57 protein-coding genes (2 of these 57 running past the window's edge) are annotated in these 56,201 nt (G+C 72.3%); 23 read left to right on the top strand and 34 right to left on the bottom strand.

From position 1 onward, the window contains the following. The 5 genes from OIE67_RS08475 to bar all read right to left on the bottom strand — a co-directional run. A protein-coding gene (locus OIE67_RS08475; RefSeq protein ID WP_106234353.1) for a shikimate kinase crosses the window boundary here: on the bottom strand, positions 1-372 show its 5' portion. 129 nt of this gene lie to the left of the window's left edge; only the first 372 of its 501 coding nucleotides appear in the window; its start codon is at positions 370-372; the stop codon falls past the left edge of the window. Between the two features lie 31 nt (positions 373-403). Then, positions 404-1,585 (bottom strand): chorismate synthase, encoded by a 1,182-nt coding sequence (gene aroC, locus OIE67_RS08470; protein ID WP_326638303.1) that lies wholly within the window; start codon positions 1,583-1,585, stop codon positions 404-406. 44 nt (positions 1,586-1,629) lie between these two features. Further along, complete coding sequence (locus tag OIE67_RS08465) at positions 1,630-2,235, bottom strand: prepilin peptidase (protein WP_326638301.1); 606 nt, start codon at positions 2,233-2,235, stop codon at positions 1,630-1,632. 142 nt (positions 2,236-2,377) lie between these two features. Further along, positions 2,378-2,917, bottom strand: a complete 540-nt coding sequence (locus tag OIE67_RS08460; protein WP_326638299.1) for an SseB family protein — start codon at positions 2,915-2,917, stop codon at positions 2,378-2,380. Between the two features lie 11 nt (positions 2,918-2,928). Further along, on the bottom strand, positions 2,929-4,026 hold the full coding sequence (gene bar / locus OIE67_RS08455) for a barbiturase (protein WP_106234346.1): 1,098 nt from the start codon (positions 4,024-4,026) through the stop codon (positions 2,929-2,931). A 176-nt stretch (positions 4,027-4,202) separates the two neighbouring features. Between bar and OIE67_RS08450 the strand changes: the two genes are divergently transcribed. After that, entirely contained in the window at positions 4,203-4,865 is a 663-nt protein-coding gene (locus OIE67_RS08450) for an alpha/beta fold hydrolase (RefSeq protein ID WP_326638295.1), read from the top strand. Between the two features lie 81 nt (positions 4,866-4,946). Further along, the gene (locus OIE67_RS08445) at positions 4,947-6,086 is read left to right on the top strand and encodes an FUSC family protein (protein ID WP_326638293.1); all 1,140 of its coding nucleotides are present in this window, start codon (positions 4,947-4,949) and stop codon (positions 6,084-6,086) included. Positions 6,087-6,157: 71 nt separating this feature from the next. Here the strand turns inward: OIE67_RS08445 and OIE67_RS08440 are convergent, their stop codons facing one another. From OIE67_RS08440 to OIE67_RS08430, 3 genes are all read right to left on the bottom strand, one after another. Continuing rightward, a complete protein-coding gene (locus tag OIE67_RS08440; RefSeq protein ID WP_326638290.1) occupies positions 6,158-6,529 on the bottom strand; it encodes a type II toxin-antitoxin system death-on-curing family toxin in 372 nt (123 codons plus the stop codon). Then, entirely contained in the window at positions 6,526-6,711 is a 186-nt protein-coding gene (locus tag OIE67_RS08435; RefSeq protein ID WP_245955477.1) for an Arc family DNA-binding protein, read from the bottom strand. The genes OIE67_RS08440 and OIE67_RS08435 overlap by 4 nt, the downstream gene beginning before the upstream one ends. A gap of 105 nt (positions 6,712-6,816) precedes the next feature. Continuing rightward, positions 6,817-7,983, bottom strand: coding sequence for a pyridoxal phosphate-dependent aminotransferase (locus OIE67_RS08430; RefSeq protein ID WP_326638288.1), 1,167 nt, complete (start codon positions 7,981-7,983; stop codon positions 6,817-6,819). 25 nt (positions 7,984-8,008) lie between these two features. Between OIE67_RS08430 and OIE67_RS08425 the strand changes: the two genes are divergently transcribed. Genes OIE67_RS08425 through OIE67_RS08400 form a run of 6 tightly spaced genes read left to right on the top strand, consistent with a single transcriptional unit; the run spans position 8,009 to position 13,107 of the window. Then, positions 8,009-9,715, top strand: a complete 1,707-nt coding sequence (locus tag OIE67_RS08425; protein ID WP_326638285.1) for an alpha/beta fold hydrolase — start codon at positions 8,009-8,011, stop codon at positions 9,713-9,715. Further along, positions 9,691-10,638 carry a DUF418 domain-containing protein gene (locus tag OIE67_RS08420; protein ID WP_326638283.1) on the top strand — a complete coding sequence of 316 codons (948 nt, stop codon included), beginning with the start codon at positions 9,691-9,693 and terminating at the stop codon, positions 10,636-10,638. The genes OIE67_RS08425 and OIE67_RS08420 overlap by 25 nt, the downstream gene beginning before the upstream one ends. Beyond that, a complete protein-coding gene (locus tag OIE67_RS08415) occupies positions 10,598-11,374 on the top strand; it encodes a carbon-nitrogen hydrolase family protein (RefSeq protein WP_326638281.1) in 777 nt (258 codons plus the stop codon). The genes OIE67_RS08420 and OIE67_RS08415 overlap by 41 nt, the downstream gene beginning before the upstream one ends. A 45-nt stretch (positions 11,375-11,419) precedes the next feature. Further along, positions 11,420-11,866 (top strand): hypothetical protein, encoded by a 447-nt coding sequence (locus tag OIE67_RS08410; protein ID WP_326638279.1) that lies wholly within the window; start codon positions 11,420-11,422, stop codon positions 11,864-11,866. Next, on the top strand, positions 11,863-12,255 hold the full coding sequence (locus OIE67_RS08405; RefSeq protein WP_106234333.1) for a hypothetical protein: 393 nt from the start codon (positions 11,863-11,865) through the stop codon (positions 12,253-12,255). Before OIE67_RS08410 ends, OIE67_RS08405 begins: the two co-directional genes overlap by 4 nt. 51 nt (positions 12,256-12,306) lie before the next feature. Further along, positions 12,307-13,107: a SigE family RNA polymerase sigma factor gene (locus OIE67_RS08400; protein WP_326638276.1), complete on the top strand. Its 801-nt coding sequence runs from the start codon at positions 12,307-12,309 to the stop codon at positions 13,105-13,107. A gap of 71 nt (positions 13,108-13,178) precedes the next feature. Here OIE67_RS08400 and OIE67_RS08395 read toward each other — a convergent pair whose 3' ends face one another. Then, positions 13,179-14,663 (bottom strand): carboxyl transferase domain-containing protein, encoded by a 1,485-nt coding sequence (locus OIE67_RS08395; RefSeq protein ID WP_397018253.1) that lies wholly within the window; start codon positions 14,661-14,663, stop codon positions 13,179-13,181. A gap of 74 nt (positions 14,664-14,737) precedes the next feature. Then, positions 14,738-15,895, bottom strand: a complete 1,158-nt coding sequence (locus OIE67_RS08390; RefSeq protein WP_326638274.1) for a CaiB/BaiF CoA transferase family protein — start codon at positions 15,893-15,895, stop codon at positions 14,738-14,740. A 77-nt stretch (positions 15,896-15,972) separates the two neighbouring features. Here OIE67_RS08390 and OIE67_RS08385 point away from each other — a divergent pair, with 77 nt between their 5' ends. After that, a complete protein-coding gene (locus OIE67_RS08385) occupies positions 15,973-16,503 on the top strand; it encodes a uridine kinase family protein (protein ID WP_326638272.1) in 531 nt (176 codons plus the stop codon). 96 nt (positions 16,504-16,599) lie between these two features. Here OIE67_RS08385 and OIE67_RS08380 read toward each other — a convergent pair whose 3' ends face one another. Further along, entirely contained in the window at positions 16,600-17,277 is a 678-nt protein-coding gene (locus tag OIE67_RS08380; protein ID WP_326638270.1) for a histidine phosphatase family protein, read from the bottom strand. 68 nt (positions 17,278-17,345) lie between these two features. Between OIE67_RS08380 and OIE67_RS08375 the strand changes: the two genes are divergently transcribed. After that, entirely contained in the window at positions 17,346-18,239 is an 894-nt protein-coding gene (locus OIE67_RS08375) for an NAD(P)-dependent oxidoreductase (protein WP_326638268.1), read from the top strand. A gap of 75 nt (positions 18,240-18,314) precedes the next feature. Here the strand turns inward: OIE67_RS08375 and OIE67_RS08370 are convergent, their stop codons facing one another. From OIE67_RS08370 to OIE67_RS08360, 3 genes are read right to left on the bottom strand one after another with little or no spacing between them, the layout of a single operon-like run. Continuing rightward, complete coding sequence (locus tag OIE67_RS08370) at positions 18,315-20,123, bottom strand: hydantoinase B/oxoprolinase family protein (protein WP_106234325.1); 1,809 nt, start codon at positions 20,121-20,123, stop codon at positions 18,315-18,317. After that, complete coding sequence (locus OIE67_RS08365) at positions 20,116-22,116, bottom strand: hydantoinase/oxoprolinase family protein (RefSeq protein WP_326638265.1); 2,001 nt, start codon at positions 22,114-22,116, stop codon at positions 20,116-20,118. Before OIE67_RS08365 ends, OIE67_RS08370 begins: the two co-directional genes overlap by 8 nt. Positions 22,117-22,122: 6 nt before the next feature. Next, entirely contained in the window at positions 22,123-22,551 is a 429-nt protein-coding gene (locus OIE67_RS08360; protein ID WP_245955473.1) for a hypothetical protein, read from the bottom strand. Positions 22,552-22,582: 31 nt separating this feature from the next. Here OIE67_RS08360 and OIE67_RS08355 point away from each other — a divergent pair, with 31 nt between their 5' ends. Further along, positions 22,583-23,257 (top strand): thymidine kinase, encoded by a 675-nt coding sequence (locus OIE67_RS08355; protein ID WP_326638263.1) that lies wholly within the window; start codon positions 22,583-22,585, stop codon positions 23,255-23,257. On the opposite strand, the gene OIE67_RS08350 is transcribed toward OIE67_RS08355, so the two are convergent. From OIE67_RS08350 to OIE67_RS08335, 4 genes are read right to left on the bottom strand one after another with little or no spacing between them, the layout of a single operon-like run. Next, complete coding sequence (locus OIE67_RS08350) at positions 23,214-23,633, bottom strand: MarR family winged helix-turn-helix transcriptional regulator (protein WP_326638261.1); 420 nt, start codon at positions 23,631-23,633, stop codon at positions 23,214-23,216. The genes OIE67_RS08355 and OIE67_RS08350 overlap by 44 nt on opposite strands. A 38-nt stretch (positions 23,634-23,671) precedes the next feature. Then, on the bottom strand, positions 23,672-24,343 hold the full coding sequence (locus OIE67_RS08345) for a DsbA family oxidoreductase (RefSeq protein ID WP_326638259.1): 672 nt from the start codon (positions 24,341-24,343) through the stop codon (positions 23,672-23,674). A 34-nt stretch (positions 24,344-24,377) separates the two neighbouring features. Next, on the bottom strand, positions 24,378-25,274 hold the full coding sequence (locus OIE67_RS08340; protein ID WP_106234318.1) for a hypothetical protein: 897 nt from the start codon (positions 25,272-25,274) through the stop codon (positions 24,378-24,380). Positions 25,275-25,329: 55 nt separating this feature from the next. Beyond that, entirely contained in the window at positions 25,330-26,094 is a 765-nt protein-coding gene (locus tag OIE67_RS08335) for an SRPBCC family protein (protein WP_326638256.1), read from the bottom strand. A gap of 95 nt (positions 26,095-26,189) precedes the next feature. Here OIE67_RS08335 and OIE67_RS08330 point away from each other — a divergent pair, with 95 nt between their 5' ends. From OIE67_RS08330 to cydB, 3 genes are all read left to right on the top strand, one after another. Then, positions 26,190-27,113: a polysaccharide deacetylase family protein gene (locus OIE67_RS08330; RefSeq protein ID WP_326638254.1), complete on the top strand. Its 924-nt coding sequence runs from the start codon at positions 26,190-26,192 to the stop codon at positions 27,111-27,113. Between the two features lie 196 nt (positions 27,114-27,309). Next, positions 27,310-28,665, top strand: coding sequence for a cytochrome ubiquinol oxidase subunit I (locus OIE67_RS08325; protein WP_326638252.1), 1,356 nt, complete (start codon positions 27,310-27,312; stop codon positions 28,663-28,665). A gap of 11 nt (positions 28,666-28,676) precedes the next feature. Next, positions 28,677-29,555, top strand: a complete 879-nt coding sequence (gene cydB, locus OIE67_RS08320; protein WP_326638251.1) for a cytochrome d ubiquinol oxidase subunit II — start codon at positions 28,677-28,679, stop codon at positions 29,553-29,555. Positions 29,556-29,585: 30 nt separating this feature from the next. Here the strand turns inward: cydB and OIE67_RS08315 are convergent, their stop codons facing one another. The 5 genes from OIE67_RS08315 to OIE67_RS08295 are packed head-to-tail and all read right to left on the bottom strand — an operon-like array spanning position 29,586 to position 34,115. Next, the gene (locus OIE67_RS08315) at positions 29,586-30,317 is read right to left on the bottom strand and encodes an ABC transporter ATP-binding protein (protein WP_326638248.1); all 732 of its coding nucleotides are present in this window, start codon (positions 30,315-30,317) and stop codon (positions 29,586-29,588) included. Continuing rightward, entirely contained in the window at positions 30,310-31,041 is a 732-nt protein-coding gene (locus OIE67_RS08310; protein WP_326638246.1) for an ABC transporter ATP-binding protein, read from the bottom strand. Before OIE67_RS08310 ends, OIE67_RS08315 begins: the two co-directional genes overlap by 8 nt. Continuing rightward, on the bottom strand, positions 31,038-32,027 hold the full coding sequence (locus OIE67_RS08305; RefSeq protein ID WP_326638245.1) for a branched-chain amino acid ABC transporter permease: 990 nt from the start codon (positions 32,025-32,027) through the stop codon (positions 31,038-31,040). Before OIE67_RS08305 ends, OIE67_RS08310 begins: the two co-directional genes overlap by 4 nt. Further along, positions 32,011-32,889 (bottom strand): branched-chain amino acid ABC transporter permease, encoded by an 879-nt coding sequence (locus OIE67_RS08300; RefSeq protein ID WP_219911592.1) that lies wholly within the window; start codon positions 32,887-32,889, stop codon positions 32,011-32,013. The genes OIE67_RS08305 and OIE67_RS08300 overlap by 17 nt, the downstream gene beginning before the upstream one ends. Beyond that, complete coding sequence (locus OIE67_RS08295) at positions 32,886-34,115, bottom strand: amino acid ABC transporter substrate-binding protein (RefSeq protein WP_326638244.1); 1,230 nt, start codon at positions 34,113-34,115, stop codon at positions 32,886-32,888. The genes OIE67_RS08300 and OIE67_RS08295 overlap by 4 nt, the downstream gene beginning before the upstream one ends. 101 nt (positions 34,116-34,216) lie before the next feature. Between OIE67_RS08295 and OIE67_RS08290 the strand changes: the two genes are divergently transcribed. Then, entirely contained in the window at positions 34,217-35,365 is a 1,149-nt protein-coding gene (locus OIE67_RS08290; protein WP_326638243.1) for a LacI family DNA-binding transcriptional regulator, read from the top strand. A 68-nt stretch (positions 35,366-35,433) separates the two neighbouring features. On the opposite strand, the gene OIE67_RS08285 is transcribed toward OIE67_RS08290, so the two are convergent. The 11 genes from OIE67_RS08285 to OIE67_RS08235 all read right to left on the bottom strand — a co-directional run bounded on the left by OIE67_RS08285 (position 35,434) and on the right by OIE67_RS08235 (position 46,735). Then, positions 35,434-35,853: a hypothetical protein gene (locus tag OIE67_RS08285; protein WP_106234304.1), complete on the bottom strand. Its 420-nt coding sequence runs from the start codon at positions 35,851-35,853 to the stop codon at positions 35,434-35,436. 51 nt (positions 35,854-35,904) lie between these two features. Then, the gene (locus OIE67_RS08280) at positions 35,905-36,330 is read right to left on the bottom strand and encodes a hypothetical protein (RefSeq protein WP_326638240.1); all 426 of its coding nucleotides are present in this window, start codon (positions 36,328-36,330) and stop codon (positions 35,905-35,907) included. A gap of 75 nt (positions 36,331-36,405) precedes the next feature. Beyond that, entirely contained in the window at positions 36,406-37,407 is a 1,002-nt protein-coding gene (locus OIE67_RS08275) for a leucine-rich repeat domain-containing protein (RefSeq protein ID WP_326638238.1), read from the bottom strand. A 22-nt stretch (positions 37,408-37,429) separates the two neighbouring features. Beyond that, a complete protein-coding gene (cutA, locus tag OIE67_RS08270) occupies positions 37,430-39,790 on the bottom strand; it encodes an aerobic carbon-monoxide dehydrogenase large subunit (RefSeq protein ID WP_326638236.1) in 2,361 nt (786 codons plus the stop codon). Then, positions 39,787-40,266 carry a (2Fe-2S)-binding protein gene (locus OIE67_RS08265; RefSeq protein WP_326638234.1) on the bottom strand — a complete coding sequence of 160 codons (480 nt, stop codon included), beginning with the start codon at positions 40,264-40,266 and terminating at the stop codon, positions 39,787-39,789. The genes cutA and OIE67_RS08265 overlap by 4 nt, the downstream gene beginning before the upstream one ends. Next, positions 40,256-41,122, bottom strand: coding sequence for an FAD binding domain-containing protein (locus OIE67_RS08260; protein WP_326638232.1), 867 nt, complete (start codon positions 41,120-41,122; stop codon positions 40,256-40,258). The genes OIE67_RS08265 and OIE67_RS08260 overlap by 11 nt, the downstream gene beginning before the upstream one ends. Then, the gene (locus OIE67_RS08255; protein WP_326638230.1) at positions 41,119-42,531 is read right to left on the bottom strand and encodes a uracil-xanthine permease family protein; all 1,413 of its coding nucleotides are present in this window, start codon (positions 42,529-42,531) and stop codon (positions 41,119-41,121) included. The genes OIE67_RS08260 and OIE67_RS08255 overlap by 4 nt, the downstream gene beginning before the upstream one ends. A gap of 194 nt (positions 42,532-42,725) precedes the next feature. Next, the gene (locus OIE67_RS08250; RefSeq protein WP_326638228.1) at positions 42,726-44,033 is read right to left on the bottom strand and encodes a uracil-xanthine permease family protein; all 1,308 of its coding nucleotides are present in this window, start codon (positions 44,031-44,033) and stop codon (positions 42,726-42,728) included. A gap of 78 nt (positions 44,034-44,111) precedes the next feature. Next, positions 44,112-44,762: an NYN domain-containing protein gene (locus tag OIE67_RS08245; RefSeq protein WP_326638226.1), complete on the bottom strand. Its 651-nt coding sequence runs from the start codon at positions 44,760-44,762 to the stop codon at positions 44,112-44,114. A gap of 145 nt (positions 44,763-44,907) precedes the next feature. Then, positions 44,908-45,111 carry an RNA-binding S4 domain-containing protein gene (locus OIE67_RS08240; RefSeq protein ID WP_245955547.1) on the bottom strand — a complete coding sequence of 68 codons (204 nt, stop codon included), beginning with the start codon at positions 45,109-45,111 and terminating at the stop codon, positions 44,908-44,910. Positions 45,112-45,133: 22 nt separating this feature from the next. Further along, complete coding sequence (locus tag OIE67_RS08235) at positions 45,134-46,735, bottom strand: PucR family transcriptional regulator ligand-binding domain-containing protein (protein ID WP_326638224.1); 1,602 nt, start codon at positions 46,733-46,735, stop codon at positions 45,134-45,136. A gap of 130 nt (positions 46,736-46,865) precedes the next feature. Between OIE67_RS08235 and OIE67_RS08230 the strand changes: the two genes are divergently transcribed. The 8 genes from OIE67_RS08230 to OIE67_RS08195 all read left to right on the top strand — a co-directional run. Continuing rightward, positions 46,866-47,720: a DUF2877 domain-containing protein gene (locus OIE67_RS08230; RefSeq protein ID WP_245955468.1), complete on the top strand. Its 855-nt coding sequence runs from the start codon at positions 46,866-46,868 to the stop codon at positions 47,718-47,720. Then, positions 47,717-49,066 (top strand): FdrA family protein, encoded by a 1,350-nt coding sequence (locus tag OIE67_RS08225; RefSeq protein ID WP_326638222.1) that lies wholly within the window; start codon positions 47,717-47,719, stop codon positions 49,064-49,066. Before OIE67_RS08230 ends, OIE67_RS08225 begins: the two co-directional genes overlap by 4 nt. After that, the gene (locus OIE67_RS08220; protein ID WP_326638219.1) at positions 49,063-50,442 is read left to right on the top strand and encodes a YlbE family protein; all 1,380 of its coding nucleotides are present in this window, start codon (positions 49,063-49,065) and stop codon (positions 50,440-50,442) included. The genes OIE67_RS08225 and OIE67_RS08220 overlap by 4 nt, the downstream gene beginning before the upstream one ends. Before the next feature lie 255 nt (positions 50,443-50,697). Beyond that, on the top strand, positions 50,698-52,938 hold the full coding sequence (locus OIE67_RS08215) for a serine/threonine-protein kinase (RefSeq protein ID WP_326638218.1): 2,241 nt from the start codon (positions 50,698-50,700) through the stop codon (positions 52,936-52,938). A gap of 41 nt (positions 52,939-52,979) precedes the next feature. Then, entirely contained in the window at positions 52,980-53,552 is a 573-nt protein-coding gene (locus OIE67_RS08210) for a TetR/AcrR family transcriptional regulator (RefSeq protein ID WP_326638216.1), read from the top strand. A 52-nt stretch (positions 53,553-53,604) separates the two neighbouring features. Beyond that, positions 53,605-54,900 (top strand): MFS transporter, encoded by a 1,296-nt coding sequence (locus OIE67_RS08205; protein WP_326638214.1) that lies wholly within the window; start codon positions 53,605-53,607, stop codon positions 54,898-54,900. Beyond that, a complete protein-coding gene (locus OIE67_RS08200) occupies positions 54,897-55,712 on the top strand; it encodes an MOSC domain-containing protein (protein WP_326638212.1) in 816 nt (271 codons plus the stop codon). The genes OIE67_RS08205 and OIE67_RS08200 overlap by 4 nt, the downstream gene beginning before the upstream one ends. A gap of 80 nt (positions 55,713-55,792) precedes the next feature. Further along, positions 55,793-56,201, top strand: the start of a protein-coding gene (locus OIE67_RS08195; RefSeq protein ID WP_326638210.1) for an MFS transporter. The gene runs 869 nt beyond the window's last position; the window shows 409 of its 1,278 coding nt (coding positions 1-409); it begins with the start codon at positions 55,793-55,795; its stop codon lies beyond the right edge, outside the window.

Below are 56,201 nucleotides of genomic sequence, written 5' to 3'. Positions count from 1 at the left end.
GCGCGGGTTGAGCACCAGCAGCGGCCTGGCGGAGCCGAGCCCCACCCGCTGGATCGCGTCGGACAGCCCGACCTGGAGGTAGACCACGTGCTGGCCCTGCAGCAGGGTCTGCGTCTCGGCGTGCAGCACGGCGCCGCCGCCGAGCGACAGGACGCCGTCGTGCTCGGCCAGCGCCCGGCGCACGGCCTCGTGCTCCAGCTCGCGGAAGCGCTCCTCGCCGTCCTCGACGAAGATGTCGGAGACGGGCTTGCCCGCCACGGCCTCGATGTCGGCGTCGGTGTCGCGGAACCCGACGCCGAGGCGCTCGGCCAGCAGCCGCCCGAGCGTGGTCTTGCCGGATCCGGGCGGCCCGATCAGCACAACCCTGCTCATATGTCGCTCACCATTCTCATCCGCACCATGCTCACTTGATCACCATGGAGGAGAGGTAGCCGGACAGGTTGCGGGCGACCTCCTCCACGGAGTCGCCGCCGAACTTCTCGATCGCCGCGTCGGCCAGCACCAGCGCCACCATCGCCTCGGCCACGATGCCGGCGGCGGGGACGGCGCACACGTCGGAGCGCTCGTGGTGGGCCTTGGCCGCCTCGCCGGTCTTGACGTCGATCGTGGCCAGCGCCCTCGGCACCGTCGAGATGGGCTTCATGGCGGCGCTCACCCGCAGGATCTCGCCGTTGCTCATGCCGCCCTCGACGCCGCCCGCGCGGTTGGTGATGCGGCGGACCCCGTCGTCGGTGGTGTATTCGATCTCGTCGTGCGCCTGGGAACCCGGACGGCGCGCCGTCTCGAAGCCGTCGCCGACCGCCACGCCCTTGATCGCCTGGATGCTCATGAGCGCGCCGGCCAGCCGGGAGTCGAGCCTGCGGTCCCAGTGGGTGTAGCTGCCCAGGCCCGGCGGCAGGCCGTAGGCGAGGACCTCGACGACACCGCCGAGCGTGTCGCCGTCCTTGTGCGCCTTGTCGATCACGGCGACCATCGCGGCGCTGCCCTCGGCGTCGGAGCAGCGCACCGGGTCGGCGTCGATCCTGGCCAGGTCGCCCGGGCCGGGCAGCACCGGGGACGGGGTGCGCGCGCCGCCGATCTCGGTCACGTGGCTGACGATGTCGACGCCGAGCGCCTGCTTGAGGAAGCGCCTGGCGACCTCGCCGAGCGCCACCCTGGCGGCGGTCTCGCGGGCGCTGGCCCGGTCGAGCACGTTGCGGGCGTCGTCGAAGCCGTATTTCTGCATGCCCGCCAGGTCGGCGTGGCCGGGGCGGGGACGCGACCTGGGCGCGTTGCGGGCCAGGCCCTCCAGCTCGGCCGAGTCGACCGGGTCGGCCGCCATGACCTTCTCCCACTTCGGCCACTCGGTGTTGCCGACACGGACGGCGACCGGGCTGCCCATGGTGCGGCCGTGGCGGACGCCTCCGGCGACCGTCACCTGGTCCTGCTCGAACTTCATCCGCGCCCCGCGGCCATAGCCGAGCCTGCGGCGGCGCAGGGCCTCGTCGATGGCGGACGTGCTCACCTCGACCCCGGCCGGCAGGCCTTCGAGGATGGCGACGAGTTCGGGGCCGTGGGACTCTCCGGCGGTCAACCAGCGCAACATGCGTACAAGTCTTCCACGTACCGCCTAGTGAGATGTCCCTCCGGTCACCATGCGAGACAGAGTGTCGTGAGCGCCCCCAGCAGCATGAAGGGGCCGAAGGGGAACTGCGTGTGCCGCGTGCCGCGGCCGCTCACCAGCAGGGTCAGCCCGTAGAGCGCGCCGAGCAGCTGCCCGCAGAAGGCGGCCGCCACCACGGCCTGCCAGCCGAGCGCGCCGGCGGCCAGGCCGATGAGCCCGGCCAGCTTGACGTCGCCGAACCCCATGGCCTGCGGCCGGACGAACCAGAGCAGCCCGTACGCGGCGGCCAGAGCCGCCCCGCCGGCCAGCGCCCTGGGCAGCTCGCCGGTCGGCAGCAGCGCGAGCGCGGTGATCGGGTACGCCGGCAGCGTGATCGCGTCGGGCAGCGTGCTGGTACGCCAGTCGATCACGGCCAGGGCGACGCCGATCACGGCGAAGCACACGTAAGGAAGACCCGCCCGCCACGCGACCAGCGCGGCCACCCCGGCGCACACCGGCTCCAGGGCCGGCCAGGAGGGGGCCCAGGAGAGGGCGGGGGCGGGGGCGGGGGCGGGCAGGTCGTCGTAGGAGCGGGCCAGCGCCCTGATGCGGTCTCCGCAGAACAGGCCGATCAGCGCCATGAGTGCGACCACGCCGCCGACCTTAACCCGCGCGTCCCCTTACCCGCGGGTCACCGCACAGACTGGGCATGACGCCGTCCCGTTCCACCGGCGCATCCCCGACGTCCGCGTCCCGGCGCCGGTCCGTCACCGCACGCGGAGGGCGCCGACCGTCTCAGCCGTGCTTTCTGGAGAACCAGCGGCGCCGGCGCGGGGTGGCCGGCTGCACCTTGGCCACCGTCACGCCGCCGAGCTCACCCACGGTGCCGGACTCGACCGCGGCCAGCGCCGCCAGCACCTCGCCCTCGATCACGAACTGCACGGGCCCGGCCACGTCGACCACGACCGCCGCCGCCCGCTCCTGCACGGCGGCCTGGCAGACCTGCAGCGCGCTGGCCTGGATCGGCCGGGCGTCGGACCGCCACCTGGTCAGCGCGTCCGTGCCGGTGAACGCGAGCACCGCCTGCCTGCCGTCCTGCCCGACGAGCTTGGGCAGCGCCATCTCGCTCTCCTTCTCCTGCGCGAGGCCGTGCGCGCCGACCTCGGCCTCGGTCAGGAGCGCGACCACGGGCACGAGCAGCCGCGCGCCGGCCAGCGCGTTGAGCACCTCGGCGGCACCGGCCGTGCCCGATTCGTAAGCGGACAGGGCGGCGGCCACGGCGGGCGCGGCGGCGCCGTCGTCGTGGGGATCGAGGGGCTGCGGGATGCTCGGCACAACCTCCGAGACTACCGCTCCCCCAGGTCGGCGATGGCAGCCACCGGCCCGCCGCCGGAAGGCCCCTGGTGCACGGCGGCCACCGAGACGAACACCGCCGGGTCGCCCGTGACCGAGGCCGCCACGCCGCCCACCGCCGCCTTGATCTGCCGGTGCCAGTGCACGTCGGAGTCGTCCAGCATGATGTTGCGCCGTCCGCGCACCTGCCCCGACGGGTCGGCCTCGCACTTCATGAACACGTTGACCAGCCGCCCGCCGAGGTCCGACGGGTGCGGGCGGTCGGGCAGCGCGAGCCCCGCGTCTTTGATGGCCTCCCAGATGCCGTCGGCGTCGAGGGCGTCCTTCATCACGCTGTGCCCGATGCGGTAGCGTCCGCCGATCCCGCGCACGTTCCCCACCAGCACGATCTGCGCCCGGTCCAGCTCCACGCCCGACGAGCACGAGGCGACGGAGGAGTAGAGCGACAGATCCTTGTGGATCTGGTCGGCGCCCGGCATCTCGATCTCGCCGAGCGCGACGGCGATGCCGAGCGCGGTGGTGGAGTTGGACAGGTCCATGGAGGGGCCGGTCTCCTCGATGGCGGTGTCCTGGCCGCGGTTCTTGGCGTCGGTGATGGTGGCGAGGGTGAGCAGGGGCGTCTTGGTCTGTACGTAGTGCACGTCGCGCGGGTCGTCGATGCCGGCGATCTTCATGGCCTCCCTGACCCCCGCGGCGACCTTCTCCACCATGGCGGGCCGGCCGATGTCCTCGGGCAGGATGACCTCGCTCATCGCCACCCCGACCGACAGCCGCGGCTCGTCGGTGGCGGGGGCGTCGGCGGTGGTGGCGAAGATGGTGGCGTGCGGGCTCAGGATGCCGTCGGTGCCGCCCGACCACACCAGCGGCACGCTCTCCGGCGCCGGATGCCCGTGCTCGGCCAGCACCTCGCGGAACGCGCGGTCGGCCAGGATGCGGGTGTAGTCGTTGACGCCGCCGTTGCCCTCGGTCTTGCCGACCACGGCCAGTACCCGGTCCGCCTCGATCACCCCGTCGGCGATGAGCCGCGACAGCCCAGAGGCGTCGGTGACGCTCTCGATCGGCACTTTGCGCACTTCGATGGGGTCCGGCATGCGTAGCCCTTTCTCCTGGCGGCGGTCACCCACGCTACCGAGGCCGGTCGGCGGGGTTCATGGTCAATGTGTGCCCACGTACCCCGCCGGTGATGTCAACGTGCGCTCAGTGCCCGGCCGGCTGCGGGGAGCCGGGCGGCGACGCCCGCCCGAGGTCCGGGGGTAGGGTCGCGGACGTGATTCGCGACGCGCACGTCAACGGGATCAAGCTCGTCTACCGGGAGGAAGGCGACCCCGCCGCTCCCCCGCTCCTGCTGCTCCACGGCCGGACCGCCGACCACAACGACTGGAACGGCATCACGCAGCGGTTCGCGGCCCGGCGTCATGTGTTCGTGCCCGACCTGAGGGGTCACGGGGCCAGCGACAGGCCGGGCGCGTACCCGCTGCCCGAGATGGCCGAGGACGTCGCCGCGCTGCTCGACCACGTGGGCGCCGCGCGGGCGGCGGTGGTGGGGCACTCGCTCGGCGGCGTGATCGCCTGCCACCTCGCCATGCGGCATCCGGACCGGGTCGCGCGGCTCGTGCTGGAGGACCCGCCGCCCGCGCACCCGCTCACCGGCCGGCCGCCGCTCGTGGAGGACGAATCCACCGGGTTCGACTGGCGGATGATGCACGACACGGAGCGGCAGCTGCTCAACCCCGATCCGGCGTGGGCCGAGGGTCTCACCCGGATCACCGTGCCGACGCTGGCGCTGTCGGGGACGCAGAGCCCGTTCGAGCCCGACGTGGCGGCCCGCATCCCGGGCGCGCGGCTGGTCCGGATCGAGGCCGGCCACCTGATCCACATGGACGCCCGCAAGGAGTTCCTGCAGGTGGTGGAGGAGTTCCTCGACGAGTGAGGGAGCGTACGCCCGGCCGGACGAAAAGGACTTAAAGGGCGCTAATGTGACCTTACTGTCATAATGATCAGGCATCGTGGAATGGTGCGAACCCGGCTCAGCGACCTCGTCAAGGAACGGCTGGGCACGTTCGGCCTGGTGGCTCCCTCCATCGCGCAGTGCGCGGTCGGCTCCGCCCTGGCCTGGATCATCGCCATCCAGCTGCTCGGCCACCCCCGCCCGTTCTTCGCCCCCATCTCCGTGCTCATCTGCGTGGGCGTCGGCCTCGGCCGGCGGCTGCGGCGGCTCGTCGAGCTGGTCGTCGGAGTCAGCCTGGGCGTCGGCGTGGGCGACCTGCTGGTGTCGTGGATCGGCTCGGGCGCCTGGCAGCTCGGGCTCGTGGTGGCGCTGGCCATGGCGGTCGCGGTGCTGCTGAACAGCGGCGCGCTGTTCGTCGCCCAGGCGGGCTCGTCGGCCGTGCTGGTGGCCGCCCTGCTGCCCGGCGAGGACGCGGGCGGCCTGGACCGGATGGCCGACGCTCTCACCGGCGGCATCATCGGCATCGTGGCGGTGGCGCTGCTGCCCGCGAGCCCGTTCGCGATCGCCGCCAAGCACCTGTCGGGGGTGCTCGACGCGCTGTCCACGGTGATGGAACGGGCGGCGGAGGCGATCGAGAAGCGGGACGCGGACCTGGCCGCCGAGGCGCTGGACGAGGCGCGGGCGACGCAGGCGGCGGTGGAGGAGTTCGAGGCGGCGCTGGCGACCAGCAAGGAGATCGCGATGATCTCCCCGCTGCACTGGCACCGTCGGGCCCGCCTGGCCCGTTACGAGACGGCCGCGCTGCCGGTGGACCTGGCGCTGCGCAACGCGCGGGTGCTGAGCAGGCGCACGCTGGCCTCGCTCGGGGAGGCCAGCCCGCCGCCGGCCGCGCTGGCGGAGGCGATGCGCGAGGTCTCGGAGGCGGCGCTGCTGCTGCAGCTCGAACTCAGCGCCGGCCGAGAGCCGACGCTGGCCCAGCAGGCGCTGCTGGCGGTGGCGGCCCGGGAGCGGCCGGACGGGCTGGGCTTCTCGGCGCACGTCATCATCGCGCAGCTGCGTTCGGTGGTCGTGGACCTGTTGCAGGCGACGGGGATGGGGCACGAGGAGGCGACGGCCGCGCTGACCCCCCTGGACGGGCCGAACGGCGCGAACGCCAAGAACGAGGCGAACGAAGCGAACGACGAGGCGGCGCAGCGGCGCTGAGCGCCACCCGGGAGGGGCCTCATCCGGCTGAGCGAGGCCCCGCGTGGGCTGAGCATCATCCGCAGATGGCCTTACACGAAGGTGCGCAGGACGTCGGCGATCTCGTCCAGATCGGTCATCTTGCCCGAAGCCACTGCGATCACCAGGTCGTAGGCGGAGTCGTCGTCGGTGTCGAGTTCCACGCCGTTGTACCGCAGGAACACGTCTGTCACCAGCCACGACAGCCGCTTGTTGCCGTCGATGAGCGGATGGTTGACCGCCAGCGACTGCAGCAGCGCGGCCGCCTTGGTGATCAGGTCGGGGTAGGCCTCCTGTCCGAACATGGACGAGGCCGGCCGATGCACCGCCGAGTCGAGCAGCCCGAGGTCCCTGACGACGAGGACATCGCCCAGCTCGGCCTCCGCCAGCTCGAGAACCTGCTCCAAGGTGAGATAGCGGGTCATTCGCCCAACCGATCGAGGACTGTCCGCCAGCGCTCCCTGGACTTCGCGCCGAGACGGCGCACCTCCTCATCGGCGCCATGCCGCGCGAGGTATTCCTCGACCGCCGCAACCACGATCTGCTGCATGCTCCGCCCTTCGGCCTCCGCGCGCTTACGGAGGGCCTCGGTCTGCTCGTCGCTCAAGCGAAGGGTCATAGCCATGCCCCCATCGTAGACACGAGGTGGTATCACGGCGATACCACGACAGAGAGTTTACCCTCTGTCACGGTGCGTCGCGTCCGGAGCCCCTCAGGAGGACAGGCGCTTCAGCCGGGTCACTGCCTCGTCGATGACCTCGTCCTTCTTGCAGAAGGCGAACCGGACGAAGTGCCGCCCCCGTTCCTGATGGTCGTAGAAGACCTGGGTCGGGATGGCCACCACCCCGGCCAGCTCGGGCAGCCGGCGGCTGAGCTCCAGCCCGTCCGAGAAGCCCAGCGGCCGGATGTCCGTCTGCACGAAGTACGTCCCCGCCGGCCGCAGCACCGAGAAGCCCGCCGCCGACAGCCCCTCCATCAGCCGGTCCCGTTTGTCCTGCAGCCCGGCCCTGAGCGCGGCCACCCACTCCAGCTCGTGCCGCAGCCCGTAGGCGACGGCGAGCTGCCAGGGCGCGTTCGCGGTGAACGTGAGGAACTGCTTGACCGTCTGCACGGCGGTGACCAGCTCGGGCGGGGCGCACACCCAGCCGGTCTTCCAGCCGGTGACGGAGAACGTCTTGCCGGCCGAGGAGATCATCACCGTGCGCTCCCGCATGCCGGGCAGCGTGGCCATCGGGATGTGCTCGACCCCGTCGAAGGTCAGGTGCTCGTACACCTCGTCGGTGATGGCGATCAGCCCGTGCTCCTGGCAGAGCTCCGCGATGGCGGTCAGCTCCTCGCGGGTGAAGACGGTGCCGGTCGGGTTGTGCGGCGAGTTGACAAGCACGGCCCTGGTGCGGGGGGTGACGGCGGCGCGCAGCTCGGCCGGGTCGAAGGTGAAGCGGCCCTGGTCGGGGCGGAGCGTCACCGGCACCAGGCGGGCCTGGGCCAGCGCGATCGAGGCGGCGTAGGAGTCGTAGTAGGGCTCGAACGCGATCACCTCGTCGCCCGGCTCGCACAGCGCCAGCACCGTGGCCGCCACGGCCTCGGTGGCGCCCACCGTGACCAGGATCTCGCCCACGGGATCGTAGGAGAGCCCGTAGTGGGCGGCCCGGTGCTCCGAGACCGCCTGCCGGAGCTCCAGCACCCCCGGGCCCGGCGGATACTGGTTCGCGCCCGCCCCGATGGCCTGGACGGCGCGGTCGAGCATCGCCGCCGGCCCGTCGGTGTCGGGGAAGCCCTGGCCGAGGTTGATCGATCCGGTCTGGACGGCCAGCGCGCTCATCTCCGCGAAAATCGTCGTGCCGAAGGCGCGCATCCTGGCAACAAGTGGTTCGGTCACGGCTCCACACTATTAGTCTCGTCCCGTGATCATTCGGGTCGTGCTCGCTCTCGCCCTGTCCGCGCCTCCCGTCATGACCCCCGCGGGGCCCGCTCCGAGCGCCTGCCCGGTCCCCGTGCCCGCCCGGACGAGCTGCGCCTTCCTGGAGGTTCCCGAGCGCAGGGACGCCCCCGAACGCAAGATCCAGGTCGGGTACGCCGTGCACATGTCGGACGCGCCGGGCCGCAGACCCGACCCGATCGTCTACATGAGCGGCGGCCCCGGCTCGGCCTCGGCGCAGCTCATCGGCTTCCTCGGGCAGATGTTCCCCGACCGCGACGTGGTGACGATCGAGCAGCGCGGCAGCCGGTACTCGCGGCCCGTGCTGGCCTGCCCCGAGACCGCGCAGGCGCTGCTCGGCCGGCTGCGTCGGCCGCCCGCCGACGTCGGCGCCGCCGCGGCGCGGTGCCGCGAGCGGCTCGGCGAGCAGGGCGTCGACCTGCGCGGCTACAACACGAAGGAGATCGCCGCCGACGTGGCCGCGCTGCGGCGGGAACTGGGCTACGACACGTGGAACCTGTTCGGCGTCAGCTACTCCACCCGGGTCATGCTGGACGCCGCCGCGGCCGACCCCGACGGGGTGCGCTCGCTGGTGCTCGACTCCTTCCTGCCCGAGGGCGTCGCCTGGTACGACGACCGGGACAGGAACCTGACCGACACCATGCGCCGTCTGGGCGTCGCCGACCGCTTCGCCGCCGTGCGGGAGCGGCTGAACCGCTCGCCCGCCCTGGTCCCGACCACGGATCCGCTGCTCGGCAGGGAGTTCACGGCGCGGATGAGCGGTGACGACGTGGCCGCGATCCTGGCCGAGGCGGTGCAGGAGAGCGACGTCGCGGCGGTGGCGCCCGCGCTGGTGCGCGCGCTGGCGCAGGGCCGCGACGAGCTGCTGACGCCACTGGCCGACGCGGCGGGCGGGGGGCTGACGTCGCACGAGTTCGGGCTGTATCACGCGGTGCAGTGCCAGGACGAGGTCCCGTTCAACACCTTCACCCCCGCGTCCCGGCTTTTCACGCTGAACGCCGACAAGGCGGTATGTGATGCCTGGCAGCTGCCCAAGGCCACACCCGTGAACGCCACCACCAGGGCCCCCGTCTACGTGCTCGGCGGCTCCGACGACCCGACCACCCCGCCCAGGACGGCGCGGCCCGTCGCCGAGGCCCTGCCCGCGGCCCGGTTCCAGGAGTTCGGCGGCGTCTCCCACGCCGTCTTCCTGGCCAGCGCGTGCGCCCGCGCCCGGATCGTCGCGTTCGTCGCCGACCCCGCGTCGTACGCGGTCACCGCCTGCCCCGAGGACCCGCCGGTCGTCCGGACGGGTGACCTGCACGTGACGGCGGCGCCGTACCGGATCTCGCGCTCGCCCTGGCTGGCCGCGCCGTTCGCCCTGTTCGCCCTCGTCTCCCTGGCGCAGCTCGTCTCGGGCGCGCTCAGAGGCAGGTCGCTGCGAGCCTTCGGAGGCCTGGCCGGAGTGGCGTTCACCGGGCTGATCACCGAATCGGTGCTCACGCTGGCGGCGCGCAACGAGACCGCGCTCGCCGTCGGGCTCCCCGGCCTGACGGGACCGTACACGTGGATCGCCGTCGCCTCGGTGATCCTCAGCGCCGCCGCGTTCCTCCACGAGCGCAAAGGGCGGCTCCTCGCGGCGGCGGTCGCCGGCGCCGGATTCCTCGTATGGTGGTTCACCTGGGTCCTCTGACGCGCATCCGTGAGCTCGACGCCCTCCGCGGTTTCGCGGTGGGCGGCATCATGCTGGTCAACACCTGGCAGCACACCGAGAGGAAGCCGTCCGTCCCGCTCGACTGGACGATCGAGGCGCTGTTCCAGAGCCGCTTCTACCCGATCTTCTCGATGTTGTTCGGCATCAGCTTCCTGCTGTTCCTGCGCGGCCACAGCCGCTGGACACTGCTGAGCAGGCTCGTCTGGCTGTTCCTCATCGGCAAGCTGCAGCACCTGTTCTACGCGGGCGAGGTGCTCACCGACTACGCCTTCTACGGGGCCCTGGTGCTGCTGCCCGCCTCGTTCCTGCCGGGGGCGCTGCCGGTGCTGCTGCTGGGCGGGGTGGTGACGGCGTGGGCGCTGCTGCCCGCCGTGGGCGGCGGCGTGCTGCTGATCCCGGGGCTGTTCCTGCTCGGCATGGGGCTGTGGCGGCTGCGGCCGGGAAGGACGCTGCTGCTGCCGGGGTTCGCCACGGCCGCGGTGGCCTCGGCGCTGCTGAGCGTGGCGTGGGTACTGACGGACGAGTGGACCGTCTACAGCCTCGCGGCGCTGGCGGGGGCGGCGGCGTACTCGCTGGGGCTGCTGCTCGTGCTGGGCCCGCGCCTGTCGGCGGTGCTGGAGCCGCTGGGCAAGATGGCGCTGACCAACTACGTCTCGGGCACGGCGGTGATCGTGCTGGCGAAACCGCTGCTGGACGCCGACCCGACCCGATGGGCGGTGGTCGCGCTGGCGGCGGTCACGATCGCCGCGCAGATCCTCTTCAGCCGATGGTGGCTCGGACGCTACAGGTACGGCCCCCTGGAGTGGGTGTGGCGGTGCCTGACCTTGTTCCGGCTCATGCCCAACCGGCTAGAGTCGGCGTGTGACCAGAATCGCCCTCTGCCAGATCCCGGTGTCTCCTGACCCATCGGCCAACCTCAAGAGGGCCAGAGAGGCGATCGCCGCGGCCGGCGACGCCGAGCTGGCGATCTTCCCCGAAGCCACGCTGACCCGCTACGGCAGGCGGATCACCGACCTGGCCGAGCCGCTGGACGGGCCGTTCGTGGCGGGGCTGGCCGAGGCCGCCCGCGAGCACGGCATCGCGGTGATCGCGGGCGTGTTCGAGCCGGGCGACGGGCGGGTGCACAACACCGCCGTGGCCATCGACGCCCAGGGCGAGATGCGGGCCGCGTACCGGAAGATCCACCTGTTCGACTCGTTCGGCGCGAAGGAGTCCGACCTGGTCGTGCCCGGCGCCGAGCCGGTCGTGGTGGAGCTGGCCGGCGTCAGGGTCGGGCTGGTCACCTGCTACGACATCCGCTTCCCCGAGCTGACCAGGGCGCTGGTCGACCAGGGGGCCGAGCTGTTCGCGGTGATCGCGGCGTGGGGCTCGGGCCCGCTCAAGGAGGACCACTGGGTGACCCTGGTCAGGGCCAGGGCGCTGGAGAACACCATGTGGACCGCGGCCGTCGGCCAGGCGCCCAATCCGGCCGAGTCGTCCGACGGTTACGGCGTCGGACGCAGCATGCTGGTCGACCCGATGGGCGTGGTCCGCGCCGACCTCGGCACCGGCCCCGGCGTGCGGGTCGTGGAGGTCGACCACGAGTGGACGGCCACCGCCCGCGCGACGCTTCCGTGCCTGGAACACCGCGTGCTGTAGGCCCTGGCGGTCCACCGGGGGGTAAAGCGATCGTAAAGTAGTAGCGTGAGCGGAACGCAGATGCAGAAGGTGGTCCCGCCGCGTCTGCTCGTGCCATATCTGTCGGGCAAGCGCACGGTCATCTCAGGCTACGTCTACCGGGTGCAGGACTGTGTCCGGCTGACCACCCCCGAGGCCCTCTACCACGGGCTCGACCTGGCCTTCGATGGATCGGAGCTGTTTCCCGAGGTGCCGGAGATCTATCTCATGCGCTGGCATGCCCGTGACATCGACACCTACGCGGTGCCGTACGGACCCCACATGGGGGGTGACTGGAGCGACGCGCCGCCCTTCGCCGGCAACGGGTTCACCACCTCGTCCGAGCACGTGGTGCCGCAGTTCCACACGGTCCCGATGCCGATCCCGGCGAGGGCCGAGATCATCCACGTCACCGGCGACGGCGAGCGGCCGTTCGCCGGCTACGACGGGCTGACCTGGCGGCCCTCCGCATGAGCGACGAGATCACGCCGGTCGCCTCCGGCTTCGTGGCCCGCTTCGGCGAGCGCACCCTGCCCGCCGCCCTCGGCCCCGACAACGACGTGGTGCTGTTCAGCGAGGAGAAGCTCGACGGGTTCGAGCCCGCCTCCGGCTACTGGCGCCGGGTCGTGCCCAGGGCGCAGGTCGAGTGGCTGGTGCTGATCCGCACCGTGGGCGCGTTCGGCGGCGAGCCGTGCATCGTGCTCGACGAGGACGATGACGGGCTGCACATCGCCTACACCGGCCACAGCGGCATGAAGGCCGAGGCGCTCGGCTACTGGATGGTCGACCACGGCGCCTACGAGGTCGTGGTGCCCCGCGAGGAGGTCTTCTCGATCCGGGTCGAACGGATTCCGGTCCCCTAGTCAACCGAGTTCCGGCCCGGGTGTCTCTGAGGTGTGATCGAAACTGCGACCGTGACGCAGCCGTCGTTCGCCGAGCTGTTCGCCGCCCACCACCACTCGCTGGTACGCCTAGCCGGGCTGCTCGGCGCGGACGACCCCGAGGACATCGCCCAGGAGGCGTTCTCCCGGCTGCGCACCAGACGCCTGCGCGACGACGGGGCCGCCCTGGCCTACCTGCGCTCGACCGTCTGCGACCTGACCCGTAACCGCCTGCGCCACCTGCGCCTCGTCCGGCTGCGCCGCCCGGACCCGCCGGAGCCCGTACGCAGCAGCGAGCACGCCGTCCTGGTCTCCGAGGAGCACAGGGAACTGCTCGCGGCCGTGGACCGCCCGCCGCGCCGCCAGCGCGAGGCACTCGTCCTGCGTTACCGGCTGGACCTGTCGGAACGCGAGAACGTGATCATGGGCATCGCGCGCGCGGACGTCGCCAGGGTCACCTTCGCCTTCCCCGGCGGCGGCAAACCGTCGCCGTCGCTGCCTGGTCCGCTGCCCGGCGAGAGGCTGAGCGACCTGCTCACCGCCGAACGGCCGGTGCGCTGGTCCACCGGCGCCTCCACCGGCGCCACCGCCTGGTACGGCTACGGCCCCGCCGGCCCGGCCAGGGTCGAGCTGCGCACCTCGAACGACCTCACCGTGACCATGGACGCCGTGCCCGACCAGTGGGACCAGGGCGTCACGCTGTTCGCGGCGCCGATCCCGAAGGGCGCCGAGTTCTCGGCGGGCATGTCCATCACGGGCTACGACGCCGCCGGCGCGAAGCTGTGGCAGGACGGCCCCAGGACACCGGACACCCCCGGGAGCACGCCCTCCTGACCCCGAGGGCCGCGGCCTGACCGAGGCGGGAGACGCGCCCGGCGGGCCGCAGCCTGGCCTCAGGCCGAGGCTCAGCCGAGGTTGCGGAAGCGGGCCTGGCGGGCCGTGAAGCGGTCCGCCGGGCTCACCCGCAGCAGCTGCGCGATCTCGTACTCCAGCGCCCGCCCCACGCGCTCGCAGAACTGCCTGGGCTCGTAGGCGGCGTCGGGCACCTCGGGGATGACCCGGTCCACGATGCCGTCGCGGCGCAGGTCGGTGGCGCGGATGCGCTGCGCCTGGGCGATCTCGGGGGCGAAGTCGACCGAGCGGTAGAGGATGGCGGAGGCGCCCTCGGGCGGCAGCGGCGACAGCCAGGCGTGCTGCGCGCACAGCACCCGGTCGGCCGGCAGCAGGGCCAGCGCGGCGCCGCCGGCACCCTCGCCGAGCAGCAGGCAGACGGTCGGCGCGTCGAGCATGACCAGCTCGGCCAGGCAGCGGGCGATCTCGGCGGCCAGCCCGCCCTCCTCGGCCGCCTTGGACAGGTCGGCCCCCGCCGTGTCGATCACGGTGACCAGGGGCAGCCCGAGCTCGGCGGCCAGCCGCATGCCGCGCCTGGCCACCCGCAGCCCGGCGGGGCCGAGCGGTGAGTTGGCACGCTGGAGCCGCCGGTCCTGGCCGAGCACCACGGCCGGCGCGGTGCCGAATTTGGCCAGCGCGAGCAGCAGCCCCGGCTCGTTCTCGCCCTCGCCGGTGCCGCTGAGCGGGGTCACGTCGGAGGCGGCGAGCTTGAGCAGCGTGCGCACGCCCGGCCGGTCGTCGCGGCGGGAGCGGGTGATCGCCTCCCACGCCTCCACCGGCCGCAGGTCCTCCTCGGGCGGCTCGCCCGCGACGATGCCGGACCTGTCGGCGGCGAGCACGGCCAGCGCCCTGATGGCCACCTCCCGCGCGTCGCCGGCCGAGACCACCGCGTCGAGCAGGCCCTTGCGGTGCAGGTTCTCCGAGACCTGGACGCCCTCGGGGAAGGCGTAGCCGTGCAGCGACTCGAACACCCTCGGCCCGAGGAACCCGATCAGCGCCTCCGGCTCGGCCGCCGTGACGTGCCCGAGCGAGCCCCAGGACGCGAACACCCCGCCGGTCGTCGGATGGCGCAGGTAGACCAGGTAGGGCAGACCGACCGCCCGGTGCGCCTGGATCGCCACGGTGATCTTCACCATCTGGACGAACGCGAGCGCGCCCTCCTGCATGCGGGTCCCGCCCGAGGCCGGCGCGGCCAGCAGCGGCAGTCCTTCGCGGGTGGCCCGCTCGACCGCCGCGGTGAACCGCTCGGCCGCGGCGACCCCGATCGAGCCCGCCATGAACGAGAACTCGCACGCGGCGACGGCCACCCTGCGGCCGTCGAGCAGCCCCTCACCGGTGATCACGGCCTCGTCGTAGCCGGACTTGACGCGGGCCGCGGCCAGCTCGTCGGCGTAGGAGGAGCCTGGCTCGGCCGGATCGGCGGGCGGCACATCCCATGACTTCCACGACCCCCGGTCGAGGACCGTTTCGATCAGTGTGCGCGCGTCCGGACGGCTCACTATCGCTCCCTAGTTGTCGGTCGACGCTGACATGTTGACGCACGAGCGCCCTCGACGGTGCCGCCGAATTCCGATCATCTTTCACGTTCCTCCAGCCAGGCGAGCACCGCGTCGCCGTCCTGGCCGAGCATGGGCGGCGCGGTGTGCTCCACTCCGGTCAGGCCGTCGAACCGCAGCGGCGGTCCCGGCAGCTCGATCGTCCCCAGTACGGGGTGCTCCACCTCGACGAGCAGGCCCTGCGAGCGGGTCTGGTCCCAGGTGTAGACCTCGTCGAGCGACCTGATCGCGCCCGCGGGCACGCCCGCCTCGCCGAGCTCGGCCAGCCAGTGGGCGCGGGGGTGGGCCGACAGCGCCTTCTCCATGTCGGCGACGAGCTCGTCGCGGTGCTCGAACCGGTCCCTGTTGGTGGCGTAACGCGCCTGGGCCGGGTCGATGCCGAGGAGCGCGGCCACCTTGCGCCACTGGCCCTCGTTCGCGGCGGCGATCTGCAACATGCCGTCGGCGCAGCGGAAGGCGCCGTAGGGGGTGATGGAGGCGTGGTGGTTGCCGCTCGCGGCGGGCACCTTGCCGCCGACCGTCCAGGCGGTGCCGTGGTAGGAGTGGACGCCCGTGATCGCGGCGAGCAGCGAGGTGCGCACCACCCTGCCTCTGCCGGTGCGCTCACGCTCGTAGAGGGCGCCTGCCACGCCGTACGCGCCGTGGATGCCGGCCAGCAGGTCGGCCACGGAGGCGCCGACGCGGTAGGGCTCGTCGGCCGAGGGGCCGGTCAGCGACATCAGGCCGCCCTCCCCCTGGGCGATCTGGTCGTAGCCGGGGCGGCCCCCTTCCGGGCCGTCGTGGCCGAAGCCGGTGATCGACAGGACGACCAGGCGCGGGTTGAGCTCGTGCAGGCGCTCGACGGAGAAGCCGAGGCGGTCGAGGACGCCGGTACGGAAGTTCTCGACGAGGACGTCGCTCTGGCGGACGAGGCGCTCGATGAGCTCTTTGCCCTCGGCGGACTTCAGATCGACGGCGATGGACTGCTTGTTGCGGTTGGCCGCCAGGAAATAAGTGGAAATATCGCCATCAGGCCCGACGAACGGCGGTCCCCAGCCGCGTGACTCGTCGCCCCCGTCCGGATGCTCTACCTTGATCACCCGAGCGCCCAGGTCACCGAGCATCTGCGCGGCGTGCGGCCCGGCCAGGGCCCTGGACAGATCGAGCACGACGATGTCGCCGAGGGGTCCGAGCAAGATCCAGCCTCCTCCTCGCGTTCAGGGTGAAAGAACATTCTCTCAGGAGGCCGCCCCGCGTCACCTACCCTGGGTCGGTGATTGAGCCCGCCGAACGGATCAGGCGCCTGCCGCCTTCGTGCGGCCCCGTGCGGCTGGTGGCCGTGGACGGGCCGGCGGGGGCGGGCAAGACGACGTACGCGAACCGGCTGGCGGCGGACCTGGGCTGCCAGGTCGTGCACAGCGACGACTTCCCCGTGCCGTGGGAGGAGGGTCCGGGCGCCTGGTTCCACGCCCTGGAGACTCAGGTGCTGGAGCCGCTGCGGAACGGCCTGCCCGGCGGTTTCCGCAGGTACGACTGGGTGCGCGGGACGTACGCCGAGGAGGTGACCGTGCCCGTGGCGCCCTTTCTGGTCGTCGAGGGCGTCGGCACGGCGCGGGCGTCGGTGGCGGAGCTGCTGGCGTACGTCGTCTGGGTGGAGGCCGGCGAGGCGGTGCGGCTGCGGCGCGTGCTGGAGCGGGACGGGCCGGAGCTGGAGCCCCGGTGGCGCGAGTGGTTCGCGGCCGAGCGGGCGTGGTTCGCCGCCGATCGCACCCGCGAACGCGCCGATCTCGTCGTCGAAACGTGACCTTCCTCCGTCGAGCACGTGCCGCCTCCCGTGAGGACGCGGCGGCGGTCCCGGAGACGCGGCATCCCCGGGAACACGTGTCGCCGGCCCGCGCCGTCAGGGGGCGAGGTGGGTGACGTCGTTGAAGGTGACGAGCTCGAACCCGGCGCCGCCGGTGTGCCAGATCGAGACGGACGCGTTCAGGACGGGCGCGAACTCCAGCACCGCCGCGAGCTCGGCGTCGGGACCCCCGGCGATGACGTGACGCAGCCCGAGCACCACCGAGTCGTGCGCGACGATCAGCACCCGCCGCCCGCCGGCCCGCCCGTCGAGGTCGTGCGCGAAGGCGCGGAGCCGGACCACGACGTCGGCCAGCGACTCGCCGCCCGGCGGCCGGTAGGAGTATTCGCCCTCGGACCGCATGCGGGCCAGCTCCCCGGGGAAACGTTCGCCGATCGCGGCCAGGTTGTAGGGCGCGAGCACCCCCGCCTCCTGGTCCCTGAGCCGTTCGTCCAGGGTGACGGGAAGCGGCGGCGCGCCCCACGACGCCAGGGCCAGCTCCCAGGTGTCGAGCGCGCGCCGGTAGGGCGAGCACCAGACCAGCTCGGGCGCCTCGCCGGCGGGCAGGACGGCGAGCAGCCGGCCGAGCGCCGCCGCCTGGGCCCGGCCCAGCCCGGTCAGGCCCACCTCGTCGTCGCCGCGCTCGTAGACCAGCGGGGTGTCGCCGGCCCGCCGATAGGCCAGGTTGGCCTCGCTCTCCCCGTGCCGTACCGCCATGATCCGCGCGACGCCCATGCTCTCATCCTCACACGCCGCTCACCCCCTGCCGGAGCGCGCCGGGACGCCCGGCATATCGTGATCACATGACTGTTGTCGCGGTACTCGGAGCCGGGATCATGGGGCTGCCCATGGCCCGCAATCTGGCCGGGGCGGGCCTGCGCGTACGCGCGTGGAACCGTACCAGGGACAAGGCCCTGCCGCTGGAGGCCGACGGCGTGGCGGTCGCCGACGCGCCGGCCGGGGCGGTCGAGGGCGCGGACGTCATCGTCACGATGCTGAGCGACGGTGACGCCGTGCACGACGCGATCTCCGCCGCCGCGCCGGGGTTGCGGCCCGGGCAGGTGTGGGCGCAGATGAGCACGGTCGGCGTGGACGCGGTCGGTCGGCTGGCCGCGCTGGCCGGGGAACATGGGCTGACGTTCGTGGACGCGCCGGTGCAGGGCACCAGGCAGCCGGCCGAGCAGGGCACGCTGGTCATCCTCGCGGCCGGGCCGCAGGCGGCCAGGCAGGCGCTGGAGCCGGTGTTCGCGGCGCTCGGGCAGCGCACGCTCTGGCTCGGCGAGGACGGCGCCGGCGGCGCGGCCACCAGGCTGAAGATGGCCACGGTCAGTTTCAGCATCTCGATGACCGCCGTGGTCGCCGAGGCGCTCTCCCTGGCCGAGGGGCTCGGGCTCGATCCCGGCCTGGTGCGGCAGGTGATCGCCGGCGGGCCGCTGGACAGCGCGTACTTCCAGGCCAAGTCGCAGGCCATCCTGGAGGGCGACTTCACGCCCAGCTTCTCGGTGCGCAACGCCGAGAAGGACACCCGCCTCATCACCAGCGCGGGCGAGACGGCCGGGGTCAGGCTCGACCTGGTGGCCGCCGCGGGCGAGCGCTTCCGCCGGGCCGAGGCGGCCGGGCACGGCGACGAGGACATGGCGGCGACGTACTTCGCCTCCTTCGGCCCCGGCCGGGACTCGCGCCGAGACGGGACGTGAGACCGGACCGCCGGCGACCGGCCCGATGATCGGGACCGCGCCGAACGGGCGTGCCCGCGCGGCGCGGGCACGCCCTCAGAGCTCGTCCACGTCCGCGTGCGGCCGGCCGCCGGAGAGCTTGGCGTAGCCGGGGCCGCGGTCGAAGAAGCGGTCGGCCGGGGGCCGCAGGCGGGCGCGGAGTTCGGCCGTGCCCTGCTCGTCGATGCGGTCGCCGTCCAGCACCACGCCGTAGTCGCCCAGGGCGCCGGCGATGGACACCTTGCCGTCGCGCACGTCGGCCGCCACCGCGCGGGGGTCGCGGTCGTACGGGGATCCCCAGCCGCCACCGCCGGTGGTGCGGATCCTGATCAGCTCGCCCGCCTGCACCTGGTGGTCGTCGACCAGCCCCTCCATCTCCTTGCCCGCGATCTCGACCCGGAACGGCCGCCCGGCCAGGCCACCGTTGACGCCCCAGCAGGACAGGATCGAGCGGTCGGCGATCGACATGTACGAGGCGTCGCGCAACATCCGGATGTGCTTGTCGTAGCCGAGCCCGCCCCGGTACATCCCCGGCCCGCCCGAGTCGCAGGCCAGCGCCAGCCGCTCCACCCGGAACGGCCACCTGGCCTCGGCGAACTCGACCGGGATGTTGCGCGAGTCGGGCACCACGTGGATGGTGTCCTCACCGTCGGCGTACCAGCGCCCGCCCGAGCCGCCGCCCAGGACCTCCCGCATCAGGTACGGGGCCCCTTCTGCGTCGACGCCGTGGACGCCGGTGTAGCGGATGGTCTCCTGGTCGGCCGGCATGCGCCCGCCGGTCGCCTTGGCCAGCACGCCCGCCAGCACGCCGAGCAGGCGCAGGATGACGAACGTGCGGGCGTTGGTGGGCGCGGGGAAGATCGGCGTGAGCAGCGTGCCCTTCTCCGGGAAGATCATCTTGATCAGCGGCACGACGCCCTCGTTGACGTCCAGCTCCGCCATGCGTTCGGGCGTGTCGGCCAGGTTGCGCAGCACCGGGGCCAGCCACTTCTTCAGGAACACCCCGTCGGCGTAGTCGCCCGCGTGGTTGATCGGCCCCTTGGCCTGCGGCGAGGTGCCGGTGAAGTCGATGGTCAGGGGCGCGTCGGCGGCGTGGTCGACGGTGAGCGTGACGCGCTGGGCGTGCAGGCGGGGCTCGTCCACGCCGTCGTGCTCGGCGTAGTCCTCCCACACGTACGTCCCCTCGGGGATCTTGGCCAGCAGCTCCCTGCGGAACGTCTCGGTGGTCTTGTCGATGACGGCGTCGAAGCACTCCTGGACGGCCTGCTTGCCGTAGCGTTCGAACAGCTCGCCGAGCCGCCGCGCGCCCATCAGGCAGGCCGAGCACTCCGCGTCGAGGTCGCCGGCCAGCGAGTCGGGCATGCGGGAGTTGCGGGTCATGATGCGCAGCGCGGCCTCGTTGGGCTCACCCGCGTCCCACAGTTTGATCGGCGGGACCATCAGGCCCTCTTCGTAGACCGATCGGGCATGGGAGGGCATGGAGCCGGGGACCGCGCCGCCGATGTCGTCGTGGTGACCGAACGCCTGCACGAAGGCGACGACCTCGTCCTCGTGGAAGACGGGCACGGTGACGCACAGGTCGGGCAGATGGCCGATGCCGCCTTCCGACAGGTAGACGTCGTTGTGGAAGTAGACGTCGCCCGGCTTCATCGTCTCGATCGGGAAGTCGCGCACGATGGGCTGGACGAGCGCGCTGTAGGAGCGGCCGGTGAGCTTGCGCAGGCGCGCGTCGTGGATGCCCGCGCGGAAGTCGTGGGCGTCGCGGATCATCGGCGAGCGGGCCGTGCGCGCGATCGCGGTCTCGACCTCCTTCTCGACGGAGGCCAGCGTGCCTTCCACGATCTCCACCAGGATGGGATCAGTCACGACTTATCTCCACATTTCCGTAATCGTCCACCTTTGCCGTGAAGCCCGGATGGATCGGGATCGTCGAGCCGTACTCCTCGATCACCGCGGGCCCCTGCACCGTGGCGCCGGGCCCGAGCGCCGCGCGCTGGTGGATCGGGGTGTCGCGGGTCTCGTCGAAGTGCACGGGACGCACCGAGGTGGCCCCGTCGCCCGCCTTCTCCAGCCGCCTGATGACCGGGCGGGTGATGGGGCCGATGCCGGAGACGCGCAGGTTGACCCATTCGACGCCGTGGCGCGGGTCGTCGCGGTAGGCGTAGCCGTAGAGCTTCTCGTGGGCCTGGTGGAAGCGGGAGACCACCTCGGCCTGCCACTCCTCGTCGATCTCGCCGGCGGGGGCGGGCACCCGGACCTCGTACGCCTGGCCGTAGTACCGCAGATCCGCGCTGCGCTGGTAGACCGGGTCGGCGAAGCCCTCGCGGTCGAGGGCCTCGCCCGCCTGATGCTCCAGGTCGTGGAAGATCTCGACGGCCTTGCCGAGCGAGAGGTCGCGGGTGACGTACGTACGGACGTAGTCGTTCTTGACGTCCACCGTGAGCAGCCCGAACGCCGAGACGTTGCCCGGATCGCGCGGGACGATCACGGACGGCAGGCCCAGGATGTCGATCAGCCGGCACGCCAGCAGCGGCCCCGACCCGCCGAACGTCACCAGCGGGAAGTCCCGCACGTCCAGCCCGCGCTTGACGGTGAGCTGCCTGATGGCGTTGCTCTGGTTGAACGCGCTGATCTCCAGGATCCCGGTCGCCGTGCGCTCGGGGGCGAGGCCGAGCTTGTCGGCCAGCGCCTCGACGCCGGTGCGCGCGGCCTCGGCGTCCAGCGGGATCTCCCCGCCGAGCAGGTGGGGCGGGACCCGGCCGAGGAACACGTGCGCGTCCGTCACCGTCACCTCGGTGCCGCCCTTGCCGTAGCAGAGCGGGCCGGGGTCGGCGCCCGCGGACCTGGGCCCGACCTTGAGCGTGCCCTCGGGCGAGATCCAGGCGATCGAGCCGCCGCCCGCGCCCACCGTGATGATGTCGATCATCGGGATCTTGCACGGGTAGCGGCCGACGGAGCCCTCGGTGGTGATGGACGGCTCGCCGTCGATCACCACGGCCACGTCGGTCGAGGTGCCGCCGCCGTCCAGGGTGATCACCGACTCGTGCCCGGCCGTCGAGGCGATGAGCGCCGCGCCGAGCGCGCCGGCCGCCGGGCCCGACAGGACCGTGGTGATGGGCTGGTTGACGACCTCGCGGGCGGACAGGATGCCGCCGTTGGACTTCATCACCGAGAACGGCTTGCCGAGCCGGTTGGACAGGTTCGCGATGTAGCCGCGCATGGCCGGTTTGACCGCGGCGTCGACGAGGGTGGTGACCGAGCGCTCGTACTCGCGGTATTCGCGCAGCACGTCGCTCGACAGTGAGATCACCGCCTCCGGGTGCTCGCGCCACAGCACCTCGCGCATGCGGCGCTCGTGCTCGGGGTTGGCGTAGGAGTGCAGGAAGCAGACCCCGATCGCGGTGATGCCCTTGGCCCGGAACCAGCGGGCCACCTCCACGGCCTGCTCCTCCGAGAACGGCCACACCTCATCGCCGCGGTGGTCGAGCCGCCCGCCGACGGTCTTGACCAGGTGCACGGGAACGATCCTGGGCGGCTTGACCCAGAAGTAGGAGTTGCCGTAACCGTCGGGCACGCTCTGCCTGGCGATCTCCAGGACGAACTCGAAGCCCTCGGTCGTGATGAACCCGAGGCTTTCGATCCGGTCCTCCAGCAGCCGGTTCGTGGCCACGGTTGTGCCGTGCACGATGGCGCCGGCGTCGTGCCGGCCCAGCTTCTCGATGCCCGCGAGAAACCCGTCGGCCGGGTTCGCGGGGGTCGAGGGGGTCTTCGTGGTGAGGATCTCACCGGTCTCCTCGTCCACCGCCACGACGTCGGTGAACGTGCCTCCGGTGTCCACTCCGATACGGACGCTACGCATGACTCCTCAGCTTCGGCGTCGGCCGAGCACTTCGTCGATGACTCGGGGCGCGTTCTGTGTGCCGACGTAGGCCGCCAGCCTGACCACCATCTCCTGGGACCGGGCCAGCTCGGCCTCCACTCTCGCCTTTCCGGACTGACCCGCCTGAACGCCGAAGTAAGCCCCGATAATGGTACCGACCACCCCCGCGACTCCCGCGAAGAGCGCGGCGAACTCCCCGGTGGCGAACACGGCGGCGCCGAACGCGACCAGGATCGCGACGATACCGGCCACGACCACGAGGAAGCCGTACCGCCATCGGGTGGCATCCGCCTGGGCGGCCGTGAGGTCGTCCGGGGTCATCATCGCGTCGAGCGACGACGGTTTGGACGGGGAATTATCGGTGACCACTGATTCCTCCTGATACTCAGGGGACAAAATGTCCCACGAGGTCATGGGACAAGCCAAGCCACTAAGCTGGCGGCCCGTGACTGAACTGTCTGCCTTGTCTGCCGTGCCCTCTGGAGCCAGGGATGCCGTACTGAAGTTCTACTTCGGCCCCATGGACTGCGGGAAGTCCACCCTTGCGCTCCAGATGAACTACAACCACGGACGGCAGGGCCGGCGCGGCCTGGTGCTGACCAAGCACGACCGCTCGGGCGGCCCCAAGGTGACCAGCAGGATAGGGCTCGGGCTTGAGGCCATCGAGGTCGAGGACTCCGTGGACCTGGTCCGGCTGGTGACCGCGCACGACCGCATCGACTACCTCATCTGCGACGAGGCCTGCTTCTACACCGTCGAGCAGATCGAGCAGCTGGCCGACCTGGTGGACGGTCACGGCGTGGACGTCTACGCCTTCGGGCTGGCCTCGGACTTCAGGTCGGTGATGTTCCCTGCGGCGCAGCGGCTGTTCGAGCTGGCCGACGAGGTGTGCCGGCTGCAGGTCGAGGTGCTGTGCTGGTGCGGGCGGCCCGGCCAGCTCAACGCCAGGATCGTGGGCGGGGCGATGGCGCGCACCGGCGAGCAGGTGGTGATCGGCGACACCGCCGCCGCGCACGTGCGCTATCAGGTGTTGTGCCGCCGCCACCACCGGGCCGGCCAGCTCGGGGAGGGCGCGCTCAGCCCGCTGGAGGCGGGACCAGGCGCTCCAGGACGTCTCTGAGGAGCCCGGCGTCGCCGCCGGACAATGCGGACAGGAACTCCTCCTCCGCCGCGTCCACGGCGATCCTGGCCCCGCCCAGGGTCCGGTGCCCGCGCTCGGTCGGCTCGACCACGTTCTTGCGCCGGTCGTCGGGATGCGGCCGGCGGCGGACGAGGTCCTTGCGCTCCAGCGCGTCGACCATGGCCACCATCGTCGTGCGGTCGATCCCGAGCCGCCTGGCCGCGTCGAGCTGCGACATGGGCACGGGCGAGTCGAGCAGCGCGAGCACCGCGAACTCACGCCCGTCGATCCCGTACGGCGCCAGCGCCGCGCCCACCAGCTCGGACAGACGCAGGTTGGCGTGCTTGAGCAGATAACCAAGGCGACGTCTCGACACCCTGCGATTCTCCCACCCGCCGGTGGCCCCGGAGCCGCTCAGACCGCGCAGACGCCGTCGTCGTCGCACCCCTCGGCCGGGGCGGCGAGCTGGGTGATCGGCGTCTGGCCGGTGCGCTCGGCCACCTCGTCGATCGCGGCGGCGAAGGTGTCGACCGGCTGCGCGCCCGAGACGGCGTACTTGCCCTCGAACAGGAAGAGCGGCACCCCGCTGATGCCGAGCGAGCGGGCCCTGGCCAGCTGCTCACGCACCTCCTCGGTCCCCTCCCCCGTGTCGGTCACGCCCACCTCGGCGGCCAGCTCGGCCAGCACGCCTGCGTCGGACACGTCGCGGCCCTCGGCGAAGTAGGCGCGGAAGAGCCGCCCGGCCATCTCCTCGCCGAGCCCCTGCCGCCCGGCCACCTCGATGAGGCGGTGCGCCGCCAGGGTGGTGGCGTTGAGCGCCCGGTCGTAGTCGAGCTCCAGGCCCTCCTCGGCGGCGGTGCCGACGACCCGATCGATCATCTGGCGGGCGTTGGGCCCGAACTTGCGCTCCATCGACGGGATCAGCGGCTCGCCCTTGGCCGGGGCGTCCGGATCGAGCTGGAACGGCCGCATCGTCACCTCGATCGAGCCGCCCTTGCCGCGGAACCGCTCGGCGGCCTTGGCGAACCTGGCGTGGCCGATGTAACACCACGGGCACACGACGTCAGAGAAAATCTCCACCTTCATGTCGGCCTCAACCGCCACCGCCCGCCGTTGATTCCTATCCCGCGGCCAGTTCCTCCAGCCGGTACGGCAGGTACGCGGAATCGTCGACCAGCGCCGAGGCCCCGCGCCACCAGCCGAACCACTCGCCGCTGCGCCACATCCAGTCCACCCGCTCGATGGCGGCCACCACGTCGCCCACGGTCCGCCAGCTCTCGCCGAGCTGCTCACGGGTGGCGCCGTGGCGCATCGCCCACGCCCGCAGCACGTCGGCGGCGCCGGCGGGCACCTCGCGCGCGTAGGGGTCGGGGCTCTCCCCCGGCAGCCGGTGCGGCCCGAGCCCGGCCGCCACGCCCCAGCTCCACTGGGCCTCGGCCGGGCGGGAGTAACGCAGCGAATGGAAGTCCAGGTTGGAGCCGAGCTCCTCGTCGGCCCTGCGGGCGACGACCGCGTCGAGCCTGCCGCCGGCGTCGAAGTGCACGACGAGCCGCTGGCCGGGCCTGACGTCCGGCGGCAGGTCGAAGCGGTCCTCGGCCTGCCAGGAGTTGAGGTCGACCTGCGCGACGGGCGCGCCCCAGAGCTGGTCGGCGGCGTCGTCGGCGATCCAGGCGGCGAGCATCTCCAGCGCGGTCAGATCGGTCCAGGGCTCGATCGCGACGGCCGTGCGCACCACCTCGTCGGGCGGGGGCAGCTTGCCGCCCCTGGACCTGCCCCACCACTGCTCGCCCAGCTCGCGGGTGCCGACCAGCAGCGCGGCGATGGCGGCCAGCTCCGCCGAGCGCCTGGTGAGCTGGGCGCCGAGGGCCAGGTCGAGCGTGCGCCCGGTGCGGTCGTCGCCGAGCACGGGGCGCACGTCGCCGATCAGCGTCTCGGCCGTCGGGCGCTCCTCGCCCAGCAGGTCGCGTACGACTCGCCTGGCCTCGGTCCGTGCGTCTTCAGCGTGTGCCTGCCGCATACCGCCACGCTACGCCCGGAGATCCTTTTCCGCGAGAGTCACGACGCCGCCGGCCTCAGGCGCCGCGCCGCCACCCGCGCCCGAACAGCCAGCCCACCGCCGCTCCGGCGAGCGCGACGCCCGCGCCCATGCCGAAGGAGGCCAGCATCACCCACGGGCGGGTCTCGGTGTGCCGCGCGGCGGGCCGCTCGTAGACCGTTCCGCCCGCTCGGGGCGCCTGCGCGGGCTGAACGGCCTGGACGGCTCCGGCGGCTCCGGCGGCTTGGGCGGCTTGGGCGGCGGATCCGGAGGACTGAACGGCTCCGGTGGGCTGAACGGCTCCGGTGGGCTGGGCGAGCTCGCCGGGCGCGGCGGCGTAGGGCACGACCTCGCAGATCTCGGCGGGCGCGCGCAGGTGCTCGTCCACGGCCGAGAAGAACTCCGCCGCCGTCCGCCTGGCCGCCGCTCCCAGCATCCGCTGCCCGACCCCGCCGATCATGCCGCCGATCACGGCCTCGGCGTCGTAGTCGACCCGCGTCCCGCCGTCGACCTCGCTCAGCCGGACCTGTACGGTCGCGTCCACGGTCCCCGGCGCGCCCTGCCCGCACGCCCGCAGCGTGAAGCTCTCCGGCGCCAGCGGGTCGCCCAGCGACACCTCTCCCTGGTAGACGCCCTTGATGGAGGCCACCCCCGCGTTGACCGTCATCCGGTACGTGTCCGGCCCCGTCTCCTCCAGCCGCTCGCATCCCGGAATGGTGCGCACCAGCACCTCCGGATCCCGCAGCGCCGTCCACGCCTGGTCCCTGTGCACGCCGATCACGGCGCTGCCCGCCACCTTCATGCAGACACTTTAGGCAGACGCGGACGGCCCGATAAGGGCAACACCTGCCAGAGGCGGGCATGGCGCGGTGATCAAGACTGGCAAGATGGTGCCCCATGCGCAGGGGGCGGAGGACGTACGGGACGGGCGCCGGGGTGATCGGCGGGGTGATCGGCGGGCCGATCGGCGCGGCCGCCGGGCGGGCGGCCGCCGGGGCGTGTGTGGTGATGCTGGCGGCGTGCGCGCCGGCCGGGACCGGCACCGGAGCCGCCGGATCGGCGACCCCGGCGGCGTCACGGACGGCGCCCTCGAAGGCCCCCTCGACAGCGCCCCCGGCCGGCCCGCCCGGCGTGAAGCCCAGGACCGGTGAGGTGCGCCCGATCGGGCGCACCGGCGGCCTTCCGCCCGTGATCAGCTCCATCCCCACCAAGCGCAAGGTCGTCTTCCTCACCATCGACGACGGCTGGGAGCAGGACCCCGGCTTCGCCGCGCAGATCCGCGACCAGCGCATCCCGGTCACCGCCTTCGCCATGCGCGACGCGGTCGAGGCCAAGGGCACCCCGGACGAGGCGGGCGGCCGGGCCCGCTACGTCGGCGCCGGCAAGTGGGGATATTTCCGGCAATTGCGGGATGCCGGAGTGCCCGTCGAGAACCACACCCTCACCCATCCGGACCTGCGCCTGCTGGGCCGCGACGCCCAGCGCAGGGAGATCTGCGGCGCGGCCAAGCTCATCGGCAAGCAGGTCGGCGCGCGGCCCACGCTGTTCCGGCCGCCGTTCGGCGTCTACAACACCGACACGCTCACGGCCGCCAAGAACTGCGGCATGACGGCCGTGCTCCTCTGGACCGCGACCGTGCAGCCGGGCGGGAAGATCGCCTACCAGGTGCCCGACAAGCGGCTGCGCCCCGGCGACATCCTGCTGATGCACTTCCGCCCCAACCTGGCCAGGGACTTCCGCGTCCTGGTCGAGAAGATCCGGCGGCGCGGCTACGAGCTGGGGAACCTCCAGGCGTACCTGGCCGCCGCCCGCGTCCGCTGAGGTCCGCCGCGCGGCGTACCCGCTTGTCAGCCCGGCGGGGGACGCGCGGACGAGCCCGCCCGCGCCATGCTCGATGACCGTCGGAAGTCCAGCGAAGGGGATGTGACCAAGAACGCATCTCATTGCTCTACAGCTTGTAGTACTACTGTTGGTAGATGTACTACAGCGTGTAGAGCTCAGGGAGTCGGCGGGGAGAATGGACGCACTAGACCTTGCGCGGTGGCAGTTCGGGGTGACCACCGTCTACCACTTTCTGTTCGTGCCCTTGACCATCGGTCTCGGGATCTTCGTGGCCGGCCTGCAGACGGCCTGGCACCGCACGGGCAAGGAGCAGTACCTGACGCTGACGAAGTTCTTCGGGAAGCTGTTCCTGATCAACTTCGCCATGGGCGTGGTCACCGGCATCGTGCAGGAGTTCCAGTTCGGGATGAACTGGAGCGAGTACTCCGTCTTCGTGGGCGACGTCTTCGGGGCGCCGCTGGCCATGGAGGCGCTGCTGGCGTTCTTCATGGAGTCCACGTTCCTGGGCCTGTGGATCTTCGGCTGGGACCGGCTGCCGAAGCGGGCGCACCTGGCCTGCATCTGGGCGGCGGCCGTCGGCTCCAACGTGTCGGCCTACTTCATCCTCGCGGCCAACGCCTGGATGAAGCATCCCGTGGGCTACGAGGTCGTGGACGGCCGGGCCAGGATGACCGACCTGTGGGCGGTGCTGACCAACCCCACCGCGCTGGCCCAGGTCCCGCACGTGATCGGGGCGGCATTCATCGTGGCGGGCGGGTTCGTGCTGGCGGTGTGCGGCTACTGGATGCTGCGCACGCGCCGGACCGGCGACGGCGGCATGTGGCGTGGTGCGGCCCGCGCGGCGCTGGTGATGACGGCCCTCGCGGGCGTGCTCGTCGCGGCCACCGGCGACACCTCCGCCAAGCTCATGTACGAGCAGCAGCCGATGAAGCTGGCCTCGGCCGAGGGCCTCGAACGCGACACCGCCGCGGCCCCGTTCAGCCTCGTCCCAGGCGTCGAGATCCCCGCCGTGCTGAGCTTCCTGGCCACGAACGACCCGGGCGCCACCGTCCAGGGCACCGAGGACCTGCAACGGCGCTTCGAGCGGCAGTTCGGCCCCGGCGACTACCGGCCGGACCAGACGATCGTGTTCTGGTCGTTCCGGGTGATGATCGTGTTCGGGCTGTCCACCGTGGGCCTGTCGGTGCTCGGGCTCTGGCTGACCCGCCGCCGGCGTCCCTTCCCCGCGTGGCTCTCGCGGGCGCTGCTGCTGTCGCTGCCGCTGCCGCTGGTCGCGGTGACCGCCGGCTGGCTGCTCAGCGAGATCGGCCGCCAGCCGTGGACGGTCGCCGGCGAGCTGCTCACGGCCTCCAGTGTGTCGCCGGGGGTGTCGCTGGCCGAGGTGGCCACCTCGCTGACCCTCTTCACCCTCCTGTACGGCGCGCTGGCGGTGGCCGAGACCGTGCTGCTGACCAGGCACGTGCGCAAGGGCACGGAGGAACGGGCGCCGCTGCCCGCGGCCGAGCGGCGTGAGCCGTCCCTGATGTACTGAGGAGCTGACCAATGATCGAGTTGTGGTTCGCCGTCATCGCCTTCCTCTGGACCGGCTACTTCGTCCTTGAGGGCTTCGACTTCGGCGTCGGCATGCTGGCGCCGCTGGTGAGCAGGAACGCCGCCGAGCAGCGGGCCGGCCTGGAGACCATCGGCCCGGTGTGGGACGGCAACGAGGTGTGGCTGATCACCGCGGTCGGGGCCATGTTCGCCGCCTTCCCCGCCTGGTACGCGGGCCTGTTCAGCACCTTCTACCTGCCCGTGGTGCTGGTCCTGGCCGGGCTGATCGTGCGCGGCGTCGGGCTGGAGTGGCGCGGCAAGGTGACGAACCCGCTCTGGTGCGACCTCGGCATCGTGGTGGGCAGCGCGATCCCGGCGTTCCTGTGGGGCGCGATCTTCGCCAGCCTGCTGTTCGGCGGCGTCGCCCCGGCGCTGCTCGGCGGCGCGTTCTCGCTGGCCGTGTGCGCCCTGCACGGCGCGGTCTTCCTGGCGCTGCGCACCACGGGCCCGGTGCGCCGCCGGGCCAGGACCGTCGCCCTGGCCGCCGGCGGCGTGACGATCCCGGTCGCCGTCTTCGCCCTGTCGGGCCTGGGCACGGCTCCCGCCTTGGCCGCGATGGCGGCGCTGGCCGCGGCCACGGCGCTGATCTGGCGGCGCAGGGAGGGCTGGGCGTTCACGGCCACGGCGGGCGCGATCGTGCTGACCACGCTGGCGGTCTTCATGGAGCTGCGGGTACGGCCGCTGCCGGGGCTCACCCTGGCCGAGGCGGCCTCCGGCCCGTACACGCTGACCATGCTGACCTGGATCGGGCTGATCACGCTGCCGTTCATCCTGGTCTACCAGGGGTGGACGTACTGGGTGTTCAGGAAGCGGATCAAGGTGCCCGTCTGACGGACGACGCGCTCAGCACGGACGGCGCGCTCAGCCGGCGGGGGCGCCGCCCAGGTAGAGGCGGCCCAGCCGGGGGTCGGCGGCCAGCTCGCGGGCCGGGCCGCTGATGTGCACCCGGCCGAGGTCCAGCACGCAGCCGAGGTCGGCCGTTTCCAGGGCCCTGCGCGCGTTCTGCTCCACCAGCAACACCGCCACGCCGGTCCTGCGCATGAGGTCGATCTGGTCGAAGACCACCTGGGTGTTGCGCGGGTCGAGGCCCATCGAGGGCTCGTCGAGCAGCACCACGGACGGCTCCAGCATCAGCGCGCGGGCGAACTCGACCTGCTTCTGCTGCCCGCCGGACAGCAGCCCCGCCATGCTGCCCCACCGTTCGCGCACCACGGGGAACAGGTCCTTGACCACCTCGATCCGCTCCTTCAGCCGGGCCTGGTCGCGGACGGTGAAGCCGCCGAGCCGCACGTTCTCGGCCACCGTCATCTCGCGGAACACGCTGTGCCCCTGCAGCACGTGGGCCAGGCCGAGCCCGAGCAGCCGCTGCGGCGACACGCCCGTCACGTCCCGCCCGGCCAGCAGCACCCGGCCCGACCTGGGCGCGAGCAGGCCACTGGCCACCTTGAGCGCGGTGGACTTGCCCGCGCCGTTGGGGCCGACCAGGCAGACGACCTCGCCGGCGCCCACGGTCACGGTCAGGCCGCGCAGCACGGGCGCGGCCCTGCCGTACCCGGCCACCACGTCCTCCAAAGACAGCACCGTCTCAGACACCGAGATACGCCTCCAGCACCCGCGGGTCCGCCCGGACCGCCGACGGCGGCCCCTCGGCGATGGGCGCGCCGCGGTCGAAGACGATCACGTGGTCGCACATGCCCATCACCATGTCCATGTTGTGCTCGACGACCAGGAAGGTGCGGCCCTCCGCGTTGAGGTCGCGGACGAGGCCGGTGATCCGGTCGATCAGCGCCGGGTTGACCCCGCCCGCGGGCTCGTCGAGCAGCACCAGGTCCGGCTCGGCCATGAGGACGGCGGCCAGTTCGAGCAGTTTCTGCTGGCCGTAGGACAGGTCGCGGGCCTCGGCCTCCTCCAGGTGCTCGATGCCCATGCGGCGCAGCCAGTGGCGGGCCCGTTCCGTCTCGCCCGCGTCGCGCAGACCGGCCATCAACTCGCGCAGCCGGGTGCGGCGGACCGCGACCAGCATGTTCTCCAGCACGGTCAGGCGGGGGAAGACGCGGCAGAGCTGGAAGGTGCGGCCGATGCCGGCGTGCGCGATCCGATGCGGCGCGTGCCGGGTGATCTCCCTGTCGCGGTAGAGCACCCGGCCGGAGTCCGGCCTGATCATGCCGGTGACGATGTTGAAGAACGTCGTCTTGCCCGAGCCGTTCGGCCCGATCAGGCCGTTGATCGCGCCGTCGCGCAGCTCGACGGTGACGCCGTCCACGGCCAGCACGCCGCCGAACGACTTCGTCAGCCCCTCTGTCCGCAGCGAGCTCATGAGGACGCCCCCTGCAGCCGCTGGTCGGCGCTCTCGTCGGGGATGGACGGACCCGCCCGCCGCCTGGCGAACCCGGCCAGGATCCCCTCCGGCATGAACAGCACGACCAGCACCAGCACCAGCCCCGTCGCGGTCAGGTGGATCTGCGTCTCGCCCAGCGCGATCAGGAAGTACTCCCCCGCCGGGGCCACGATGAGCGCGCCGAGCAGCGGCCCGAGCAGGTGCCTGACGCCGCCGAGCAGGCTCATGAGCACCATGGACGAGCCGATCAGGATGGAGAAGACGAAGATCGGATCGAGGCTGCCGAACCAGAGCGCGTACAGGCCGCCGGCCAGCGCGACGAACAGGGCGGACAGGGCGAAGGCCGCCACCTTGTACGCCGCCGTCGGCACCCCCAGCGACTCGGCCTTGTCCTCGTCCTCCCTGATGGCCCGCAGCCCCGCGCCGAAGCGGGAGCGGGAGATCTGCCACCAGGCCAGCAGCGCGACCCCCAGCAGCACCAGGAACAGGTAGAAGAACACCAGATGGGTCTGGCCCCTGTGCAGCCCGGGGAAGGGCGAGGGCACCTGGAGCCCGGTGGAGCCGCCGGTCAGCGAGCGCCAGCCCTGCACGACGAGGTTCATCATCGACACGAGCGCGATGGAGACGATCACGAACGAGGCGCCGCGCACGCGTACCGCCGCGATGCCGACGCCGGTCGCGAACAGCGTGACCAGCAGCGCCGAGACCGGCAGGGCGACGAGCCAGGGCACGTCCAGGCGCACGACCAGCAGCCCGGTGCCGTACGCGCCCAGCCCGAAGAAGGCCGAGTGGCCGAGCGAGACGTAGCCGGTGAAGCCGCCGAGCAGGTTCCAGGAGGTGGACATGGCGGCGTACATGACGGTCAGCGCGCCCGCGTACACCAGGTAGTAGTTGGGCACCAGCCACGGGTAGGCGATCGCGAGCGCGCCGGCCAGCAGCGGCAATCCTCTAGAAACGGTGCGCAAGCCGGCCTCCGAAGAACCCCTGGGGGCGGACGAGCAGGGCCAGGAAGAGGAAGACGTAGAACATCATGGTGGCCCAGGTCGCGTCCACGGTCACCAGCACGACGCCCTCGACCACGCCGAGGAGCACGGCCGCGAGGGCGGCGCCGGTCACGCTGCCCAGGCCGCCGACCACGATGACGGCCATGAGCTTGCCGATCCACACCCAGTGGGAGGCGGGGAAGAACGGCGTGATCAGCGCCAGCACCGTGCCGCCTGCGGCGGCCGTGGCCAGGCCCACGCCGAAGCCGTGGCCGGCCACGCGTTCGGTCGGGATCCCGACCAGCCTGGCCGCCTCGCGGTGCTGGATCGTGGCCCGCAGCGCCTGCCCGAACCTGCTTTTGACCAGCACCGCGAACAGCACGCCGAGGGTGAGCGCGGCCACGAGGAAGGCGATGATCTTGTCGTACGGGAGGTGCACGCCGGCCACGGTCAGCGACCGGGTGGCGTAGTCCATGCTGATCGACTTGTACGAGCCGGTGTAGAACGTGCCGAGCAGCCCCTCGATGGTCAGCGCCAGCCCGAAGGTCAGCAGCACCGACATCATCGCCACGTTCTCCGGCGCCAGCCGGGCGATGAGCAGCCGCTGCACCGCCACGCCCAGCGCGAAGAACAGCGGCACGGTCACCGGCAGCGCCAGGAACGGGTCCACGCCGAACACGGTGTGCGCGGTGTAGGTCAGGTAGGCGGCCAGGAAGAGGAACGCCGGGTGCGCCACCATGACCACCCGCATCACGCCGAAGTACAGCGACAGGCCGGAGGCGAGCAGCGCGTACAGGCCGCCGGTCAGCACGCCCAGGGCCAGGCCCTGCGCGAGCAGGCTCACCACGGCTTCTTCGGGTAGACGATGCCGGCGGTCTTGGCCTGCTCGGGCAGCACGATCTCGACCTTGCCGTTCACGTACTGCTGGATCATGTGCGCCTGCTCGGGCCGGCCCTTGTCGTCGAACGACAGCGGCCCCACGACGGTGTCGAACGTGGCTTGCCCGATGTGCGCGGTCAGTTTGTCCTGGCACTCCTTGGACGGGTCCGCGCATTGGGCCGCGGTCACGGCCGCCTCGACGATCTGGCCGACGGTGTAGCCGTTGGCCGCGTCCTCGTTGGCGTCGCCGCCGAACATCTCCTTGTACCGCTTGACCAGGTCCTGGTTGCCGGTGAACGTGGCGGTGGCCGACCAGCCGACGGGCGAGATGACGTGCTCGGCCGCCCCCTTCACCGCGGCGGGAAACTCCGCCAGCGTCGGCCCGGTCGAGAAGGCCGCCAGCTTCGGCTGCACCTTGAGCTCCTGCAGCGCCCGCACGAGGCCGACCGAGTCCTCGAACTGCGTGCCGCCCACGATCAGGTCGGGCTTGGCAGCCGCGATCTTGGCGGCGATGGGGGCGAAGTCGGTGGTCTCCGGCGGGTAGACCTCGTCCACGACGGTCTTGATCCCGGCCGCGGCCAGCTTGTCGCGCAGCCCGTACGCGGTGCCCTGGGCGAAGGGGTCGTCCAGGCTCGCGTACGCCGCCGTCTTCGGCCGCTGGTCGGCGGGCAACTGGGTGAGGTAGTCGGACAGGTAGTCGTAGTGGTCGCCGGCGATGGCGGGGGCGGCGTAGAAGAGCCGCTTGAAGCCCTGCTCGAAGACCTCGGCGGCGGCGCCGGCCGGCTCCACGAAGAGCATCCCGTACGACTCGGCGACCTTCGCCGCCGGGATGACCAGGCGCGAGGAGAACGGCCCGAAGACCAGGTCCACCTTGTCCTGGGTGATGAGCGACTCGTAGTCGGAGCTGACCCGGTTGGGGTCGGAGGCGTCGTCACGGAAGATCAGCTCGACCTTCCTGCCGAGCAGGCCGCCCTTGGCGTTCACCCGGTCGGCCCAGACCTGGTAACCCTCCTGGATGCCCTTGCCCGGCTCGGAGAAGTCGCCGGTGAGCGGTAAGGAGACGCCGATCCGCACCGGCCCCCGCTGCTGTCCGGGCGACGGCGCCGCGCCGGGTTCGTCGGTCTTCGCGCAGGCGGTGAGCGCCAGTGCGCAGAGGGAGATGATCGCCAGGCCCTTGCTTACTCTTGCCATCGAGGAGACCCCCGTCAGAAGAGGCGAGCGAAAGCGCTTTCGTAAGCGCTTTCGGTTACGATTACACGGGATTTCGCCCCATACAAGGGGGTACGCACCGCATGGCAGAACGCCCCTCCCCGCGGCCTTACCCACCCAGCGCCCCACCCGGCGCCTCACCTGGCGCCCTTCCCGACGCCCGCGCGGGCACCCTGGGCGGCGCTCCTCCCGGTGCTCCTCCCGGCGAGCCGCCCGGTCCGCCGCGCCTGATCGACGTGGCCAGGGCGGCCGGGGTGTCGCTGGCCACCGCCTCGCGGGCGATGACCGGCAGCGCCGGGGTGAGCCCCCGGGTCGCCGCGCACGTGCGGGCCATCGCCGCGCAGGTGGGGTACGTGCCCAACAGCCACGCGCGGGCGCTGGCCGGCGGGCAGGCGTCCATGGTCGGACTGATCGTGCACGACGTGGGCGACCCGTACTTCGGCGAGATCGCGCGGGGCGTGCTGCGTGAGACGGACAGCCGCGGCTACCTGGCGCTGATCAGCCAGACCGAGCGCGACCCGCGCGCCGAGCTGGCCAGGATCCGCGCGCTGCGGGCGCACCGGGTGACCTCGATCGTGCTGGCCGGCTCTGGCTACGTGGACGCGCGTACCGAGACCGACATCGCGGCCGAGCTGCGCTCGTTCACCGCGGCGGGCGGGCGGGTCGCGGTGATCGGCCGGCACCACCTGCCGGTGGACGCGGTGCTGCCCGACAACGCCGCCGGCGGCGCGACCCTCATGCGCCACCTGCTCGACCTGGGTCACCGCCGGCTCGGCGTGCTCGGCGGCCCGGCCAACCTGACCACCGTCGAGGACCGGCTGGCCGGGCTGCGCACCGCGTACGGGGCGGCCGGGCTCGACTGGGCGTCGGTGCCGGTCGTGCACGGGGACTTCACCCGCGAGGGCGGCGCGGCGGCCACGGCCCGGCTGGTACGCGCCCATCCGGAGCTGACGGCGGTGGTCGCGCTCAACGACCCGATGGCGGTGGGGGCGCTGTCGTGGCTGCTCAACCACGGGCGGCGGGTGCCGGAGGAGATCTCGGTGGCCGGGTTCGACGACGTGCCGGTGGCCAGGGACGTCTATCCGGCGCTGACCACGGTCAGACTGCCCATGGTCGGCATGGGCAGGCAGGCCCTGGAGCTGGTGCTCAAACCGCCCGCCACGCGCCCGCGCCGCCGCCGTACCCGGCACGAGCTGGTCGTCAGAGCCTCCACGGCCGCACCCCGCCCCTGAGCGGGGATCGAATGCGGTACGGGAGACGCGCCGGCCACCGTTTCACGGCCGGTGGCCGGAAGCGTGCGTCAGCCGACGACCTTCATCTGCTTGGTGCGGTGGTCGGTGAGGTGCAGGTCGCCGCCGAGCCGTTCCTTGAGCAGGTCGAGCACCTTGCGGCTGGACAGGACCGTCCAGAGGTTGCCCACCAGGTGCGGGTTGTACTCGGGAGCGGCGTCCATCCAGGCGTCCTTGCCGGTCTGGCTGGCGAACGTCGTGACGAAGAACTCGCCGTCCGGTGTCCGGCAGAAGCCCGTGCGTATCTCCGCGGCGTCGACCTGCATGCGAGGCGTGCATCCGACCTTGGCGGAGATCTGCTCGACCGTGAGCGGCGCGGCGCCGGCCAGCTTGCCGGCGGACGCGACGTAGCCGCCGCCGCTCCCCGAGGAGCAGCCGGCGACCAGCGCCGCCAGCAGCGCGACAGCGGTCAGGCGGGGAATTGTCGTCATGTGCGAGGGTACGCGGCCCTTCCTACCTCGGTTCAGACTCATACCGTCCGGCTATTTGGGCGCAGGCGTCATGGAGACCCGGTGGTCGGTCAGGTGCAGGTCGCCGTTGAGCGGTCCCCTGATCGTCTCAAGCACCTTCAACGGCCCCAGCACGGTCCACTTGGGTCCGACCAGATGGGGGTTGTACTCGGGGGCCCGGTCCATCCACTCGTCCTTGAGCTTCTCCGTCTTGAACGTGTTGACGAAGAACTCACCGTCCTGGGTCTTGCAGTACGCCGTACGGACCTCGTCGGCGTCGACCTGCATCTTCGGCTTGCAGCCGACCTTCTCGGAGATCTGCTCGACCGTGAGCGGGGCGGGGTTGGGGGGCTGGTTCTTGCCTGCTGCGACGTAGTCGCTCCAGCCGCCCCCTGAGGAGCAGCCGGCGACCAGTCCGGCCAGCAGCGCGAAAGCGGCCAGACGTGGAAATGTCGTCATGTGCGAGGGTACGCAGGCCCGCCCGGCGCGGTTCACCGCCGGACGACTCCGGTTCGCGGTGGGGTGCTCCCGGTTTCACCTCAGCACGACGCACCCGCGCGCTTCGAGCCGGGCCAGCACCCGCGGCTCACCGTCCAGCTTGTTCCAGCGCAGATCGAGTTTCTCCAGGTCGGGCAGGGTGTCCGGCAGGTCGCGCAGCCGGTTGTCACGCAGGTCGAGCTGCTTCAGCCCGGCGGGCAGCGACTCCGGCAGCCGGCCGAGCCGGTTGTCGCGGAGATCCAGCACCTTCAGCTTCTCCGGCAGCCGCCCGGGCAGCTCCCGCAGCCGGTTGCCCTGGAGGTGCAGCTCGCGCAGCCGGGGCAGGTCGCCGATCGTCTCCGGCAGCGACTCCAGCCGGTTGCCGTAGAGCCGCAGCTCCACCAGCGCCGTCATGGAGCCGAGCGAGGCGGGCAGGCGGGTGATCCGGTTGTCGGTCAGGTTGAGGTAGGCCAGCCGGTCGAGCCGCCCGATCGACTCCGGCACCTCGGTGAAGAGGTTGTCGCTGAGGTAGAGGTAGTCGGTCAGCGGCAGGTCGCCGAGTTCGGGCGGGATCTCGGTGAGCCGGTTGTGGCCCAGGTCGAGCATGCGCAGCCGGGACAGCGCGCCGATGCCCGCGGGGAGCTCCGTGAGCGCGTTCTGGGCCACGTTGAGCGATTCGAGGCCGGTCAGCTTCCAGAGCGTGTCCGGGAGCGCGGTGAGGCCGTTCGCGCCCGCGGCCAGGTGCCTGAGCGTGTGCGGCAGGCGGCCGGGGAGCTCGGCGAGGCGGTTGCCGTACAGGAAGAGGCTCTCCAGGCCGGGCGGGCAGGCGGGGAAGGACGTCAGCGCGTTGCCGTCGAGGTGCAGCGCGCGCAGCGCGGTCAGCCCGGACAGGTCGGGCAGCGTGCGCAGGCCGTTGCCGTCGAGGCGCAGCTCCTCCAGCGCGGTGAGGTCGGCCACCCACCCGGGCACCTCGGCGATCTCGTTCCAGGCCAGGTCGATCAGGCGGACGTCGCCGGGCACGTCGGGAAAGGCGGTCAGACCGGAGTCGGGGGCACGCATGGCGCCGATCATCCCACCCCGGTCACCCGCGGTTGCGCCGCCTCGCCTCGAACAGCTCGGACGGAGAAATGGGCATGCGGTCGACCGCGAAGCCCTCGGCGTCCTCGACGGCCGAGGCGATCACGGCCGAGACGGGGATCACGCCGGCCTCGCCCGCGCCCTTGATGCCGAGCGGGTTGAGCGGCGAGGGCGTCTCCAGGTGATCGGTCTCGACGTGCGGGACCTCGGTGGCGTACGGCATCAGGAAGTCCATGAAGGAGGCGTTGACGAGCTGGCCGTGCTGGTCGTAGACCATGCGCTCGTACAGGGCGCCACCGATGCCCTGGGCGACGCCGCCGTGGATCTGCCCCTCGACGATCATGGGGTTGATCAGCCGGCCGCAGTCGTGCACGACCGCGTACCGGACGACCTTGATCTCGGCGGTGTCCGGGTCGGTCTCGACGACGGCGGCGTGCATGCCGGCCGCGAACGTGGACCTGATCGGCGAGTAGTAGTCGCGCCCCTCCAGCCCCGGCTCCTCGCCCTCGGCCACCGGCGGCCGGTCGGGCGAGGCGGTGCCGGAGAACTGGGTGGCCTTGGCCGCCTCCTCGTCGAAGGCGTACCGCAGCGGGTTGGCCAGCACCGCGACCGTGGACAGCGGGATGGACGCGGACGGGGTGCCGGCCACGTGCACGAGGCCGTCGGCGATGTCGAGGTCGGCCGGGTCGGCCTCCAGGGCGTCGGCGGCGATGCGCAGCGCCTTCTCGCGCACCTTGCGGCAGGCCAGGGCGATGGCGTTGCCGCTGACCACGGCGGCGCGGGAGGCGAACGTGCCGACCGCGTAGGCGAACCTGCGGGTGTCGCCGGTGACCACGCTGACGCGCTCGATGGGCACGCCCAGCTCGGCCGCGGCGATCTGGGCGAAGGCCGTCTCGTGGCCCTGCCCCTGCGAGGTGAGACCGGTGGAGACGTGCACCCGGCCGTCGGAGGTGATCTGCACGTGGCCGCCCTCGTACGGGCCGACGCCGGTGCCCTCGACGTAGCAGCCGATCCCGATGCCCCGGCCGGGACGCCGTTCGAAGGAGTCCCAGCCGATCAGCTCCTTGATCATGCGGAGCATCTCGGGGTAGTCGCCGCTGTCGTAGATGAGCGGCCGCCCGTCCTGGAAGATCATCCCCTGGTCGTACGGGAACTCCTCGGGGCGGATGAAGTTGGCCTCCCTGACGGCGGTGCGGTCCTTGCCCAGGTATCGCGCGATCTTGTCCATCGTGCGTTCCATGCAGAACACGCCCTGCGGCCGCCCGGCCCCCCGATAAGGGGTCACCTGCACGGTGTTGGTGTAGACGGCGGTGAACTCGACCCGGTAGGCGCCCACCCGGTACGGCCCCAGCAGCTGCGTGGAGGTGACGATCGGCACGATGATCCCGTACGGCGTGTAGGCGCCGTGATCGTGCAGGATCGAGACGTCAAGCCCCAGAACGCGCCCTTCGTCGTCGAACCCCACCCGCACGTGCTGCACCTGCGCCCGCTCGTGCGCGGAGGAGATGAAGTGCTCGCGCCGGTCCTCGGCCCACTTGACCTCGCGCCCGAGCGTCATCGCGGCCCAGGGGACGAGCACCTCCTCCGGCCACGGGTGCACGATCTTGACGCCGAAGCCGCCGCCCACGTCGGGCGCGATCACCTCGACCTGGGGCAGCGGCAGGCCGAGCGCGGCGGCCACCGCCATGCGGACGCTGGTGGAGGTCTGGGTGCTGGAGTAGACGCGCAGGTCGCGGCCGTCCCAGCGGGCGTACACGCCGCGGCCCTCCAGCGGCATGCTGGCGCTGCGCTCGATGTCGAGCCGGAAGTCCAGCCTGTGCGGCGCGGCCTCGATCGCCTCCCCGGCGCCGTGCCCGCCGGGCGCCGGGACCTCCTGGACGAGGTGCGCGCCGACGTTGCCGGGCACGTCCTCGTGCACGAGCTGGGCGCCGTGCACGGCCTCCTCCAGGCCGACGACCGGCTTGCGCAGCTCGTAGTCGACCTCGATGAGCGCGCAGGCGTCCTCGGCGGCGTACCGGTCGGTGGCCACCACCATGACCACCGGCTCGCCGACGTGCCTGACGACCTCCCTGGCCAGGGGGTACGCGGTGCGCCCGTGAGTCAGCGCGGGGTGCGGGATGAGCAGCGGCAGCGCCCGGCCGACCCGTTCCGGCAGGTCCTCCCAGGTGTAGACGGCGACGAGCCCCTCCACGTCGAGTGCGGGGCCGACGTCGATGTCGCGGATGCGGGCGTGGGCGTGCGGCGAGCGTACGAACGCCGCCGCCAGCGCCTCCCTGCCCAGGTCGTCGAGGTAGCGCCCCTGCCCGGTGAGCAGCCGCGGATCCTCGCGCCGCTGCACGGGCTCGCCGAACAGCTTCGTCGTCATGTCTCCTCCGCCTGCAGCTCGGCGGCCCGGTGCACGGCCTTGACGATGTTCTGGTAGCCGGTGCAGCGGCACAGGTTGCCCGAGATCCCCTCGATCACCTCGTCGTCCGTGGGGACCGGGTTGTCGGCCAGCAGGGCCGTCACCGTGCACAGGAAGCCCGGCGTGCAGAACCCGCACTGCAGCCCGTGGCACTCGGCGAAGGCCCGCTGCACCGCCGACAGCCGGCCGTCGCTCCCGGCCAGGCCCTCGACGGTGGTGATCTCGGCCCCGTCCACGGTCACGGCGAACGTCAGGCACGAGCGCACCGGCCGTCCTTCGAGCAGCACCGTGCAGCAGCCGCAGACGCCGTGCTCGCAGCCCACGTGGGTGCCGGTCAGGCCGAGGTCGTGGCGCAGGCAGTCGGACAGCAGGCGGCGCGCGGGGACGCGGACCCGTCTGACGGTGCCGTTCACGACGAGGGTGATCTCATGCTCCACGGGCCGCCGCCCCTTCCCGCGCCGCGTTCCGCAGCGCCCGCTCGGCCAGCACGCCCACCAGGTGACGGCGGTAGGCGGCGGTGGCGTGGATGTCCTCTTCCGGATCGGTCGCCTCGCGTACGAGAGCCGCCGCCGCCTTCCAGCCGGCCCGCTGCACCGGCCCCAGCTCGCCCAGGTCGACAACGACGGGCCCGGCGCCGACCCCGACGCACGCGGCCCGCGCGCGGGCCGCGCCGCCGGCGCCGACCGTGACCACCGCGCACACGCCCGCCAGCGCGTAGTCGCCGTGCCTGCGGCTCACCTCCTCGAACGCGGCCCCGCTCCCCTCCGGCAGCGCCGGGAAGAACGCCGACACGGCCAGCTCGTCCGGGCCGAGCGCCGACTCCATGGGGCCGACGAAGAACTCCTCCGCCGGCACCTCCCGCAGCACGGGCCCGCCGCCGGCGGTGTCCCAGCGGGCCGCGCGCACGCTCCCGCCCAGCACGGCCAGCACGGCGGGCAGCTCGGCCGCCGGGTCGGCGTGCACCAGGCTGCCCACCACCGTCCCCCTGTTGCGGATCACGGGGTGGGCGACCAGCTTGAGCGCGCGGGTGAGCAGTGGATGCGCCGCGGCCCGCTCCACCTCGGCGTGCCGGGCCAGCGCGCCCACCCGCACCCCCTCGGGGGTGACCTCGGTCGCGCCGAGCCCGTCGACCCGGTTGATGTCCACGAGATGGGCGGGCGCCGCCAGCCGCATGTTGAGCATCGGGATGAGGCTCTGGCCGCCGGCCAGCACCTTGCCGTCCACCTCGGCGAGGGTCCGCAGCGCCGCGCCGAGGTCGCGCGGCGCGTGGTACTCGAAGGGCGGCGGCTTCACCCGGCCTCGCTCCTGGCGGGCACGGGAGTGCGGCCGGCGATGGCGCGCAGCAGGTGGTATCCGCCCAGCACCACGATCGTGCCGAGCGCGATGCCCTCAAGGGTGAAGTCTCCGCCGATGAAGTGGCTCACGGGTCCGATGGCCAGGATGATGCCCGCTCCGGTCGGAACCATGTTCACCGGATCGGCGAAGTCCACCTTGTTCTCGATCCAGATCTTCGCGCCGAGCAGCCCGATCATGCCGTACAGGATCACGGTCACCCCGCCGAGCACACCGCCGGGGGTGGCCGCGACCAGCGCCCCGAACTTCGGGCACAGGCCGAACAGGATCGCGATGACGCCGGCGATGTAGTACGCGGCCGTCGAGTAGACCTTGGTGGCCGCCATCACGCCGATGTTCTCGGCGTACGTGGTCGTCGGCGACCCGCCGACGGCGCTGGTCAGCACGGTCGCGACGCCGTCGGCCGTGACCGCCCGCCCCACGTACGGGTCCAGGTCCGTGCCGGTCATCTCCCCCACGGCCTTCACATGCCCGATGTTCTCCGCGATCAACGCGATCACGGCGGGCAGCACCAGCAGCACGGCCGAGGTCTTGAAGTCGGGCGCGTGGAAGCTGGGCAGCCCGAACCAGGGCGCGGAGGACACGGCGTCGAAGCTGACCCGGTCGTGCGGGAAGGCCGTCGCCACGCAGTACGTCCCCTCGGCCGGGCAGGCCGCACCCGCGGCGTCCCGCAGGTTGGCGCCCGGCAGCACCGACGTGACGGGACCCGCGGTCAGGTCCAGCACCCACGACAGCACGAACCCGGACACCAGCCCGATCAGCACGCCGACGCGCCCGATGAACCCCTTGAACGCGACGATCACCACGAACGTGATGACCATCGTGACCAGGGCCATCCAGTGGTCCTGCGGCCAGTAGACGTCCGCCACCACGAACGCCAGCCCGAACCCGATCAGCATCACCACCGCGCCGGTGACCACGGGCGGGAAGACGCGGTGGATGATGTCCACGCCGAGGAAGTGGATGGCCAGCCCGGCCAGCGCAAGCACGAACCCGGCGACCAGGATCGCGCCGGTCACGACGGCGTCCGCGCCCGCCGTGTCGCCGCCGGCGGCGGCCCTGATGGCGAACACGCCGCCCACGAAGGACGCGCTGGTGCCCAGGTAGCTGGGCACCTTGCCCTTCACGATCAGCAGGAACAGGATCGTCGCGACGCCCGACATCATCACCGCGACGTTCGGGTCCAGCCCCATCACCAGGGGGAACACGAACGTCGCGCCGAACATCGCGATCACGTGCTGCGCCCCGAACCCCACCATCCGGGGCCAGCTCAGCCTCTCGTCGGGTCTGACCACCTCGCCGGGTGCCAGATGTCTGCCGTCACCGTGTTTGGTCCATCCCACAACCATGCGAGCCCCTCTTGTACTGGGCGGCTGGGCCGGCGGCACGCTCCGCTTTGCGGGCACATTAGGCCCGACGGCACGCACCTACACGGGCATGATCTGCCAAATCTGACCGGCAGACCAGGGTGAACCTCGCGCACATGAAAAGTGGCGGCGTGTGAAGGGCTCGCGCGGGATCGACCGGGCCCGCGTCCGGGGGGCTATCGGCGGGTGACGCGCAGCAGGTGGTAGCCGGCCAGCAGCACGATGGTGCCCAGCGCGATCCCGCTCAGCGCGAACGTGCCGGTGATCGGCAACGCGACGGGCCCGATGGCGCAGATGATCCCGGCCCCGACGGGCACCAGGTTGACCGGGTCCGACAGGTTCACCCGGTTCTCGATCCAGATCTTGGCGCCGAGCAGGCCGATCATGCCGTACAGGATGGTCGTCACCCCGCCCAGCACGCCGCCGGGCGTGGCCGCGACGAGCGCCCCGAATTTGGGGCAGAGCCCGAACAGGATCGCGATGACGGCCGCGATGTAGTAAGCGGCGGTCGAGTACACCCGGGTGGCCGCCATGACCCCGATGTTCTCGGCGTACGTCGTGGTGGCCGGCCCGCCGACGGACGTGGCCACGACCGTGCCGACGCCGTCGGCCAGCACCGCCCGCCCCATGTAGGCGTCCACGTCGGCCCCGGTCATCTCCCCCACGGCCTTGACGTGCCCCACGTTCTCGGCGATCAGCGCGATCACCACGGGCAGCACCAGCACGATCGCCGACACCTCGAACACCGGCCCGTGCAGCGACGGCAGCCCGATCCAGTCGGCCTGCGCCACGGCGTCCAGGTTCACCCGGAAGTGCTCGGTGACCCGCCCGCTGTCGTCCGGCGCCAGGATCCGCCCGCCGACGAGGTCCCATCCCCACGACAGCAGGAACCCGAACACGAGCCCGAGCAGCACCCCGATCCGGCCCAGGAACCCGCGGAACACCCCGACGAACACGAACGTGGCCGCCATCGTCAGCAGCGCCACCCACGGGTCCTTGGGCCAGTAGACGTCCGCCGCCACGTACGCCATCCCGAACCCGATCAGCATCACCACGCCGCCGGTGACGATCGGCGGGAAGACCCGGTGGATCACGCCCACGCCCAGCCGGTGGATCGCGTACCCGCACCCGGCCAGCACGACGCCCACGACCAGCAGCGCCCCGGTGACGGTCGCGTCGCCGCCCCCGGCCGCCCTGATCGCCACCACGGCCCCGACGAAGGACGCGCTCGACCCCACGTAGCTCGGGATCCGGCCCTTCACGATCAGCAGGAACAGGATCGTCGCCACGCCGGACATCATCACGGCCAGGTTGGCGTCGAGCCCCATGACGAGCGGGAACACGAAGGTCGCGCCGAACATGGCGATGACGTGCTGCGCCCCGATCCCGACCATCCTGGGCCAGCTCAGCCGCTCGTCCGGCTTGACCACCTCACCCGGCGTCAGGCGCTTCCCATCGCCGTGCACCTTCCACCCGAACGCCACGCCCGCACCTCGATCTCCCGCCTGACCAGCGGATTCGTCTCCCCGACTTGTGTCGGAGAGCACAATAGAGGGTGAGCTTCAGTTCCAGTACGCCGGGCGTCGGTAAACGTGCCCACCGGCGCCGCGCACAATGGCGGGCAGTTGCGACTGGCGGATCACGGCGTCGCCCAGCGGGAACCAGGCGTCACTGACGACGCGCAAGCTGTCGGATCGGCGGCGAGGCGGGAACACCGTGATCACCCTTGTCTTCGTCGCGCGCTCCGAGTCGATCCTCCTGATGGTGCGCACGGCGGCGCAGAGGTCGGAATCGGCCGACACGAGCATGACCACATCGACCTTGCCGCACGCCACGTCCGCCACCATCGTCGTGCCGATCGCCACATCGGACTGCTTCTCCGCGTAGACCAGCCGCGTGTGGCCACACGCGCGGCAGCGCACCTGCTGCTCCTGGAATCTGCCCAGGACAACTGTCACACCGACGCTCTCCAGTGCGGCCAGGTATACCTCCTGCCGCGCGATGGCCGGCGGGTCGTTGCGAATCGCGGCGGTGAAGTAGTTGAGAGTTTCGAGCCTCTGGTGGGGCCGCAGGACACGCGTGATCATGGAGCGGAGGTCCAGCCACAGGAGGCGCCGCCTGCCTAGCTCCCGCAGGCCGTGATACAGGTTAAACCCGTCGACATAGACACCTACCCGCTTGATTTCAAGATTCGACTTGTCGCGCACTGCCACCACGCCCTAACATGAAGTCACCCGCCCGGGGCTACGATCCCGGGTACTACGGCCCCCGTCAGGGGGCCGTTTCTTTTTCCGGCGGGCCCGATGCTAGTAAACAACGCGTAATGACGTGGTGACTTTTCGTAGATGTCCGCCGCGCTCACTCCACCCGGATCGAGAAGCCCTCCCCGCTCACGACCTGCCCCGATCGGATCTTGGCCCGCTTGCGCAGCTCGATCTCGCCGTCCACCGAGACCATCCCCTCGGCGATGAGGTGCTTGGCCATGCCGCCGGTCTCCGTGATCCCGCAGTACTTCAGCAGGTCGCACAGCGGGATGTAGTCAGAGCGCAGTTCGAAGTCCACGACGTCCAAGCCTAGGGGCAGGCTAGATGCCTCGCATGCGCAGCACGTGCAGGGCCAGGGTCAGGTTGAGCCGCAGGTGGGGGTCGTCGGTGAAGTTGCCGAGCAGGCGTTCCAGCTTCCCGATCCGGTAACGCAGCGTGTTGTAGTGGAAGTGCAGCCGCCGCGCCGTCTCCGCCACGTTCAGATTGGTCTCCAGCAGCACCTGGAGGGTGCGCCGCAGGTCGGCGTTCTCAGCGTCGTCGTCGGAGGCCAGCGGCCCGAGCGTCTCCCGGACGAACGCGTGCAGTTCGTCGGTGTCGTTGACCAGCGACAGCAACCGGTACACGCCGAGCTGGTCGAAGTGGGCCACCGCCCCGGGCCCGTGCAGCTGCCGGCCGACCCTGGCCGCCTTGAGCGCCTGCGAGTACGCCTCCGGCAGCGTCGCCGCCCCGGGGCTGGGCCGGGAGGTGCCGGTGGAGAAGGTGGCGGGCGGCACGTCGGCGAAGGCCGAGGCGGCGTCCTTGGCCACCCTGGCGGCGTCGAGCGCGGCGTCCACCACGGCCACCACCTCGTGGGAGAACCCGGCCACCGCGCCGCGCGGGTCGTGCCGCCTGATCGCGGCCGTCCAGCAGGCCACCAGCCGGTCCTGGGCGCTGCGCTCGTCGCCGTCCGGGTCCAGCTCGGCCACCAGGACGGTCACCGTCCGCGCCAGGTCCCAGCCGAACGCCCTGGCCCTGGCCGTGATCCGCTCGGCGGTGCCGGCCCGGCCGGTGAGCACGTCGCGCAGGAAGTCGGCCCGGTACTTGCTCTCGACGGCGTTGACCGCCTCCTGCCGGGTGACGACGAGCGCGGCGACGGTGGCGGCACGTTCCAGGATGCCGACGTCGGCGTTGCCGATCGCCCCCGACGGGCTGTAGGCGACGATCCTGCCGTGGTGGTGGCCGCCGGCCAGGACGGGCACGGAGGCGAACGAGCGCACGCGGCCGGTGGCCGGCGAGAGCGGCGGGCCCTCGCGGGAGATCGACTCGCGCAGCACCTTCACGTGCTCGGCGGCGCCGGCGGTGGCCAGCACGCCGCCCGAGCCGTCCACGGCCGCCACCGACACGTCGAGCAGCTGGGCCACCTCGGCGGCGACCTCGTTCAGCCCGCCTCCGGCCAGCACCACCTGCACCAGCGCCCGGTGGGCCTCTTCCGCCCTGGCCAGCACGGCGGCCTGGCGGTTGAGGATGTCGGTCAGCACCTGGTTGAGGATGTCGTCGAAGCCGACGTCGTTCGGCAGCAGGATGAGGGGGAAGCCGAGCCGGTCCGCCTGCTCGACCATCTCGCCGGGCAGCTCGTCCACGTACCGGCCGAGTTTGATCGCCAGCGCGGCCAGGCCGCGCTCGTCCAGGTCGGCCACCAGCCGCCCGAGCGACTGGGGCGTGTTGCGCAGCGGATAGCCGGTGGTGAGCAGCAGCTCGTGCGGTTTGACCCAGGCCAGGATGTCGGGCACTTCCATGACGTTGAGCCGCTGCACGATGCGGCCCAGCCCGCTCTCCCCCGCGATCAGCCGGGCGTCGGCGAGGGTGGACACGCCGAGCACCTCACCGACGGACACGCCGTGGATGATCGTGCCGGTGCTGGCGAGACGGACGGGGGGCTCCATGAGGAAATTGTGAACCCAGAAGCGGTCTGTCAGGAAGAGCCAACCTTCCCGCTGACTGTTGGCAAATTTACCCGTACGGAGGGTTCACCGGCCGTTCTACGGTCAGGACCAAGGTCGGTTGGGAGGTCTGGTGACCGTCAGTACTCATGCTCGGCGTACCCGCGCTCACGTGTCCGGCGCGGCCAGTACGGCGGTGCGCCCCGTCCTGGAGTCCCAGCGACGCCCGGCCCGGGTGCTGGCCGCGTTCCCCGCGGGCGTGTACCTGGAGGTCAGGACCGATCTGGAGCCGTCCGTGATCGCCGTCATCACCGGCGACGCCACCCGGCTGCCCAACTCGGTGCTGCTGTCCACGCCGCTGCCCCAGCTCACGGTGGGTGACGAGGCGACGGTGGGCGACCGGACGATCGATCTGGGGCCGCTGAGCCTGAGCGTACGGCGATGGTGGGATCCCGCGCCGCCGCTGGGACGGCTCGATCCGGCCCGCCTGGCGGAGGCGGAGGCCGCTCTGGCCGATCCGCCGGGGGCCGGGCTGGCCGGCGACGAAGCCGTGGAGCAACTGGCCGACAGCTGCGCCAGGGGCTGGCTGCTGGGTGCGGTGACGGCGGCGGAGCGGCTGGTGGGGCTGGGCCCCGGGCTGACGCCGAGCGGTGACGACGTGCTGGCGGGGCTGCTGGTGACGCTGCGGCACCTGGGCCGGGCGGCGCGGGCGGAGCGGCCGCAGTGGCTGGCCGGCTGGCTGGCGGCGACCGTCACGTTCGACGCGCGGACGCGGACGACGCCGTTGTCCGCCACGCTGCTGCACTGCGCGGCCAGGGGCGAGGCCAGCCCCGAGGTGATCGCGGTGCTGCGCGGCATCGCGGGCAGGCAGGCGCTCGAACCGGCCCTGCGCCGGCTGCACCGGCTCGGCCACACCTCGGGCGCCGACCTGGCCCAGGGTGTCGCGATCGGGGTACGGGCCGTCCGCTCGCTGAGCGGGGCCCGATGAAGGGTCTGCCCCAGGCGGTGCTCGTACGGAGAGGGACCTACCACGACTCGGTGACGCTGATGCGGGTCAGCCGGGCGCTGTCGGAGCTGCCCGGCGTGCACGCGGCCATGGTCGCCATGGCGACCGAGCTCAACGTGTCGATCCTGCGGGAGATGGGCTTCGGCGTGCCGGAGACCGACCCGGGCGACCTCGTGATCGCCGTACGGGCACGTGACACGGACGCGGCGGTCGAGGAGGCCGACCGGCAGCTGACCGCGGCGCCCAGGCCGGAGGAGTTCTCCGGCGAGCAGCCGCCGCTGACCACCCGCTCGGCCGCCGCGCGCGGTCCCGCCGATCTCGTCCTGGTCTCGACCCCGGGCGAGTACGCCTTCTTCGAGGCCCTGGACGCCGTCGAGGCCGGACTCAACGTGATGATCTTCAGCGACGGCGTCACCGTCGAGCGGGAGCGCCTGCTCAAGGAGCGGGCCGAGGCGCGGGACGTCCTGGTCATGGGCCCCGACTGCGGCACCGCGGTCATCGCGGGCGCGGGCCTGGGCTTCGCGAACGTGCTGACGCCCGGCCCCGTCGGCGTGGTCGCCGCGTCCGGCACCGGCGCGCAGCAGGTGACGTGCCTGCTCGACCGGGCCGACACCGGCGTGAGCCACGTGCTCGGCGTGGGCGGCAGGGACCTGTCGGCCGAGGTGGGCGGGCTGTCGGCGCGGCGGGCGCTGCGCATGCTGGACGACGACCCGGGCACCGAGCTGATCGTGCTGATCTCCAAGCCGCCGGCCCCCGAGGTGGCGCGGGCCATCGAGGCGCTGCCGCTGCGCACGCCCGTGGTGCGGGCCCTGCTCGGGCCGGGCGCGCCCGATCTGACGGAGGCGGCCGAGCAGGCGCTGCGGGCTCTCGGCAGGTCCGTCCCCGAGTGGCCGTCCTGGCCCGCGTGGCGCGGCGGCCGGGCCACGCCGGAACGGATCAAGGGCCTGTACGCGGGCGGCACCCTGAGCGTGGAGGCCGCCGCGGTGGCCGGCGCCGGGGAGTTCACCGACTTCGGTGACGACGCCTACACCAGGGGCAGGGCGCATCCGATGATCGATCCGGCGCTGCGCGTGGAGGCGCTGGGGCGGGCCGCGGAGACGGACGTGGTGCTCATGGACGTCGTCCTGGGGCACGGCGCCGACCCCGATCCGGCCGCCTCGCTCGCCCATCCGATCGCGCGCAGCCCCGCCACCGTCGTGGTCGCCCTGATCGGCACCGAGGGCGACCCGCAGGATCTGCACCGCCAGGCGGGGGCCTTCCGCGAGGCGGGCGCGGCCGTCTTCCTGTCCAACGCCCAGGCCGCCCGCCACGCCAGGAGCCTCCTGTGACCTCTTTGCTCGACGCACCGCCCCGGGTGATCACCGTCGGCGCGGGGCTGCTGGACGAGGCGCTGCGGGCGCAGGCCGTGCCGACGACGCCGGTCGCCTGGCGGCCGCCGCTGCCCGGCACCGCCGAGGACCTGGCCAGAGTGCTGGCCGACCCGCGCCGGCACGAGGCGAACGAGCGGGCCGTGGCCCGGCTGGTGTCCGCCCGGCCGCACCTGGTGGGCGTGCGGCGGGCGTCCGAGGTGCTCGGGCCCGGCGTGTTCCTGCACGCGGGCCCGCCGATCACCTGGGAGCGCGCCTCGGGCCCGATGCGCGGCGCGCTGATCGGCGCGATGCTGCTGGAGGACCTGGCGGCCGACGAGCACGACGCCGCCGACCGGCTCGCGGCGGGCGCGGTCGCGCTCCGCCCGTGCCACGAGCAGGCGACCGTCGGTCCGATGGCGGGCGTGGTGAGCCCGTCCATGTGGCTGTTCGAGGTACGCGACGACGAGCACGGCGGCACCGCGTACTGCTCCCTGAACGAGGGCCTGGGCAAGGTGCTGCGCTACGGCGCGTACGGGCCCGAGGTGCTGGAGCGGCTGCGCTGGATGGACGGGGTGCTCGGCCCGGCCCTGGCGGGCGCGCTGGAGCGTACGGGCCCGATCGACCTGCGCTGGCTGATGGCACAGGCGCTGCAGATGGGCGACGAGCTGCACAACCGCAACCGCGCCGCCACCTCGCTGCTGCTGCGCGAGCTGGCTCCCGCCGTGGTCGAGGCCGCCCCCTCCGACGCGGCGGCGGTGCTGCGCTTCATCCACGGCAACGACCACTTCTTCCTCAACGCGGGCATGGCCGCCGCCAAGGCGGCCACGGACGCGGCCCGCGACGTCCCCGGCTCGTCCCTGGTCGTCGCGATGGCGCGGAACGGCACCGACTTCGGCATCCAGGTCTCAGGACTGGGCGGGCGCTGGTTCACCGGCCCCGCGGGCGTGCCCGACGGGCTCTACCTCGGCTCGTACGGCCCCGCCGACGCCAACCCCGACATCGGCGACTCCACGATCACGGAGACGTCGGGGGTGGGCGGGTTCGTGATGGCGGCGTCGCCGGCGATCGTGCGGTTCGTCGGCGGCGAGGTGGCGGACGCGGTGCGGGCCACCCGCTCGATGTACGAGATCACGCTGGCCGAGCATCCGGCCTTCCAGATCCCCGGCCTCGGTTTCCGCGGCACGCCGGTCGGCATCGACGTCACGCTCGTGGTGCGGACGGGCCTGCTGCCGGTGGTCAACACCGGGATCGCGGGCCGGGTCGCCGGAACGGGGCAGGTGGGGGCGGGGCTGGTCGAGCCGCCGGTCGAGGCGTTCACCGGCGCGCTGCGCGCTCTCGCCGAGGCGATTAAGTGATCCATTTTGAATTCCGACATATCCCCACGTCGGAACTTATGTAAGGCAACATCACCTTCCCTTGCGCATTCGCCGCCGATATCGTAACGATCCTCATAATCTGCAAGTAGCGTGGAAACGCACGTGACGGATGAGGCGAGATGGGGGCGGAACATGGCAGCCGACCGCTTGCTCAGCGGGCCCGGCTCAGAGGAAGGTGCCACGGGGGGCGCTTCACAGAGCCAGGGACGCCTGATCGGCAGGCGCTACCGACTGATGTCGCCCGTCGGCAGGGGCGGCATGGGCATGGTGTGGCACGCGCATGACGTGCTGCTCGACCGGGACGTCGCGGTCAAGGAGCTGATCCTCCCCTACGGCCTCGACCACGCCGGCAAGCAGGTCGCCCACCGGCGCATGCTGCGCGAGGCCAGGTCGGCCGCGCGGCTGACGCATCCCGGCATCGTGACCGTGCACGACGTCGTCGAGGAGGACGGCCGCCCCTGGATCGTGATGGAGCTGGTCCGGGCCTGGTCCCTGGAGCAGGCCGTGCGCCAGAGCGGGCCGCTGCCGGTGATCCAGGCCGCCGAGATCGGCATCCGGGTGCTCGACGCGGTGCGGCACGCGCACGCCGCCGGGATCCTGCACCGCGACATCAAGCCGGGCAACGTGCTGCTCACCTCGGACCGGGTGGTGCTGACCGACTTCGGCATCGCGGCCATCGAGGGCGACGTCACGATCACGCAGACCGGGCTGCTCATGGGCTCCCCCGCGTACATCCCGCCGGAGCGACTGTCCGGCCAGCCGATCACGCAGGCGGCCGACCTGTGGTCGTTCGGCGCCACCCTGTACGCCGCGGTAGAGGGCCGCCCGCCGTACGAGGGGCCCGACCCGGTCGCGGTGCTCGGCTCCGTGCTCACCCAGGACCCGATCACGCCGCAGCGGGCCGGCTCGCTGCTGCCGGTGATCGAGGGGCTGCTGCTCAAGGATCCGGCGCGGCGGCTGACCTCGACCCAGGTCATCGAGATGCTGGAGGCGGTGCTGCGCGCGCACGGCGCGCCCCGCCCGCGCACGCCCGAGGCGCTGCCCAGCCAGTCCGACCCCACGCCCGCGGGGCTGCTGCCGCCGCTGGACACCCCGTCGGGGCCGATGCCCTCACGGATCGTGGAGACGCCCTCAGGTCCGGTACGGGTGCCGTACGACCCGCAGGGCAACCCGTCCGGCGGCTACTCGATGCCGCCCTACGACGGTCTGACGAGCCCGTCGGCCGGCCACCGCACCGACCAGCTGCCGCAGTTGCCGCGTATGCCCGGCGCCCCTTCCGGCCCGCGTCCCGGCACGTACGACTCCCTGGCGAGCTCCTCGGGTCCGTACGACTCGCTCGCGAGCAATTCGGGCGGGTACGACTCCCGGGGCGGCTCCTCCGGCCCCTACGACTCCCTGGCCGGTTCCTCCGGCCCGTACGACTCGCTCGCGAGCAGTTCGGGCCCGTACGACTCCCTGGCGAGCGGTTCGGGCCCGTACAACTCCCGGCCCGGCTCCTCCGGTCCCTACGACTCCCTGGCCGGTTCCTCCGGCCCGTACGACTCGCTCGCGAGCAGTTCGGGCCCGGCCGGGATGCCCTTCGGCGCTCCTCCCGGCCCCAGGACGGGCCGGCACCCGGACGACGACCTGGACAGCCCGGCCTGGCCGCGTCCCCAGCCGATCCTGCCGCTGACCACCGACAGCCGTGCCTCCGCCGCCACCCCCTGGCCGCTGGCCTCGCCCGACGACCTGCGCGAGCAGTCGCGCGGCCTGTCGCGCGACATCGGCCGCGACCGCCTGACCACGCTGCCCAGCGCCACTCCCCGCGCGGGCAAGAGCCGGCGCAGGAGCGAGGAGGACGACGGCCCCTGGGTCCGCGACGGCCGGCCCACGCCCCTGACGATCATCAGCTCCCTGCTGGCGCTGACCGTCGTGACGGGCGCCGTGCTGATCATCCTGACCGGCGGATCGCCGGGGACGCCGCCCACCGCGGCGACCGCCGTCGCCACGGGAGCCGCCACGCCGGGCGTCTCGCCGCTGAAGGCGGACGACGGGCCGTCCAGCGCGCCCGAGGGTTACACGATGCGCACGGGCGCGGGTTTCGCCGCCGCCGCGCCCGCGAGCTGGAAGCCGGGTGACGACGGCGACAGGTCCACCTTCAGCGGGCCGAAGGACTCCGGGATGCGGATCGTCGTGGAGCGGGCCACCCCGCAGTCCGACGGCGGGCTGACCGCGCTGGGCCGGCAGGAGGCGGACGGCGGGCTGGAGAGCTACATCCAGGTGCAGCTGCAGAGCGTGGACTACCGCGACTGGCAGGCCGCCGACTGGGAGTACACCTACACCACCCCCAACGGCGTCCCCATGCACGCTTTGACCAGGTACGTCTCGATCGACAAGAAGGCCGCGTTCAAGATCACGTTCGATCTGCCCGAGCTCAAATGGGACGACCAGGCCGGCACCCGCGAGGTGTTCCTGAACACGTTCCGGCAGGCCTGACATATTGCACTGACCATTCCAAAACGGGTAGCGTGCCTCTCGTGGCACGACCGAGGAAGTTCGAGGAGACGCGGGCGGTCGAGGCGGCCATGCGCGCGTTCTGGGACGCGGGCTACGAGGCCACCTCGACACAGGACCTGTGCGCCGCGACCGGCCTCGGGCGCAGCAGCATCTACAACACCTTCGTCAGCAAGCACGATCTGTTCGAGAAGGCGCTGCTGCACTACACGGCCTGGCGCAACGCGCAGTTCACCGAGCTGATGACGGGCGAGGGGCCGGTCAAGGAGAAGATCAGGACGCTGCTGTGGTGGTCGGTCGACCCCGAACCCGCCGATCCGGCCGGCTGCCTGGTGATCAACACGCTGGTCGAGCTGGCCCCGCACGACCAGGGCGTCGCAGAGCTGCTGCGCCGCGACACCGACCTGCGGGTCCAGGTCATCAGGTCCGCCCTCGAGACCGCCCGGCTGCGCGGCGAGATCGGCGCGGACAAGGACCCGCTGGCCCTGGCCCACTTCGTCACCGCCACGATCAACGGCCTGGGGGTGGCCGCCAGGGGCGGGACGAGCCGGGCCGCGCTCGAGTCGATCGCGAAAGTCGCGCTGGACGCGATCTGATCTTTTGCTGCCCTTGTTTTGTACTGATCAATCTAAAATTGAGGAGGTCGCCATGCCGTTGGCGGTCTACATCCTGGGGCTCTCCATCTTCGCCCAGGGCACGTCCGAGCTGATGCTGGCCGGGCTGATCCCGGTGATGTCCGCCGATCTGGGCGTCTCCGTGCCGGAGGCGGGCCTGCTGATCTCGGCGTTCGCGATGGGGATGCTGGTGGGCGCGCCGGTGCTGGCCATCGTCACCTCGCGCTGGCCACGCCGTACGGTGCTGCTGGCGTTCACCGCGATCTTCGTGCTGACCCACGTCGTCGCCGCGCTGACGTCGAGCTACGGCGTGCTGTTCGCCACCCGCGTGGCGGGAGCCTTCGTGTACGCGGGCTTCTGGGCCGTGGCGGCGAGCACCGCGATCGGCCTGGTGCCCGTCAACGCCCGGGCCAAGGCGATGAGCGTGCTGGCCGGCGGGCTGACGGTGGCGACCGTGCTCGGCCTGTCCGCCGGGACGATGATCGGCCAGCACCTCGGCTGGCGGGCGGCCTTCTGGACGGTCGCCGCGATGTCGGCACTGGCCGGAATCGGCGTCTTCGTCACCATCCCTGGCGGCCGCCCGCAGCGGGCCACGACCCCGGCCCCGGCCTCGAACACGGCTTCCGGCACGGTTTCCGACCCCACTGACAACCAGGCGTCCGACTCCGCTACCGACGTCTCCTCGGGCCCGGCCTCCGGAGTCGTCGCCGAGTTGCGCGCGCTGGCCCGGCCCGCGCTCTGGCTGGCGTACGCGACCACCGCCCTGACCACGGCCGCGCTCCTGGCCTCCTTCAGCTACCTGAGCGCCCTGCTGATCGGCACCACCGGCCTGGACGCCGCCTGGGTGCCCGCCGTCCTCGCCCTCTACGGCGTGGGCTCGCTGATCGGCATCACCATCGGCGGCAGGATCGCCGACGCGCGCCCCTTCCCCCTCCTGTACGCCGGCGTCACCGGCGTCATCCTGACCTCGGCCGCCCTGGCCGCCTCCGCGACCACGGCGCTGCTCGCCATCCCGCTGATCTTCCTGCTCGGCGCGTTCGGCTTCGGCACCAACCCCGCGCTGAACGCCCGCCCGTTCGCCCTGGCCAGGAACGCGCCCACGCTGGCCGCGGCGGTGAACGTCTCCGCCTTCAACGTCGGCATCACCGTGGGCCCCTGGCTGGGCGGCCTGGCCATCGGGGCGGGCCTCGGCTACGCCTCGGTCGCCTGGATCGGCGCGGCGATCGGGGTGGTGGCCCTGGCCGCCGTGGTGCTCGCCGCGGCCCTGCACCGCCGGGTTCCGGTCATGCCGGAAACCGCGAGCACGAGTCCGGTACGGTCGGCCGTATGAGGCTGGCGAGCATCTCCTTCTATCCCGTCAAGTCCACGGCGGGACACGAGGTCACCGCGGCCGAGGTGGAGCCGTGGGGCCTGGCGGGCGACCGCCGCTACCTGGTCACCGGCGCGGACGGCGAGGTGCTCACCGCCCGTGTGGAGCCGCGCCTGCTGGCCTGCGTCGCCCGGCTCGACGGCGGCGCGCTCACCCTGACGGGGCCGCACGCGCCGCCGCTGCCGGTCTCGCCCGCCGGGTGGCGCTCCACGGTCACCGTGTGGGGCACCCCGGTCGAGCTGACCGACTGCGGCGACGCGGCGGCGGAGTGGCTGAGCGCGCTGGTGGGGCGGCCGGTCCGGCTCAAGTGGCTGGACGACCCGGCGCGGCGCCCGGTCGATCCCGCCCACGGCCGCCCCGGCGACCGGGTGAGCCTGGCCGACGGCTACCCGCTGCTGCTCACCTCGGCCGCCTCGCTCGCCCGGCTCGACGACTGGATCGCGGAGACGGCCCTGGAACGCGGCGAGGAGCCGCCCGCGCCGCTGCCCATGCGCAGGTTCCGGCCGAACGTGGTGATCGACGGGGTGGCGGAGCCGTTCGCCGAGGACGAGTGGAAGCGGCTGCGCATCGGCGAGGTGGAGTTCCGGGTGAGCAAGCGGTGCGACCGCTGCGTGCTGACCACGGTCGACCCGGACACGTACACGAAGGGCCCCGAGCCCATCAGGACGCTGGCCCGGTTTCGCAAATGGGACGGGAAGGTGTGGTTCGGCATCAACCTGATCCCGGACGAACCCGGACGGCTCGCCACAGGTGACCCCGTCACCGTTTTCTAATGAAAAATGCCGCTTTCCCGATCAAAATTTATTCACCGTCCTTTTTGGGGCGAAGTTAGGGGTTATGCGAGACTTCACGGGTGACGAGTGCCCCCACGAAGCCCGCGGTCTCCCCCTCTGACCGGATCTCCCGCGTCCAGCGCCGCACCCTGGTGGTGCTCTCCGCAGCTCAGATCGTGGGCGGGGTGGGGGTGGCCGTCGGTCTCGCGCTCAGCTCGGTCGTCGTCGACGAACTGTCCGGCTCGACGGTGATCAGCGGCTTCGCCGGCACCGCCACCGTGCTCGGCGCGGCGCTGCTGGCCCTGCCCACGGCCAAGGCGTCGGGCCAGGGCGGGCGCCGGGCCGGGCTGTCGCTGGCGTACCTGGCGGCCCTGGCCGGATGCGCCATCTCGGTGCTGGCGATCAGCCTGCGCTCCTGGCCGCTGCTGCTGGCCGGGCTGGTCCTGGTGGGCGGCGGCAGCGCGGCCAGCCTGGCGTCCCGCTACTCCG

Origin of the sequence: Nonomuraea fuscirosea, assembly GCF_035917475.1 — a bacterium.
GTDB classification, from domain to species: Bacteria; Actinomycetota; Actinomycetes; order Streptosporangiales; family Streptosporangiaceae; genus Nonomuraea; species Nonomuraea fuscirosea.
The sequence above is the reverse complement of the archived record's forward strand: the minus strand, read 5'-3'. Positions and strand labels throughout refer to the sequence as shown.

Excerpts from the sequence above, each read along its gene's own strand:
- aroC (WP_326638303.1), bottom strand. The coding sequence starts at position 1,585 with ATGTTGCGCTGGTTGACCGCCGGAGAGTCCCACGGCCCCGAACTCGTC.
- bar (WP_106234346.1), bottom strand. The coding sequence starts at position 4,026 with ATGCCGGACCCCATCGAAGTGCGCAAAGTGCCGATCGAGAGCGTCACC.
- OIE67_RS08445 (WP_326638293.1), top strand. The coding sequence starts at position 4,947 with ATGGTGCGAACCCGGCTCAGCGACCTCGTCAAGGAACGGCTGGGCACG.
- OIE67_RS08440 (WP_326638290.1), bottom strand. The coding sequence starts at position 6,529 with ATGACCCGCTATCTCACCTTGGAGCAGGTTCTCGAGCTGGCGGAGGCC.
- OIE67_RS08420 (WP_326638283.1), top strand. The coding sequence starts at position 9,691 with ATGGTGGTTCACCTGGGTCCTCTGACGCGCATCCGTGAGCTCGACGCC.
- OIE67_RS08405 (WP_106234333.1), top strand. The coding sequence starts at position 11,863 with ATGAGCGACGAGATCACGCCGGTCGCCTCCGGCTTCGTGGCCCGCTTC.
- OIE67_RS08380 (WP_326638270.1), bottom strand. The coding sequence starts at position 17,277 with ATGGGCGTCGCGCGGATCATGGCGGTACGGCACGGGGAGAGCGAGGCC.
- OIE67_RS08375 (WP_326638268.1), top strand. The coding sequence starts at position 17,346 with ATGACTGTTGTCGCGGTACTCGGAGCCGGGATCATGGGGCTGCCCATG.
- OIE67_RS08365 (WP_326638265.1), bottom strand. The coding sequence starts at position 22,116 with ATGCGTAGCGTCCGTATCGGAGTGGACACCGGAGGCACGTTCACCGAC.
- OIE67_RS08360 (WP_245955473.1), bottom strand. The coding sequence starts at position 22,551 with ATGACCTCGTGGGACATTTTGTCCCCTGAGTATCAGGAGGAATCAGTG.
- OIE67_RS08345 (WP_326638259.1), bottom strand. The coding sequence starts at position 24,343 with ATGAAGGTGGAGATTTTCTCTGACGTCGTGTGCCCGTGGTGTTACATC.
- OIE67_RS08340 (WP_106234318.1), bottom strand. The coding sequence starts at position 25,274 with ATGCGGCAGGCACACGCTGAAGACGCACGGACCGAGGCCAGGCGAGTC.
- OIE67_RS08335 (WP_326638256.1), bottom strand. The coding sequence starts at position 26,094 with ATGAAGGTGGCGGGCAGCGCCGTGATCGGCGTGCACAGGGACCAGGCG.
- OIE67_RS08330 (WP_326638254.1), top strand. The coding sequence starts at position 26,190 with ATGCGCAGGGGGCGGAGGACGTACGGGACGGGCGCCGGGGTGATCGGC.
- OIE67_RS08325 (WP_326638252.1), top strand. The coding sequence starts at position 27,310 with ATGGACGCACTAGACCTTGCGCGGTGGCAGTTCGGGGTGACCACCGTC.
- cydB (WP_326638251.1), top strand. The coding sequence starts at position 28,677 with ATGATCGAGTTGTGGTTCGCCGTCATCGCCTTCCTCTGGACCGGCTAC.
- OIE67_RS08310 (WP_326638246.1), bottom strand. The coding sequence starts at position 31,041 with ATGAGCTCGCTGCGGACAGAGGGGCTGACGAAGTCGTTCGGCGGCGTG.
- OIE67_RS08295 (WP_326638244.1), bottom strand. The coding sequence starts at position 34,115 with ATGGCAAGAGTAAGCAAGGGCCTGGCGATCATCTCCCTCTGCGCACTG.
- OIE67_RS08290 (WP_326638243.1), top strand. The coding sequence starts at position 34,217 with ATGGCAGAACGCCCCTCCCCGCGGCCTTACCCACCCAGCGCCCCACCC.
- OIE67_RS08285 (WP_106234304.1), bottom strand. The coding sequence starts at position 35,853 with ATGACGACAATTCCCCGCCTGACCGCTGTCGCGCTGCTGGCGGCGCTG.
- OIE67_RS08280 (WP_326638240.1), bottom strand. The coding sequence starts at position 36,330 with ATGACGACATTTCCACGTCTGGCCGCTTTCGCGCTGCTGGCCGGACTG.
- OIE67_RS08275 (WP_326638238.1), bottom strand. The coding sequence starts at position 37,407 with ATGCGTGCCCCCGACTCCGGTCTGACCGCCTTTCCCGACGTGCCCGGC.
- cutA (WP_326638236.1), bottom strand. The coding sequence starts at position 39,790 with ATGACGACGAAGCTGTTCGGCGAGCCCGTGCAGCGGCGCGAGGATCCG.
- OIE67_RS08255 (WP_326638230.1), bottom strand. The coding sequence starts at position 42,531 with ATGGTTGTGGGATGGACCAAACACGGTGACGGCAGACATCTGGCACCC.
- OIE67_RS08235 (WP_326638224.1), bottom strand. The coding sequence starts at position 46,735 with ATGGAGCCCCCCGTCCGTCTCGCCAGCACCGGCACGATCATCCACGGC.
- OIE67_RS08225 (WP_326638222.1), top strand. The coding sequence starts at position 47,717 with ATGAAGGGTCTGCCCCAGGCGGTGCTCGTACGGAGAGGGACCTACCAC.
- OIE67_RS08215 (WP_326638218.1), top strand. The coding sequence starts at position 50,698 with ATGTCGCCCGTCGGCAGGGGCGGCATGGGCATGGTGTGGCACGCGCAT.
- OIE67_RS08205 (WP_326638214.1), top strand. The coding sequence starts at position 53,605 with ATGCCGTTGGCGGTCTACATCCTGGGGCTCTCCATCTTCGCCCAGGGC.
- OIE67_RS08200 (WP_326638212.1), top strand. The coding sequence starts at position 54,897 with ATGAGGCTGGCGAGCATCTCCTTCTATCCCGTCAAGTCCACGGCGGGA.